A 57,671-nucleotide genomic window follows, 5' to 3' on the forward strand; every position below is an offset into this window, starting at 1 on the left:
TCCTTGTACGGGCTTTTGATGTGTACCAAACTCGGTGACCGATGGCTGAGATCCTCAAAGGAGTAGATGTAGTTTTGCTGATCCATTGTTGTCCTCTATAGTAAATCTAAGAGATCACGATCTAGATCTTTATCTAGATCAATCTTTTGTAATTTGACCTGCCGGGGGAGAAGGCGAAGAGCTTTGTTCTCAACAATTTGGTGAGCTAAGTTTGCGATCCCTGAGATGACAAATGGGCGCATAGTTGTGATTCGCTCCTGGACAAACTGAGGATGGACCCCCTGATAATGCTCTCGTGTTTGTGGTACGCGCCGGACGAATCGTTCATCATAAATGTTGAGGAGATATTGCTGTGTGATGTCCTGGGCAAAATCGTCTGGAAGTATTCCTTGATGGTGGTGTCTCTCAAGGAGGTCGAGTTGCTGTTCACAAGCCCTGAGAGCGAGTTGAAGGCCTCGTTGAGATCCGCTGAATACTCTGCCGAGTTCGTTCATATCTTGCCGTGCAAGAGACCAATCGACCGAGAGGCTGTCCCTCAGATTGGCTGCGAGCTGTTCGAAAAGAAGAGCTGCCCGTTGAATGAACTCAAGAGGCGCATCGCCGTATTTATCTTTATCTTTTATCAGGCGACGGAGAACTTGTCGGGCTAAGCTTTCCTCATCTATTACTTCTTCACATATCCCCTTATAGATGTGCTGGTATCCTAAGGGGAGTGTAGGATGCACAATATCACCATCCGCCATATGGTACTCCTCGTTGTATCAACGCGCCTTTTTCTTTAGTGATGAGTATACAGTGGGAGAGCTACATTGTCAATAGCTAAGCGGAAATATTTTGGTAAAATTGTCAATTGTCAGAATAAAATGTCAGCGACTGTGCTGATAATGCCTTTTTATGCCATTTTGTCTCGCAGAAATCCGCCATTATTATAGGCCCTCTACAACACTGAAATTCGACTTCTGCTAAGGCACTTCCTCCTAAACGTGCATTTTCGTTCCACTGCACCTCAGAGGCCTAGTATGTCCCAAGCAACAAACACGGCTAGCAATTGTGACTGTGGCCAGCTGCGTTTGCCAATCGTCACAGAGGTCTTTATGCTCCTGCAAAAGGGCGGCGCGTTCGGCCTCTCGCTTCTGCTGACGGTGGTGCGCCTGCTTACACTTACCCTTATTATCGCAAAATTGGCGCGTTCGGCCTGCGGGAGCGTTGTCGAGCTTTGCACCGCAATACAGACATCTGGGCACATCCTCCTCTGGCTCTTTCCCAACCTGGGGTTTGCCCACAGCTGGAACAGAAAGTTGGAATAGAAAGTGGCGCTCGTATAGCGTAACGTTACGATAACAACATTAGTTTCCAGAGATGGGCAAACTCGTCCATCTCTTCAGGGGAACATTGCAATGTGTAGCGTAAATGGGCTTCATACTTTGCCCGGCTTGCTCGTGCTGGGAGGAATGAGGAGGCAAGTAATTTGTCTCTGAGTGCTGATGGGCTTTGCTTTTTGAGCCATGCCAGAAAGCTATATGTGCTATGATCGCCGTGAAATCGCCTTTCCAGGTCGAGACGATTGTGCAAGCGCATTGTCTCTTGCTCTAATGCTTCAATCGTTTGTGCCTGGTCGTGTACCTTTTCTCTCAACTCCTCCAGTTCAGAGAGAAGCTCCTGTGACTGTTCGCCCTGGTGCTGCTTTCTCCAGTATGCTTGTTTGTGGGCATCATTGCAAAACTTGCGACTCTTGCGCTTTCCTTCGATGATCGCCCCACAGTATAGGCAGTTCATGGATGCTTACCCCTTAGTGATTTATCGTAACGTTACGGTATTATACCACGAATTAAAAAGCGCCTTACCCCGGTGGAGTAAGACGCCTAGTCTGTATTGCATGCCAGAGGTGCAAGCTCTGACATATGCCTGCTAACTCAATTTCGTGCTAAGATGGTCTATTCTCTCGCAGTCATTGCAATAGCGACCGTTTCCGGCTGCATATCCTGCTATCTCATGTCCATTCTTCCATGTCTCACAAGAGAAGCAGAAAAAGCAATGAGGATCATACGATACAATTTTACCGTTCCTGATATCAGCAGCATAATCCATCTTGTTATATTTTTGCTGACAGTGATCACATGTAGCCTCTACGTATCCATCCATAATGTTGCTCCTATTTTTGCTCTACAATCTGCCCAGCAGTCACAATATGAGGGAAACCATCATTGCAGTCCACTTCATAGGTGGTTGGCAGCTGGCGGCCGCTCACCGTCTTAGACGGCGCTGTAATGTGGATCACTTCACCTGTAAATTCTTTGCCACCTTCTCGAAAGGTGATAGTGGCGCCATGCGCATAATCGCCGCGGCCGCTCTTACCGAATATGTGGTCTAGGTTCTGGTTGCTCATTACTGGCCTCTCTGTTCTCTATTCTGCTTGTATAAGATACACCAGACGGCATGATGCGCTTGCCACCAAGCGGCGCAATTGGCGCCCATCGTGTCGTTATCGTTGGGGCATGGTGGATCAGACACCTGTACATCGAGGCTGTGGCAGTCACCACAGGCGCCACAGAGCACGCTTTCACATGCTCTGCAGTATGGCTGCCCTGTCAGGGTTAAGGGAATGGTAGGCACGATCTGAACGGCTGCTGTAATCAGATCTGGCTTTAATCGAGATTGCTGCAAGCTCTGTATGGCCTGGTCATATACGCTCATCCTCATAACTCCTAAAACGGGGGGTCCGGTAGTGTCGCGACAGCGACGACTATAATATTATTCTTACAGTTTCTTTAATATATATTCTTTATGGTACTAATTTTAGTATCCCCTGAGCAAAAAGGATGCTAATTTTAGTACCCTCTCGAGCTCAAAAAAAGAGAGGCTCTCGCGAACCTATTTTGCTATTCCAACTTTCTGTTCCAACTGTGGGCAAACCCCTATTAGCTCGCGACAAGAAGCAGGTTTTGCTAGCTGCTCTTTTCAACCTGCTGAGCCAATATATATTGCCACGCACGCTCGATTTCTACAGGATACGATCGCAACAACTCGTTCAGCCGCTGATGGTCGATTACATGCATCTCCTTGCCTTCCCCTCGTGGAGCACGAGCGTTCTCATCGGCCACATGGTTAATGCCATCGCGCGTCAACGTCGAGGTAGTCACAATATACCCACTGTGTGCTCGATACGTGCGAATAGATGAACTAAATTCGCGCACTTGGCTGGATTTGACTGCACTGCCCAGCCGATACCGCTTGGCTTGGACACACACCGGCCGTGTATAGCGATCCCTCAACACCACATCCGTTCCCTTGTCCCCAGTTTTTCCACAATGTCTGACAAACGTATGCCCCAAACGCTCGCCACCGATAATGACAGCCGCTGCAAAAAGCTCAAACTCGACATCGCTCAACTTCGCGTGTGCCATTTGGGCCGTGGTAGGGATCGACAATCGGGGACGCACAACCTCGGGGGATGGAACGGCCCGTACGGCCACACGTGACTTTGCCGCGCGCCTTGGCGCCGATGCACATAGCAGCGAGAGCCACAGAAGCACCAGTAATGTTCCGCCCAAGAAGCAAACGAAGGCAAGCGCCGGAACGGACAGGCGAACCAGAGCGAAGAGGAGAAAGAGGAACAGAGCTCCTAATGGTAAAAGCATCGATCGCATCACGCCATCTCCTTGATAAGGAAAACAGTATATCGATCTTCTTCTTTATAAATCTGATAAAAGTGGAAAAACTGTGTAATGGCTTATTGCTGTAACACGTAAATCGCGGTTCTTTCCTATTCAAAATGTTTCAGTAGTATAATAATCTATGAGAATACTTATACTTAGAAGATCCTTATATCTGATTTTATAACGATGCAAGAAGTAGGGCCATTTTCATGTATCTGGCACGCCGATGCACCACTGAATCAAAGAGGGAATACCTGAGGCGATTGTCTAGCCGTCGAGCACATAACATCGTATCAAGTCCTTGACACACTCCTGTGCCGTGTCCAGCCTGCGACTGGCTCCTGGTTCTCCTACATTGTGGTCTTCCTCCTTATTGTGACGCGGCTGCCGTGTCCCGTTGCGCGCCTAGCCAAAGCATCGTGACGCGAGATCTCGCGTCACGATAGTAGATCCGTGGGCCAGTGGATCGCTGCCGGCATTGTGACGGCAGGTCGGGAGTCACAGGTCCCAGCTCGCGGCGCTGCCGTGACAGCCAGCTCCCGGTCACTCCTCCGGGTCGTCCTCATCCTCCTGCTGGCCGATATAGGGGCGTAGTCCGGCCTGGGCCAGGGTCGCCAGGACGCGTGCCTGGTCCTCGTCCTCCTCTGGCTCTTCTCGCTGCTGCCCAAGCTGCTGAGCAGCAATATCGTCAATGGCCTTTTGCAAGAGTTGGTACATGCTCAACTCGCTTTCGAGCTCCTTGATCCGGTGTGTATACAGAGCTTCAAGCTCCTGGTTATAAAATACAGCTTCTCGTGCCTGGCGCTTGGCGGCGCTGGCACTCTCGATGAGCACAGCAATGCGGTCGTGCTTACAGCGCTTGGCCTCGATCACCTGCACAATGGACTGCGCAAGGTCGTGGCCGTGCTCCTGGTCGTAATTCATGAGCAAGTCCGTCATCTCCATGACGGCGCGCTTGCTCTCGCTGTCGAGTTGCTGCTCGCAATAGGTCAAGATGCGGGCGCGGGCGGCGTGCCGCTCTTGGCGCTTGCGCTCTGCGATATTGGCGCGGCTCACCGCTTTCCGGCAGGCCTGGCTGCCGCAATGGTAGCGCACTTTGCTGCCATAGGCGGACAGATCCTGATTGATCGCTGCGCCGCAGTGAGGGCACTGCGGCGGGGCGTTCTTGCGCTCCTCTGCCTGGCGGATGCGGTCCTGCTCGTAGCTGCTATAACTGTAATTGGTGCTCATATGCTATACTCCTTCTAGGCTCAAACGTGGTTAGACGCCAATGATAGAGGGAGCCGTGTGATTACGGCTCCCCGGCCTCTGTAGCGGTTGTACTCAATAGCAGATCGATGATCTGCTGTGCTTGCTCCTGGTCAAGCTCGTGGGTCAACCAGGTTTGCAAGGCAGCAAAGCGAGAGATACGATGCGCGGTGCCGTTGTGCTGGAATATGACAGAATACGCCAGCGTGCCCGGCATGCCTAATTCCCCATAAACTCCGATATACTGAACGTGAGATACAAAAGAGAAGAAAAACGATAAAAGCGACCGTACCACTTTTGCATCTTTCTCAGTAAAATATCTTTCTGAAAACATACGTACCTCCTTCGTCATATGCACAATTAATTTTACACCATTTGGTGTAAAACCACAAGCCTTCCTCGCATAAGTTGAGCCAATTCCAGCACGAATTTGACACCGGTTGGTGCTTGATGCGATTACACCAACCGGTGTATACTTGTGGTCGGGCCTATTCTCTCATAGTGAAAAGGAATCAAGTATGGGGCGTACATTAGAGCCAGTGATCTCTGATGAGGTCAAAGCGATACGGGCAAAGATCGAGGCAGGAACGTGTCTGACCACAAAAGAAAAGCGGGTAGAGGTCTCCAGGGATGAGGCAGCCTTTATTCTGGGGGCGCTGGCCGGGCGTGAAATTGAGCCGGGATACATCAAGCAGCTGACACGTGGAGAAAAGCCACGCCTGGTGCCTGCACGGCCGATAGGGAATACGTACCTCTACCGTGTCGAGTCGTTGCTGGGGGTACGCTTCACCAAGGCACATACTCCCCCACATCACCAACCACGCGAACACAGCGCGCTGCCCGAATAACATACGCGCTGTGTTCGCGTTCCAGGTGGTGAAGATCACGTTTCATTACAGGAATGTGTCACCATCTGCATGCCATCTCATGCCAACGCAACCGCTGCTGATGCGGGAAGAGTTTCCAGTGCCCACTGCTTGTCGCCAGCTGGTGTCAACACATGGAGTGCATCAGTCGAGATAACCCAAATCAAAGAGGAGTGCACCCGTATGTCAGTCACACTGGTGCGAGACCCCACTGCTTGTTGCCAGCGCTGATGGCCGGCCTGCACATCCAGATCGGTCAACACACCATCACGTGTGGATACAAGGAATGAGGACGTGCCCAACGCCTGTACCTGGACAACAGGCGCCCCCTGGTAGGGCTGCTGCCAACGCTGCCTACCTTGCAGGGTCCAACTGGTGAGCCGCGTCTGACTCGCCCACAGAAAGCCTGCCGGGGAAATCGTGCCGCTCTCTCCCACCTGAATCGGATAAGGATGCTGCCAAAGCACGTTGCCCGATTGCAGATCAGTCGCGCGCAATCCAGATGAGGCCGCTGCCTGCCCGCCAGCAGGCAGGAACACATCAATATAGATGGTATACAGCGTTCCCGTCCTTCCATCAACATACCGTGCTTGTGTCTGCGTATCTTGCTGCCAGCGCTGGCGACCACTCTGCGCATCCAGATCCGTCAACGAACCATCGGTCGAGAGCAACAGGGAGCTGCCATGCAGATCCATCTGCTGCATATGCTCCCCTGGATCACCGTCATAGCTCCAGCGAACAGTCCCTGTCTGCGCGTCAAATGCGGTCAGGCGATTTCCTCCCCCAACAAAAAGATGGTGCGCATCCTGGGCCAACACGACATCACCCACAGGCAACAAACCGGTTTGTTGCCACACCAATTGTCCTGTCGTAGGATTCCAGGCGGTGACGCTACCCCCCTCTTCAGCCACATACAGCAGATGACCAAGCGCCATATTGAGCGCGACGGCCGAAAGGGTCTGATGCCAGATCACCTGCCCCGACCGTGTATAGGCAGATAACACGTTCGTTGCTGCATACAGCGCCTGCTTTGCCACTATGAGATGCGTCCCAACCGGAGGGAGATCACTCTCTGTCGCGTTTTCTGCCTGCCCCGTTTGCCTCCAGAGCATCGCCCCATTGGTTTGGTACGCCGTGAGATCTCCCGCACTTGAAAGCACATACGCTGATGGAGGAAGTGGCTGCGAACCATGCGGGCGGTTTGGCGCTGGAGTCCCGGGTCCGCAATCCGTCAGCAAAAACAGGAGCAAGAACAGACCCACAGAGGAAAAGACGGTGCCCCTGCTGCTGTCTACCTTGAGGTTTTGAAACATCCCCCCTTACCTCCTCCTACCTGATTTGGTCGATAGGGCCGACGGGGACAAGGCCGTCAGGATAAAGCCCATTTGTTGGACGCGCATTGGACAAATATGAAAATCCACACAGGCCAGGCGCGCATTTAAACGGCTCAGGTGCTTCGTAAGCAATTGGCGTGATGGCAATTCGGTTTCTCGCTGAAGCTCATCGAATGAAAGGTAGGATAAAATCAAAATATCAGTCGATGTGCCTGTGATGTTCGGATTTTGGGGAACGACAGTCAAAAAGGCTCGACACAGACGATATTGCGTTGGAGAAAGATTCAATACGCGTCCATTCACTTCAATACGGTGCCAGGCGTCGTCCCAGGCAATAGAACCTATTCCACTACGAATTTGACTCACTTGATTGAACGTTCCCATGTAGTTTCATCCTCCTCAAATCTCAAATGTTCGTAAAAGCATCGGGCGCAATCGTCGGGGAAGTAGCAAGCCTTTCCCCCATGCGACCCACAAAGCAGCGGAAAAGCAGAACGCAAACCATCCAAAGAGCTGGATACGAAGAAACACACAACGAGCCGCCAGCGGTACGTTCTGATCCATCCATACAAGAAGATTCCCTCCTAATACGATTAAGCCCTGAGCGCCAGCCCCAGCAAGCCAACGAACAACAGCGCGATGCCAGCCCACCGACGTGTAGACAACCGTTCCTTGTAGACGAGCAGCCCAAAGGCCATCGGAAATGCCGGGTAGAGCAGCGAGAGTGACGCCAACAGACTGGTCGGGGCCAAACGTGACCCCTGGGCAAAGGCACCGGCAGCCACCAGATCGGCAATACTCATGCATCCAAGCAAGCCCAGCAGCCGCCAGTTTGGCCGCGAACGCAGCGCACCCCATGCATGTCGTCTGCCTTCTGGGGCGCGGCACAGGGTCAGGAGCCCCACCAGGGCCAAGAGCACACAGGAGCTCAAGCGTGAGGCCAGCAGAGGCCACACAGGGCCGTAAACGTGGCTCACACGGGACATGCCAAAGGTTTCGCACCCGAAACACCCCAGGGTGACAAGTGCCCACCAGATACCCCGTTGATCAAGCCCAGTCAACCAGGGTCGCAGGAACAGCGCAGGATGTATCGTGAGGGTAATGGAACCTCCCGAGCGCTGGATCTGGAAGCCCGGGGCAACGGATGATGACGTCGAAGGGCCTCCTGTCTCAGCGGTGGGGATGGCCACACAGACCATCCCCATGAGCAGCAACATAAGGCCTCCTGTACTGATGACCGAGAACGGCTCATGTAGCCAGAACATCGCCAGCAGCAGCGGTACTAATCCATAGGCACTCACGAGAGGCGAGACCACAGCCACCGGGCCGTGAGCAAAAGCGCGTAGCAGCGAAAAGTTGCCAAGCATGTTACAAGTACCGATGACCATGCCGAGACCCAGAAGTTCGGGAAGCAGCGGCATCAGGTCGGAAAGCGCAAATCCATGAATAGGGTGGCCAAGGCGCATCGCGCCAGCCACCAACAAGAGCAACAGGAACAGAGAAAGCAGATGTGTCGCAAGCAGCGTCACGACGCTATTGAGCTTGCGCGCCGCAATAGCCGATCCAACATCCAGGCATCCATAACCCAGAGCCGAACCAAGCCCGAATAAGATTCCAAGCATAGCTCCCTCCTCCTCTATGCCACTCTCGGGACTCCAGCAGCTTGAACACGCGTTGCTATGTGCTCAAGCGCTTCTGTGACCGACGTTTGAACTGTGGTGTTTTTTGAGAGCGGCCGCGATGTAAACCCCTCTTCGTGTATATGGTTTAGAAAATGTAAGAGAGGGCTGAAGAAGTTGTTCACATTCAAGATCACAATGGGTTTCTGCATCGCGGAGGAAAGCCCATCCAGGCAAGAGAATTCGAAGAACTCGTCCAGTGTGCCCTGCCCGCCAGGCAGTACAACAAACCCATCAGCGAGCCTGGCCATCAACGTCTTGCGTGCCGCCATCGATCCCACACGATAGAGGCGAGTGAGGTGGGCGTGATTCTCTTCGGGAAGCCAGAGTCCGGTTGGTACGACCCCTATGGCCTCCCCTCCGTGGGCGAGGATGTTATCGGCCACAAGGCCCATCATGCCATCTCTTGCGCCTCCATACACCAGTCCGATGCGATGGCGCGCCAGCTCACGACCTAATTCGCGCGCACATGCTTGATAGGCAATGTTGTTGCCAGATTGGGCACCGGCAAAGACGCAGATGCGGAACCGTGGAGCCTGACGGTGGATCAAGCGCATGCGGCGAAGGAGCGCGATTATCTTCATGATCGTGCTGCTCCTGGCTTTTGAAATTTGAGGACTAAACCATAGGGCACATGCCCATAAAGTGGTTGTTGGCGGAGCAATGGCTCTGGTGCGCGCGTCTCGACCAAATCTGCTAGCTGCAAACCGGCGGCGCGAGCCAGAGAAAGATACTGACTCAAGGGGCGATGATAGGTCGGGACCCGTCCTCGCACGCTCTTATGATTATTGGTGGTATACACTGTTTCCTCATGGTACGCGACAGGCAGATAGTCTAGTCCTCCCTCGGCAGTTGAACAGGGTGCTGCCGGATGGATGATGGAAGAAATAGCTACCCCACCCGGGCGCAGGACACGGTATGTTGCCTGATACACCCTCACTAAGTTGGGCACATCCGTGAGGCCCAGGCAGCACGTGATGACATCCTGCGATGAGGAGGGCTGTGAGAGCAGCCAGGTGGCATCATCAACCACATAGGTAAGTGTAGAGTGAAGGTTCCTGTTCGCAGTCGTAACTGGAGAGATATAGGACTGTGCTTTTTCAATCAGGAGAGCAGCCAGGTCCACGCCCGTCGCACGTGTTGCTCCTACTGCAATTAAGGCGCGGGTAAAAACGCCCGTTCCGCAACAGATATCCATCACATCTAAATTGGTTAAGGGTGGCAGCATGGTCAGCATCGCCGGGATAACGGATTCATGCGCAGGATATACACTCTCGCCAAGAGCATGCTGTTGCTGTATGTGGTCGCTATACCATACGGCCACGGTATCATAGATAGATTGTGTTAGAGATGGCACGATGGCATGTGAGATCGTCTGCGATGTAATTTGATGTGTCATAGCTACTCCTTACTCTTATAAATCTTTTACTGTTTCTACAGGTAAATACTGATCAGTCATAAGGACTTGCAAAACGGGCTCGGATACTCTCAAGACAGTTCGTCCGCCTGTCTGCGGAAGGACCACCACTTTAAGCACTCCCTCTTTGGCCCATCGCCGGACGGTGGCGCGGTCTACGCGGAGGATGCCGGCAACCTCGCTGAGGGTGTACAGTCTGTACTCCTTTTTTTCTGAGGCCGGAGGAGCGGCTGGATCATGTTCAGATGCTGAGTCCATACATATTCGTACCTCTTCCTGTATTGCTGCTGTGATGATTGCGCCGACTGGCAACTCCTTCAGGTTTGGCCCGCCCTGAGAGTCGCCAGGTGCAGTCGGTTTCTGGAGCAAACTATGCCTGATTTTTGGAAGAATGGGGAGATGAAGAACCTATGAAGTTGCGATGATTTACCGATGAAATTGCGATGATTTACGAAAAATAGCTATAAATGGGAAATTTGTTTATAATTATGCTTGGTGATGAGATCGAAGTTTTACCCTATAAGCAGGATGCTCATAGAAGAATGAAACAGGGAAGCATGTATGTCAAAAAAACAAAAAGTGCTTAGCCGTGTTCGAAAACAACAAGGGTATACCCAAGCAAGCCTTGCGGAAGCACTCAATGTGGATGCACAGACTGTGAGGAGCTGGGAGTGGGGGGCACATGAACCAGGCATTGGAAAACAAAAAGAACTGGCAGACTTATTAGGAGTTCCCTGGGAAGAGCTCAATGATGCATTGCAATCGTCCGATCCGGGACCAGGAACCGATGAGATAGGAGCTCCAGAGCAGGGCAAGCAACCTGTTCAGCTTGAGGGCGATATGAGAATCGCTCGTCCCAGAGACAAGAATCGGCAGCGCATGATCCAACGGGTGCAGTCGCGATGGATCTCGGGGGTTTTGGATCAAGTGGCCCCTGGCAATGCATCATTGATGCATTTGAATTTACAGCTTGTGCCGGATGCTGTGGCGAGTCCGTGGCTGGCACAAAATCAAGAGCCTTATCACGTGGGGGGACAACCCCCATTGAACATGCTTATTCATGATGCGTATGAACAGGCTGGCGGCGAACTATTAATACTTGGCGAGCCTGGAGCCGGAAAAACCACCCTTCTGCTAGAGGTGGCAGGTACCCTGTTAGGGCAATGTCGAGCCGATGAAACGTTCCCTATTCCGGTGATCTTTAACCTTTCAGCTTGGGCGGTGAAAAAGGCGCCATTTGCTGACTGGCTTATCGAGGAGCTCAATGTCACCTATCAAGTGCCGGTGAAACTTGCTCAGAGGTGGGTGGCTAATGACCAAATATGTCCTCTGCTGGATGGGTTAGATGAGGTGACCGTGTCTGCCCGACCAGCGTGCGTGTCGGCCATTAATGTGTATCGGCAGGAGCATGGATTGATCCCGATCGTCATTTGCTGTCGTTCCGGAGACTATCAAGCCTTACCAGAACGCCTGATCGTGAATATGGCTGTAGAAATTCAGCCATTGACGCCGGAACAAATCGATGATGTCACCCACCAGCGCAATTTAGAAGCCATGCGAAGGGCGCTGCAAACCAATCTAGAGTTGCAGGAAATTGTCTCTACCCCTTTGATGCTCAACATCCTGTCACTCAATACGCAAGGCATGTCGCCAGAAGAAATTCAGACGCTTGATCGCTCGTTAATCTTTGAGAATTATATCGACCGCCTCTTGCGCAAAGAAGCGGACCATCGTTATCCTTCAGGGCAGATGAAAAAGTGGCTGTCCTGGCTGGCTCTGCAGATGCAGAAACATAATCAGGTCGAGTTTTACCTCGAACAGATGCAACCGGATTTGCTGTATGATGATCATCACTATCATCACTATCGACGAGCGGTAATTCGGATCGTGATGATCATTCAATGCCTGATTACAGGAGCGCTGACTGCGTGGTTAAAAGGGGGGCTGAAAAATGGCGTCGTGGGATCAGGGAATGGAGTGCTTGGCTTATTTGGAGGAGGATCTGGCAATACAATGCTTGGATGGATGGCCCCAGGCATTGGCGGGGGAACGCAGGGGGGAGCGAGCCTCATTATTATTTTAATTATCGTGGTCTGGGTGGTAACCATCCTTGTGGGGAATCCATCCCTGCCGAATCTCTCTTTTTCTGCGATCCGTTACGGACTGTTCCGTGGATTGCGAACGGGCTTGATGCTCGGAATTGCTGTGAGCGCGCTGGCCATTCCCTTTTTCTCGCATGTAAATCTCGTTCACGGCTGGCAAGGTAATGGAATTCTCTATGGGTTGGGGCTTGGATTCTTCCTGGGGATCTCGGGCGGGCTGATGAATGGCTTAGATGCTGGGTTACGCTATAAGCGTAACGAACCACAGGATACCGTTTCCTTTTGGGATAAAGTGGTTGATGGGCTTGTTTTGGGCGCTGGTGGAGCAGTCAGTTTCATGGTGGTGGAGGAGTTGCTTGGGGTGAGCCAGCAATCAACGCTGATTTACAGCGGCGTTATTTTTCTCTTTTACTTCATTGCCTATGGTTTTGGAGGCGGAAGTAGTTTGTTTTCCGCACTCATATACACCAGCCCATCCTGGATTCGGCCGGCTGAGCGAGTCACGTGGTCATGGGCGAATATGGCGCTCGATGTGCGGAAAAATAGTGCAAGAAGCCTCGTGCTGGCGATTGTTACTGGTTTGAGCGTGAGCATCGTTATTGCGTGCATGAGCAGCTTCTTCTTCTTCGATATTCCTTATGGGCTACACTATGGAGCCGTTTTTGGTATCATCTGCGGCGTCATTATTGGGGTAGCTGGTTGGCTTACAGGTATGATCACCAGTGGGTGGTCCAGTGATATGATCCCCCAGGATCAGCACGTTAGACCCAATGAAGGCATTCTCCATTCAGGACGAAACGCGCTCCTGGGGGCTTTGGTGTTTGCGCCACTCGGCGCTTTTGCCAGCGGTATTGCTTGTGGCATTGGGTTTGGCATGGTTGGAGGTTTAGGGACCTGGCCAGTCATGGCAAAAGCGTTTGCGGTCATGTTCGTGCTTCTGTTTTTTGTCGTTTTTGCTACTGCACAGGGTGGTATCGCGTGGATTCAACATTATGTGCTACGCGTGTATCTCTGGCGAAACCATACAATTCCTTTCGACTATGTGCGATTCCTCAATGTAGCGTCAGATTATGCGATCCTTCAACGTGTAGGAGGCGGCTACATGTTCACGCACCGCTTGGTCATGGATCACTTTGCCCACCAATACAATGCAAAGAGGCGGCATACATAGACCGCATACATACACCAAAGGGAGAAGAGGCGACTTGTGAGATTGTTGTTCGTCTCTTCTCCCTTTTTTTTCTGGTGAGTGAAAGGCTATCCGACCAGTGTCTCTACCTGGGTAAGGAATTTGCGTAGCTCTACTTCATAAAACTCACTGTTGGCATTCCAGCACTGAGTATGGTCGGCTTCAGGAACACGATGGTAGGTCACATTTGCATGCGTTGAAGCAAAGGCATCACTGATCGCAATGGGCGCAGTTGCGTCGTTGATGCCATGGAATAAGAGGGTGGAGATCTGGTTCTTGCCGACATGATCAAAAGTCGCGAGCTGGACGCTGGTACGCATCGAGATAATCTTTTCCGTGATGCCGGCAATAAAGCCAGGGAGATGGTTCTTCTTGACCAGCGCGTTGAGTGTTGCGCGCCAATTGAGTACAGGAGAGTCGAGTACTACCGCTTGGACGGCGTGGGCATGCGAGGAACGATCCAGGAAGAGTTCTACGATGGTTCCGCCCAGTGAGATCCCATAGAGGAGAATATGCTTCGCACCCTGCTCCAGGGCATACACTACGCTGGCCTCAAGATCCTGCCACTCGGTATCGCCGAGATGTGTCAGCCCGTCAGCGCTTGCGGGCGCACCCTCATCACATCGATAGGTGATATCGAGAATGGGAAAGCCAAGATCTGTGAGCGTCCGAAAGAAGCGGAGCCCTTGCTCCCGTGTTCCACTGGCACCATGCACCAGAATGGCCCAGGTCTCTTGTGTGCCAGTGACAAACCAGGCAGGCAGGTCACCGAGTGCACTGGGAATACGCACGTCTTGTATCGTCAGCTCCAGCGAGTCTTTCAGTAATCCACCGTAGACGGTGGTATTCCACGCCACCTTCGAGTCTGGGCGGAGCGTACCGGTCGAGTGGACGAGTTGGCGGGTTACAGCCTCAGACTCAGACGAGAGAATTGGGCCAACTATGGCCTGTCCATCGGCCCCGGTGATGCCAAACACGCCCTGGCGTCTGGTATTCTTGGTGCTCTGGAGCGTGATGGTCTGGCCATCGAGCGCTGTAACCGGAATGGTCAACGCTGTGGACGTGGGTGTACGACGCAGCAGCCTATTGGAGATATACCAACTGAGGCCAATGAGAGCGGCAAGCACGAGAAGAAGAAGTATCAGAACAATGAGAAGAACAACTAACATAATCCATCCTTTTGCTAGAGAGTGCTTCTTCATCACTTTTCAGGTGATGAGAGCCTGTTGAGAATTGTACCGTATACTGCCCGGTAGATAGTAATAGATAGTAATTTACTCATGTACATTTTTATCATATTTGTTGCATCATTCCTATTTTTCGCTACTTTGCGGCTAGGCTCAGTGTCTTTGCGTGACGGGAGATCCAGAGTCACACGGGCGCGCTGCAGCTGCGAGCGTGACCATCGGCCAACTGTCACAACGAGCGCCAGGCATCGGCCTTGTGAGCGAGAGCTGGCTGTCACAACGCTTACAACACAATCAATCTGCACACGTTGCCCCCTGCTTATTCAGGCACACAGGGCAGTTACACCCACGAAACGCGTGGCTGCTGGCTATCGGCGTCCTGATCCTTAGCCACCACACGCTTCCAGATCGCACTGGCCGGTCCCTGAGCCTGCATGAGGGGAACGGTGGTTGTCCAGACAGGTAGCCCCAGAGGCACAAGCACAGCTTGCACCAGTTGTGCAAGAAAGTGTTCTCGACTCGTACTGGGCACCACCAGGAGCAACTGCGGAAGCATCTGATGATCCTGTCGATACTGGGAAGAGCGGATGTAGTGGGCATAGGCTTCAAATTTCGTGATCAGCGCTGGACCATGCATCGTTCCCCGATCCCACTCCAGCCAGGCTTCGATGGGGGGCTGCGCCTTTCCTTGACCTTGATAGGAAAACAAGGCATCCGGCATCAAATTATGCCATCGGCCATGGAGACGGTAGCGATGCGCACATCGCCGGGTTTCCCACCACAAGAGTTCTTCCCCTCGCGCCCAGGCCTGCTGCTGCAGGCGTGCCAAAAACCCATAGACGCCTGCCGCATGCACACGCAACCGCCAGACATGTTCGATCCCGCGTTGCTGCCAATGATCATCATGGTACTGGGCAACATGAGAAAAAGAGACGCCTAACATCGCCGCCAACAACCGCAATCCCTCCTCACTGAGGTGATAGCGTTTCTCACGAACCATGACCAGCCCGTTCAGTCGCAAATCGACCAGGTAGCGTCGGATCGTTGCTGGTTCACTGCGCAAGAGCGAGGCGAGCTCAGGCAAGGCAAGCAGGGGAGAGGCATAGAGCTGTTGCAGCACCACAAGATGCCGATAACACAAACGCAAGCTCCAGAACTGATACGTCATCGCTTGCTTCGTGCTCCCGTTGTCCCCAAGACCGGGCGCTGCTCGTGCAGAAAATCCGCCCACGAGAAAGCTTTTACGCCCTCGGGGTGCGCTCGCTTCAGCTCCATCAAGCCGCTCCACCATTCTGGGTGCCAGTAATCCGGGGGGGATCGCCGTCACATCGTGCGCTTGTAACAATGAGTGCAGGGGCACAGGACCAGACCCATCCAATCCATGCCAGGCAAAACGCCAACTCGATACATGCTCTAGACGCATCGCGCATGCCCCACACAGGGGAGCCACCCGTAAATGAGCGGCTTCTTCCTGCGCACAGCGAATCCAGAGATCACGTTGATGCGCCGTTGGCGCGAGAATGAGCAGCGGCGGAAACGCATGGTAGACTGGCCAGCGTTCGCTGGCCTCACGCCATTGCAAAAGCGCGCGAAGCCGCTGCCGTATCAGATCCAGATCCCGATCGCCAACCAGCCCTGGATCAACGAGCCAAAAAACACAATACCAGGAAGGGACCCGTCCCGGCTCGTGCTGGTCGTGCGTTCCCTTCTGGTGTGCCTGACGCGAGAGCACCACCACCCCATCCAGGTGGCAGGTGATGCGTTTGGCACCCCGCTGAACGGTATGCCGGTACTGGTGTTGCCAATGCCACCGCACCACCGCCCGCTCCCCCGCACGATACGACAAGTGGCGCGGCGTCTCCGCGACAAAGGAATAGATCGCGTCCTGGAGGGGAATGTGCGCAGGCAGCCGCGGGAGCAGACGCAGCAAGGCATGCTCATCCGTCTGCCACAACGCGGCCAGCGCCGCTGGCTTCACTTCGGCACGTGCGGCCACCTGTTCGACGCCAGCGGCGCTGAGATGATACACCAATTCCGCACGTGCCGGGGCAAGGCATGCGACATGCACTGCCTCAATCAGTTTCAATGCGAGCAGCGAGGAGAGATGCCGACTGATCGTGGATCGATCCCGCTGAAAGACAAAGGCCAGATCACTCGCCCGCTGATAGGGATGTTTGAGCAGCCAAAAGAGTACTTGATCAGCAAACGATCCCTGTTCTTCAATATCAGTAGCGGCCACCGTCACGCTTGGCCCGGCTGCACCATTATTCATCGTCCTGGGTTCCTTTCTCGGCTTCCTTATCGTCGTCACTGCTAGTATCTTCTCCGCATTCCTTCTCTTCTCCGCTTTCCTTCATCGATCCCATGGTTTCCGTCCAGTTCATCTTGGTAAGATCCCTGTGCGGCTCTCCGGGGGCCGTTTTTGGGGTGGATGTCCGCGCTTTCTGCTGGTGCGATTTTCTTCCACGATTTCCCCCATCCTGCCGGGCCAGTCCTTTTTTCGTGGTGTCATTGGGCTCTTGTGGCAATTCCGCCCCGGGCTTTTCCCCTGGAGAGGCGGGCACCGCCCCAATCTGGCGGGCGAGATGGTCAAACAGTTCGGCGTCAATACTGCTGATGGGACGCATATACCGCCGCCGCACCTGCTCACGAATGACCTGCGCTTGCGCGGCATCGCCGGAGGGCGGAAAACACAACGTCAGAGAAAAGGCCGGATATTGGCGCTGCAGATAGGTCAGTTTGAGATAACAGTCGAGACTATGCAAATGCAAGATATCCTCTGGTTCCACATCGAGATCCCGATGCAATAGCCGCGCATCCTCAGCGCTCAAGCGGAAAATGGCCATCTGTTTGACGTTGGCCAGCACCACAGACAGCACGTTTTTCTGCTGGAGATAGTCGAGGGATTGGGTGGCCAGACAAAAGGTCGCTCCATATTTGCGCAATTCGGCCAGCGCCCCCCAATCGACGCCATCCAGCGTTTGAAATTCGTCAATAAAAATGGGCAATTGCTTGCGCTGTTGTGCTCCCTGGCTCCCTTGCTCCTCAAAGGCCACATGGAGGAATCCCAAGAGCGTCGCTCCCAAAATATGGGCCACATCTTCCCCTACCATCCCTTTCGCAAGCTTGACCAACAGGATCTTTTCCTGGGCAATATAGGTGGAAAAATCGATGGTCGTCTGACTTTGTCCCAGAATATGCCGGGCGATGGTGCCCTCAAATTTCGCCACCTTCGAAAGCACCGGATCGACCCGATCCCGCTGCATTTGGAGGCTCAGCGGATCAAAATAGGTGGCCCACCAGCGCAAGATATAGGGATCGTGAATAGTTTCTAAGAGCGCGTGACAAAAACTTTCATCGGTCAAAACGGGAATAACATCCAACAAGGTATATTGATATGCGGCACGTCCCTGGCGTAACAACACCTTGTTGGCCTCATACAAGGTGCGCATGGCGTATTCAAAGGCAATCTCCATGCGTGATCCCCACGTTGCCGCCCAGAACTGCGACAGAATCTTGATGAGATCGGCAATAATTTTATCCCGTCCCCGTGCCATCGTCGCGTCTAAGGGATTAATGCCACAGGCAAACTGGGCATCAGACAAATCAATCAGCACCACATCATCACACCGCTCCGGGGGCACCAATCGCAACACATCCTCGGCCAGATCCCCATGCGGATCAATCAGCACCAATCCGCCACCGCCACGCATGGCATCCCACGCCATGTGCGTAATCAAGGTTGATTTGCCCTCACCGGATTTTCCCGCGATGAGAAAATGACTGCGCAAACAATCTGCGGGCAGGCGAAAAGGCAAGCTGTGGCCGGCATGCGTCGAGTTGCCCAGAGGGGCGCGCGGGGAATCATGTTGCGCTCGCTGCAGCGCGGGAGGAAGCAAGCGTGTCCGCTGTTGGGCATAGGCAAACTGGGCCAGGCCTGGCAAGGCTTCAGCACTGGGCATATGCCAGAGCGCAGCAACAGCGGCCACATCAATAATATGCCGTGAACGCAGCACACGCCGCTGCCACGCGCCGTGCTCCAGGGCACGGCGCTGCCGCCCACCCAGCGATCGGGGCACAAAAAAGTTTCCATCTGCGAGATGATATTGCCGATAGGCCGCAATGAGACGGGCCAGAATATCCTTTCGTTGCCGTCGTGCCTGGCGCTGGGCACACCAGTAATCCCAGAACCGTGCACACTCAACGCGCACAAGTGATCCGGCAAGCAAGAGCGTGGCTCGAAGCTGGCACCACCCCCTGATGGTCACGGTAGTACCAACCAGCCAGCAGACGATCAAAGCCTTCTTCCTCTGTCCTCCTCGCATGAGTCCGTAGCAGCCACGTAGCCATGTCCATCCCAGCCACCCCGCCAACCGCATACGTGATCCCCATGCTTTCCATCCCGGCCATTTTCTTTGCGCGCCCAGAATCGACACGCGGCTGGGAAACCTGACCCTGGGGCCGATCACATACAAACACAACGACGCTCGATAGGCGCTACGCGATGTTCTCTCAGCCACCTGACGCATATCATACAGCGGAGGCTGGCCCAGCTGGCCAACGATGCGGCACAACACGACCGCCCCGATCCCTAGTCCCAGGGCCAGCGTGAGCAGGAAAAGGAGCGCACCGCGATGCGGCCCCACCCATATCTGTTGCCATTGCCCATGCAACAACGCAGTACACACACCTGGCAGCCAGGAGGGCACCCAGGATGGATTGTATTTGAGGGCCATACATCCGCCTAAGATGAGCACGCCAAGAAGGAGGAGGGGACCACTTGGGGCTCCAGCACCCGCACGCGCCGAGGCCATTTTCCACCGTTCTTGTTGACGCTCCGGATCTAACGCATGCTCCACGGCTTTGCGCTGATAGCGCTCGCTCCAGGTGGGTGCTGCGGGAATCAGCGCTAATTGGGCAATGGCACGCATCCCGGGCGGGAGTGCATCAAGCGCCCCTAAAACCCCCAACAATGGATCTTCGGCTCCTTGCGCCTTCTCAAAGATTTGTAATGGCAAATAGGAAGCGCGGCCGCTCTGAAGGTCCACAACGGAGAGCGTTTCACACGCATTGAGTTGTAAGGGATCGTCAAGGGGAGTACAACGAATAAAAGATGCATAGGGAAAGCGAGCCCGCAACTGCGTCTCCGCATGCGCAAGTGCTTGTGGATCTCCCGCGCGGATCAACAACCGACGCTCACGCATGGTTCCCACGATCTCCAAGGCAAGGGGATGCTGCCTATCGATCACTAGGCTCTGCATGGCCGTTACCAGTTTCACGATCTCTCCGTCACCATCGCGAGACTGAGCGGTGGAGGGAATCATATGCAATACACCTGGGCCATGGTGGGCCGAAAGAAGCGTTGTCTGCTTCTGAGGGCTCGAAGCCGAGGGCACACTTGACAGAAATGTCATTGCCGTTCTCCTTGAGCAAGCGTTCGTTCAATGGCATGGGTAAGTAATGTGCGGCCCCCTGCCTGCGTCCCCAAATCGCCAATGTCCTTAGCCTGCGCCACAGGAGCCAGGACCGTACTCCTGGCTCCTGCACGCTGAAGTTGGGCCAGCAAGTGCACACTGGCCTGTTGCCCTGCTTCATCTGCGTCCAAGGCCAGTAAGAAGGGCGCATTCGAGCGACGTTGCACATCCAATAAGAGGCTCAGTTGCCGCCGACTGGCATGCGTGCCCACTAACGCGACACAGAGCACGGGCAACTTCCATTGGACAGCGAGGACATAATCAATCGCGCCTTCCACCACGAGAATGCCCCGGACCAGCTCGCGCGCGCGTAAGCGCTGCAGCGCCAAGCCATAGCCGAGCAATGGTTTCGTGAGCGACAGCCCAAGATATTTCGGCAGGCGCCTGGAATAGCCTTGCCGATACGGCTGAAGACTGCGACCAATCATCCAAGCACAATCCTCATCCATGCATTCCGGAATCGTCAATCGGCCAAGCATACGCTCGCTCCCCTGGGGGCTTAACAGGCCCATGCCTTGCGCCTGCTGAAGCCGAGATGCAGGGAGCTCCAGCCGAGAAAAACAGGTTCCGTCAGCATAGCCCAGCCCACACAACTGGATGCCATCCTTGGTAATGCCCCGTTCCCGCTGGAGCCGCTCCAGCAGCGGAGTATGCGTCAGAAGGGTCTGATGATAGTGCTGGTGGACATGTGTTAATAGTTCGTGCCGGGCGCTATCCTGCTGCGCCACCGGGAAAGGAACCGGTAACACAGGCCGAGGAGTACGATGGCGCAGGAGTTGTGTGGTGGGCAGCGGCACAACGTTTGATGCGAGGCGCCGCATGGCTTCGGAAAAGGAGCAGACATCAAATGCTTGCACAAAATCAATCACATCTCCATCAGCACCACAGCCAAAGCAGTGATAACGCTGATTGGAAATGTACACATTAAAACTGGGCGTCTGGTCATACGCATGGAAGGGACACTGTCCTTCCATGCGCTCTCCTGACTGATTACCACGCAATTCGACGCCCCGGCGGCGGATAACATCCTCCAGGCGTACCTGTGCTTTGATCTGCTGCACCGTCCATGTGGGTGATACTGTCATCTTATTCCCCTCGCTCCCCAGAAAACAACGCAAACGAATCGCGGGGGGTGGGAAAAGGGAGCTGTGGATACGGAAGAGGTGCTTCTTCAGCATCCTCCCCAGGTACCACCCCGGCGCTTTCCTGCGTAGAAGGGGCAGTGATGAGTAGCTCGGACCTGCTCTCCTCCTGTAACAGATTCAATTCTCGCAACAAGTCATAGGAGACGGACCCTGCATGTTGCCGGCTCCAACTCGTAATTTCCCGTCGATCTGTCGTAGCCAGGAGATGTTCCACTTCGCTAGCTTCAAAGCGGACATGCAATCGCTTCTCGCTCGTCAGCAACAGCGCCTCGCCCACAGGTAATCGACGCAGAAGTTGCACTTCACGTGTCGAGAGCTTGAACATGCCTTCAACCAAATCCACAGAGGTGGCATCCTGCCGCATGAGCACATGGGTTGCACAGTTCGCGGGGATGGCACTGTCTTGAAAGATGCGAGGATGTTGACTGATAACGGTCACCCCCAAATAATATTTGCGTGCTCGCCGTACCAGATCCTCAAGAAAGACGGCCCCACTTTTATAATCCATCAAGGTCGCTGCCTCATCCACGATCAATTGCCGAGGAATCGAGGACTGGAAGGATTGGGTCCACACAAAATTGGAGACAAGAAACAGCCCGATTGGGCGCAGCTCCGTGCTTAAATCATAGAGATCAAATGTGACAATCATCCGGTCGAGCGAGACATTGGTGGCCCCATCAAAGAGTCCGGCCAGTGAGCCCTTCACATATCGGCGCAAGCGTTGCTTGAGTCCCGTTGGATCGGGGCCACAATCACCTTTTTCCAGCACCTCATAGAGGTCGCGCATCAAGGGTGCCGGGCGCGTATGCGTCTGGGGCTCTTTTGATATCCCCACCTTGCGGTATGCTTCATAGAGCGCGCGATCTAACAGTCCGTGTTCACTGCTATCAAGCGTCCCTCCGCCATCGGGAGTACGGTTCGCCAGCATGATTTCTAGCAAGGTATGCAATTTGGCGACATGATCCGCCAGGCGATCTTCATGCTCGTTCCGGCTTCCTTCCCCCGTTGAGGAAGGTCGAAGGGGTTGAGGTGCTGCGCAGATCCAGGAGAGAGACGAATCGTCTGCCCACCCAGCGTTGTACTAATGTGACCGTACTCCTGCTCATGATCAATCAGAATCGCCTGGAAAGGGAGCCCCTTTTCAGGGGCAAGTGCCTGAAGGCAATGATATTTCAGGGCCAGGCGAATCAGCATCGATTTGATACTGTGCGACTTGCCCCATCCCGGCGGCCCGAGAATAATTCGATTGGCATTGGCCATGCCCTCCCCCCAGGCATCAAAAATCACCGGATCACCTTGTGGCGTAATCCCTTCGAGGACTCCATGCTCGTGAAAAAGCGAATTCGACAGGAATGGAAAAAAAGTAGAAGCGCTACGGCTGTCTAAGAGAAGGCCGGGCATCTCACAGCGGCCATGGGGCAGACACGTGCGAAAGCCTCTATCTTGCTCAAATAAAGCCTCGCGGGCAACCAGCAACATGGAATGGAGCACCGCTTGTAGACGCGCCGTTCGTTCATTGAGGAGGCGTTTGGAAGGAGCCCGGAGCAAAATGACCACCGAAACGGTCAGCAGGCGTTCGGCCCCACTGGCCAGACGTAATAGTAAGGCCCCCACGTCACCGCCAGCGATTTGGGTGTCTGGATCGGCGTCATTGCCTTTCTGATTGGCCAGTAGTTGGGAACTGCGATAGGCCCGATATTGGCGTCGCAGCTGCGGCATCACCGATTCCGAGCTATGCGGATGGAGATGAAAACTGATCTCCATCGGCTCATCCAGATCAGCCAATGGCTTCAGCCAGCCAGGAAACACGCTCCGTGGCACGTTCTGCACCACCAAGGTGCGCGTCAATTCTTTTTCAATCGTCAGATAATCGGGGCCAATGGTCATCGCGGCGGGCGCGACCAGATCCGCAAGCTGCGTAAAGGTAAGAGGCGGATCTACGAGAGCGCGTTCGGCGGCAGGCGCCCGCTTAGATGGCTCTACTGTTATGAGCGCCTGTTGCGCATCAGGGACCTCCTCTACCTGTACCTGCGGCGACTGGGGGGCCAGAATAGGCTGATCAATCGCCTGAATAATGTCAGCGTGGAGTGGGAATTGCTGGGCTTGTGTGGGCCGCAGGCATCGGTAGTAGAAGGGGGTAAGCTCTTCTACTCCGCGCAGGCGCCGCACCGAGAGATTCATATCGCCCAAGAGACGCATCATCTCTCCGGCTTGCAAATCGAGATCCTGGCGGGCCTGCTCAACCTGTTGGCTCCAGCGTACTCGTCGCTGCGTCCGCGTCCGCAGCCAGCGCTGTGCTTGCGACACGGCTTGCCCGAAACTATTGGTCCGCAACAGCACATAGATCTCTCGTTTGAGCAACGTTCGCCGCTGCCCTAAGGCCTGAAGAAAGTCGGCATGGGAGGAGGAGAGCAACCGCCAGATCTCCTCAGCAGCCGCATCATCGTTCACCTCAAATTGCCGTAAATAGTCCCCCAGGTTGAGTGGCGAGACACGCCACATGATTTGGACGTCCTGGCTCATGCCAGCCAGGAGGCTCTGAAATTGCTCGTTGAGCAACATCTGCTCTTCCGCGCTTTTCAAATCATAGCTAATCCCTTCTACCGCCAGGACATTAATAAAATCATAGGAAACGCCCGACGCCGTGGACAGGCACAGCATATGATCATAAATATGGCGAATCCGCACAAAATGCTGTTGCACACTGCCACGCCAGCGCACACGCCCTTGCCGGCTGTCTGGCAGCGCGGGCGTACGTTGCGTCTTTGTTTTGCTCATAGGTGAAGCTCCTCCTCATCGTCATCGTCACTAGCATCGTGGGCCTGCGCCAGCGCCTCTTGATCGGCGAAGCGCACTTGCTCGCGCGCCACACTCTGCCAGAGAAACACCTTCGTGCCCAGATAATAGACCAGCATGATCCCTCCCCATTGTTCGAGGTGGCGACCTCGCACCTGCAGCATCGCCACCACAACGGTCACCAGGGCCAGTACCAGCGAAACGCCCCAATGCATAGTTGCGCCCACTGCTCCCAAGGAAACCCAAACAAGGGTGTGCTTCCAGAGCGAAAAGGCGGCCCCCCACCCAAACAAAAAGTAGATCCCTTGCCGCATGGTCAGCGAGATCGTGATCCCAAACAACGGGATCTCAATCTTATCTGGCACATTCAGGTGCGTGGGAATTTGATAGCGTGGAATTGGTGTGGTCGAAGATGGTGTGGTCATTCCACGCCTCCTCCCTTGCTGTGCGAACAACTCATATTAACGCCTACTTTCCAAAGTTGGAGACCAGGGTCGGAGCCAGGTTCGTGGCAACAACCACCAGAATCCCACCGACAATGGCAGCACCAATGGCTCGTTTGGCGTGCATCGCTTTTTGGTTATCGTCAAGCGCAAACATATACTGATAGCCTTCAATCACCAGGATAAAAGCCAGAATGCCAGCCAGCCAGCCAGCAAACATGGCAGCCAGACCATTAAATGCACCCGAAACATCTGCGAGTACAAAGCCTGGAAACGTAACCACCGAGAGCAAACTCATAGAAGTGTCCCTTTCCTTGTTTTGAACTTAAAGCATCCACTATGCGCAGCATCTAAGATCTAGGAGAGAATAGCTGCCACATAGTCCTGTGTTTCTCGAGGCAGACACGAGAGCCACGCCATCCCGCAGCGCGTTCTCGCACTGGCCACAGCTCCATCACCCGCATTATAGGCAGCCAATGCCTGGCTATAGTCTCCGTGATACAGGGTGACCTTTTGCGCCATGACAAACGCCGCTTGCCGCAAAGAGACCTGGGGATCATGGGGATCAAAGCCCAATCCGGCAGCGGTCGCTGGCATAAACTGGGCGATCCCAATCGCCCCGGCAGGCGAGACTGCTGCCGGATTAAAATTACTTTCTCGCTGTATCTGCTTCACGAACAGGCGTGGAGCGATCCCTGCACTCGTCGCATCATTCCAGGCGTCTTGCACGTAAGGCATCGAAAACGAGAGCCCCGATGGGAGTCCCTGTCCCTGGCTGCCACCAGGTGAGGCAAGCTCGCTCGTCATTGCATGCAAATAGCCCAAGACCGTCTCCCCTCCATACGCAATCCCCCCAATAGTCGCCGGTCCCCAGGATTGGATCGCGTAATTTGGATACACCGCCAGCGTCGCCGTACTCCCTACCGCGTTGGCTTGAGCCACGGTAATCGATCCATTGTGCCCCCCATTGGCGCCTGGAATGCAAGCACGACCGCAATATGTCCATATTCAACCCACTTTCCCTGCTCCAGGTGCGCTCCCCCTTGCCACACAATCAAATCTCCCACGTGAGGAGCAACGGGCGGTGATGTGGGAAATGAGCTCGGCGATGGGATCTCTTGCCACCCGGCTTGATGAGCATAGGCTGGCCAAAAGTCCTCCGCATTCATGATGCGCGGCAGAGGATTGCCCCCAAGCCACTGGGCGGCCGCGACAAAATAGACACATTGCAAGTTGTTGGGCATGGCCACCGCACATAACGCACCGGTATCGGTATGGCAAATGCCCTTCCAGTAGCCGATGACCGGCTGGAGAAATCGGTCAGCCGGATCATAATCATTGGCCAGTGGTCCAAAAATGTGCGCGACTAACTGCTGTGCTGCTTGCGCGACCACAGAGCTACTTCCGCCTCCACCACCAGCCAAAAAATCCGTGCTTGTCCCAGACCCCAACAGGGGAACGATCACCGCCGCGACCATCAAGATCACCACCAGGAGGCACCCTACGGCCAGTGCTCCAAGACATCCAAACACTTTTCCAAATGCGCCCACGTCGTAATGCATCCTTTCATCCGATCAGCGTGGAAAGCCGCACGACCCCAATGCGCCAGCAGGTGCTTCGACTGCCACCACCTGGCGCTCAACACCTCCATCAAGCCGCGGCTAATGCCGCCATCTCCGCAGCCGTTTTGACGACAACGATTATTTGTTTGCCCAGATCGTTGCCTGCATTGGCACGTAGCGCACTCGATAGCAACCAATCGGGAATCTTGTAGGCCAGCGTGGTCGTCGCAATACCCACCAGAAGAATGATGGGACTGGATTGGGCGTCAATAATGCTGATATAGAAATGACCCCAACTGGCAATCAGCACCGCTCCCACACCGATACACGAGATTTGCAAAAACTGGACAACGAGAGCAGATATAAAAATCTGACCCCACAGTTGCCCCCACTTGCGTGTCTGTGGCAGGCACAAACAAAGAAACCCAAAGGGGGCCATCGTCAATTCGAAACACAACAGGGCAATCCGCAAGAGCATTTGTAACACCAACAACAGCGAACAAATTAACTCAATGAGATACACCACCACTTCATACTCGGGGAGAGAAGCAATGTTGACAATTGCGAGGGGAAGGGTCATACTCCCATGTCCAGCATGCGCAAGTTCTCCCAGCAGACCTGCACAGAGCGCATTCATCAGTTCAACAAATTGTCCCAGGACCGGCAAGCAAAAATTGGCCGCCACCAGGGCCAGCACGAATCTGGGGGCCAGCTGCCGAAAATCCGAGTACTCTCCGAAAAGATAGTTGTATCCCCCAATGATCAAATAAAAGCCGATGCCCGCATTTACCGCCGTGACACTCCATCCCACCAGATTGATAATTGCCGGATTACCATATGTCAGTTGCGCGGGCGTGTTCAGAAAAAAGTTGTAGGTGTTGGCCCAATCCAGAATGCCTTTAAGAAAAGCACAGGCACCCTGCAAAAAGCCGTTGACAATGGTGGAAACAATATCTTGCCCTGTCGATGCAAAAGAAAAACCGGGGGTGGCGTCGGACGCTGCCTTTTGGAGCAGCGTATACAACGCCACATAGGACCCCGCACATAAACGATCCTTGCCAGGATCATACGTGGCATCACCTGGGAGCGTGATCTGTTTTTGCGCCGGTGTTGGCAATTGCTTCAGTTGCTCGCTGCTCAGCGTTCGTTTCTCGCCAGGCAACAATTTCGCGATCACGGCTTGGGGATGACCACAGGTGGGCACAACATTCGCCATATTGGCCATCACCCCTGTACTGCTCCCGTAGCCCTGCATGCTGGAAGCATTGGAGGACTGAAGAGCCTCAGAAGGGGACATAGAAGAGAAGGAAATAACCGCCGCGAAAAGAAACAGTCCCACAATACAGGCTCCCACGCGAATGCGGCGGTGGAGCGTCTTGACCTGGCGCTCCACGTGATACACGATGGACGACAGACCATCGAACGTCCTCGTATTCGGCAGTTCGCGAGACACGATCTCCCGATGAACACGCCCGGCGGCATAGCGTGGGAAGTGAGGAAGAGGCATGCCATAGACTCCTTTCTATGTTCGTGTTAACGCAACCTCCATCGCAATCAATGGAAACAGTACCAGCATACCGGGCGCCGGCGCAGAAAAGGGGGAGAGCGAAGAAACCTTGAGGAGAAGCGGTCACAAGAGGGTTTGTAATCCCCAATGCGGGAACAAAAAACCCTCTAATCACCAGTGATCAGAGGGAAAAGGAACAGGAGGGGTTATGCGTGTGCCTTGGGTCGTGGATGCTCCTGCTACAGGTGATCGGCGTACACATAAAAGCCACGCGGAGGATAACAGAAGACGCAGGCATCTGCATCCACCCCCACATCTCTGAGCCAGGAGCTGGCAATGTGGCCTGGCGCTATGTAAGCTTTTTTAACCATTGTACGTAAACGTATCGTAAGCATTGTCCGCAAGCCAGTTGATCTATATACTGGTAGTGCATAATCCCAGCCCAATGCTTACGTAAAACGTTCTGCTCTGGTACACACTGGTAGCGCATAGCTGAATGGGCTTCTCAAGGCGTAAAACGTTACGTTTGCGTAATGGCGGTTACTGATCTGTAGCGCCAGGCCTGCTCAGGGAAAAGAAAGCATCTCCCTCGTAAGCTCATCCTTCGCCAAGAGTGTGAAGGAGCCGTTTAATGTTTGTATTTACCCACGCGATGCGCACCAATGTGTCTACTTGTCAAATGCCTTGAAAGGGCGAGCCGCAGGCTCATCAAGTATCCTTGCGAGCTTGAGGCTTGGGAGAGGTTGCTGAAATGCCCGTTCCAGCCAGGAGCGTGGAACAAGCGATCCCGAGAGCAGCGATCCTTGACTGGGGTGGGAAAACTGGCAGAGCGAGAGCGAGCGGGAGATGGTAACGCTCTTCAAGTAGAGTAGGGGCCGGTCGCCCATTACTGGGTCGCCCGTACCCCCCTCTCCGAACCAGTACGTGCCGCTTCTCACGGCATACGGCTCTCCACTTCGCCTGAGTACTTGCTTCTGAGTTATCGGGACAGCATCAGCACATCCCACTTTCCTCTTCGGTGTTCTTCAGGCTCTGCTAGCTCACTTCCCCCCAGACAGAGTTGGTTTCGCCTGTGTTACCACAGCTTATCCCTCTTGCCGGTACTGCTCTATGCAGTCAGCACAAGCCATTACAGCTGTACATTGGGTAATATTGAGCTTCCGTCATCATGCAGGTGTAACCCTGTTTAGATGATCCCGCATTTTCAGCAGAGTGAGTTTAGACGTGCTCCAGGCGTCCCGTTCGTCCTGTATTGCCCTCGTAGAAAGGGTCTGCCAACATCGATGGATAAGGTCGCATCTACATTCTACGACCCTAGATGTTGGACCCAACGTTTGTAGTCACCTTCCGTTGGGGTCGCGGGTGAAGACCAGCAGGACTGGGATTGACGCAGTCTAGCATTCGCCATACACGTCTTGCACTAACCACCCAGAGGATTGGTGACTTCCTCTTACATGGCTGTCCTCGCATGCTATGGTCGCCCTCCTCTTTCGAGGGTTGGGGTAAGCGAGGAGTGCATAGAACCATCCATCAGTTCTAATACCTTTTTGGTACGCTCACTTTCTGCCGCTGATGCGGCGCACTGTAGTGCCCCGCTCGCTCTCGGCACTTAGCGCCCGCCCACCCCAGTCAAGGGCGGGATCGCCCACGCGACAGGCTGACAGAAATGCCATGGTGTTGCTGGTTGACCACTCTCAGGGCCAAAAACAGCACAAACTGACCACCTGTCAAGGCGAGGAGAACTGTCGGTTTCCCCAAGTCGTCTCACCTTGACGGAAAAGAAGCTGCAAGATGAACCGCCCTGCTCATCCTCGCTGTTGGGTCGCTCGAAGCTGCTTCTGCCGCGCAGAGAGTCGAGCTTGTCGAGCCGTGGTAGGTGACCTGCTCAACCTCTTCACTCAAACCAAGCTGATCAAGATAGTTGTACAAGAGCAGGAGCCGGTCGCGTCTCTTGCCCGGAGTGGTTCTTGTATGACTAATCCAGTTCAGCAATTTGCGGGTGACGGTCTCGACTTGCGCATGGCAATCCGCTTCCTGCTGGCTGAGGACATGCCAGATGGTCACGAGCAATTTTCGAGCCACAGCAACAATCGCCTTCTGTTTGCCAATGCGTGCGGCCAGCCGCTCAAACTGGGCTGATCCTTTGGGGATGATGCTCGACGGCAACCCAGGCCGCCTCAACCATCACTCCACGCAGATCACTGCGCCCCTCCTTGGTGATGCGCCCCCCTCGATTAGTTTCTCCCGACTGGTGGACACTGGCTCCTAAACCAGCATACCCTACGAGATGCTTGGCCGAGGGAAAACGGGTGATCTCCCCAATGGCGGCCAGCAGACGCATGGCAGAGAGAACCCCTAGCCCAGGCAACTGGACCAGAAACGGAACCTGTTTGACCCACGGGTCGCAGGTGGAAAGCCGGCCGAGTTCTGCTTCGCTCTCCTGAATCAGCGCTTTCAGCGTTTGGTACAAGCTCAGATCCTGTTGGACCCGGAGTTTCTCGGCCAGCGGCAGATCCAACGTCAACCACCACTCCCGTTGGTGGACCGCAAACGGTTCGCCTGGGGGTGGATCGACATTGTGCCGGTGCAACACGCTGTGCAAACGATTCGCGGCCTGCGTGCGTTGCTGGACCAGTCGGTTGCGGTGCGTCACCAGGGCACGCAGCTCGCGCACTTCTTGCGGTGGCACCCACACGGCAGGAATGAGATTGGCGGAAAGCCTACTGGCCAGTTTAATCGTATCACGCGAATCCGTCTTCACGCGTGCAGCGGCAATCAGCTTGACCGCTTGCGGATGAGCGACGACCACTTCTGCCACCAGCGGTTGTAATTGATCGTACAGCAGCCACGCATTGCTTGTCGCCTCAAGCACCACCACATCTGCGTGGGTTAAATGGACTTGAGCCCACGAGGGCTATAGCCGCAAAGCCAAAACGCCGAGGGGAGAGGACAACCTGTTGTTGGCTACCTACCGCGCCCACCATGAGGTATTGACGATGGACATCCAAAGCCACGAAACGCGTGGCTGGCGAAGGTGTGAGTTCTGTGAGCATCTCTTGATCCTCCTCTCTCCACACTACGCAAACAATCCGGGTGGATGGGGCGCGTCATTTGGGCTTGTAGGAAATCACTCACCAATACGAGCTTGACCACGCGAGTCATCTCAGTTCAGGTATTCGGGCGGGCGACCAAACAACGAGACGGGCTCAATGTCCCATGCGCATGCGACGGTCAGCCCCAACACCACGCACCACAGCGGCATCCCCGCCAGTGAACACTGGTAGGGTAGCACGCGGCGCACCCCATGACAACATCCTAACAACGAGCCGAGAATAAGCTGAGAGAAAAGCCAGATAGTCGCTCCATTCTGCGCTCAATAGCTACTCATGCTCCCACGTTGGTGATAAACTGGTTGTATACTCATGCAGAGGTAAGTACCCTTGCATCATTTCCACGAAGTATTTCAGGAGTATTTGTATGTCATCAACAGCATTCTGGGAGGCCCTTGACGCGCTCGCCTTAGCCTGCGAGGTGGTTATTGATCGTCCACGCGGTACTGCGCACCCCCGCTATCCTGATTTCACGTATCCTCTCGACTATGGATATCTGCAAGGCACGCTTTCCAATGATGGGTCTGGGATCGATATCTGGAGGGGGACCATACCGGAGAAACAGCTCACGGCCATCATCGTCAATGTCGATCTCCAGAAACGAGATTCCGAGATCAAACTGCTGATCGGCTGTACGGCTGAAGAACAGCAAATCATCTTGCGCGTCCACGATCAGTCTTCCTGGGGAGGAGCACAATCCGCGCTCTTGATTCCGCGCGAACCTCGTTGAGTCCCCGCTGGCTCTGCGCAGAAAAGATCAGCAGTAGCGAACTCTCTCAAAATATGTCTCCTTGAAGAGAATGAATACAACCGTTCTCAACAAGGAGGTACATATGACAAGTATCGCCGATAGCTCGGTGAAGATCCAGACAACTTCAGAGTCCAACCCCTCAACCCCGTCGTGGTTCGGCGAATCGAACCCAACAAGAAACCCCACTTTTAGACAGGGTCTGTGGTGAGGTTACGATAACTGATCCCACTCATGCCCTCTATGGTCAAACCCTCCCGCAGCTTCCTGTGCGGATCAATCGCCGCCCGCCCCATGTAATGGTGCTGCTGCCAAGCGGGCGGCGGCACATGGTGCCACGCGCTGCCACGAATCTTGAACGCCCAGCAGAGGCTGTCTCGCCTCCTTCTCCCTTGCCTTCCATCTCGGTCCGGACTATTCTTCCTCTAGCACGCTTGGTGCAACAACTCAAGCAGGCCAAGGAGGAAAGCCATGCCGAGCAAACACTGTCAACCAATCATCCAACCGCGTCCTGTGTCCGCGGATCCCACGACGATCTTCCAACGGCTTCCCCAGAGCCACCAGCAGCAACTCGCCCATCTGATCGCCGACCTCATTCGACGCCTGCGCATAGCCGCACAAGAGAGGGAGGGCAACCATGAACGCTGAGTCGTTGTCTCTCATGCCGACTACCGAACAGCGGGCCAAGATGGCCTATGTCTACATTCGCCAATCCTCCCTTATGCAGGTGACGCGTCATGGAGAGAGTACTGATTTACAGTACTCATTAGTCCAGCGCGCGGTGGCTCTGGGGTGGCCTCGTGAGCGCGTGGAGATCATTGATGAGGATCTGGGCAAATCTGGGGCGCACGCTGAGGCGCGTGGTGGCTTTCAACGGCTCCTCGCCGAGATTAGCCTGGCACGCGTGGGCCTGGTCCTCAGCTTTGACGCCTCCCGCCTGGCGCGCAACAATCGCGATTGGTATCAACTCCTCGAGGTCTGCTCGATCTTTGGCACATTAATCGCCGACGGTGAACGACTCTACGATCCACGGCTCTACCACGACCGATTACTGTTAGGCTTGTCCGGCATGATGAGCGAGGCTGAACTCCACCAGCTCAAACAGCGGATGCAGGCTGGAGCACGACACAAAGCCGAACGGGGAGAACTGCGCCAGGGGCTGCCTGTAGGGTTAGCTCGCGGACCTATTGGAGAAGTAATCTTGAATCCGGATGAAGAAGTGCAGGCGCGCATTCGACTGGTCATTGAGAAGTTCCGCGAAATCCGCTCAGCCAGCGGCGTGATGCGGTATCTGCGGACTGCGCACTTGCCGCTGCCAGCTTGCCCCAGAGTCGGCCCGGCTCCCTATGAGGTCGTCTGGCAACCAGCACGCACCTCAGCCATCCTCGATATTCTCCACAACCCGGCCTATGCAGGGGCCTATGTCTATGGACGTAAGCAGTTTGACCCGGCACGTCGCACCCCAGCCCATCCAAGTGGAGGGCGGATTCTCCAGCCCATTGACAAGTGGGAGATTTGTTTACACAATAGATATCCAGCGTATATTTCGTGGGAAGAGTTTGTGGCGAATCAGACACAACTCCGTGCGAATAGCCTGAAGTATCGAGAGGAGCAACCTGGCATGGCACGCACAGGCCAAGCGTTACTGCAAGGGATCGTGCGCTGTGGGCGGTGTGGAGCCTTGTTCCACCTCCATTACGCTGGTCGGCAGGGTGAATGGCCCGAGTATCGGTGCAGTGCTGATCAGAGTCAGTTCGGAGGAACAGACTGCCAACGCGTGCGCGCGCTGGCTCTAGATAGGCAGATCGAAGAGCGCTTCCTGGAGGCACTCCGGCCTGATCAAGTGACGCTTGCCCTTGCCGCCTTGGCGCAATTAGAACAAGAGGAGCAAGCTGAAAGTAAGCAGTGGGAACTCCGTCTGGAGCGCGCACGCTACCAGGCCAAGCGGGCCGAGCGGCAATACCAGGCCGTAGAACCAGAAAATCGGTTAGTGGCTCGCTCACTGGAGAAACAATGGGAAGAGCAGCTTCGTGCGGTGGAAACCGCGGAAAAAGAATGCCATGCCTGGAAGTTGAGTCGCTTTGGAACCCTTACACAGGAAGATCGAGAGACCATTGTCGCTCTGGGCAGCGATTTACCCGAACTCTGGCGAGCGTCTACGACGACCAATGCGGAGCGCAAACAGATGCTACGCCTGGTGATTCGAGAGGTCATTGTGGATAGCAAGCGGGTTGGCGGCCAGGTTTGGGTCCAAATCAATTGGCAAACGGGAGCCCAGGAACAGTTCTGGTACCAACGCCGAGTGAGCAGCTACGCCGTGTTTGCGCAAACGCAGGTACTCGAGCAGCGGGTGCGGGAACTCAACGCAGCAGGGCTAATGGATGCGCAGATTGCTGTGACATTGGAGGCTGAGGGATATCAGACCCCTGGGCTTGTTCACCCGATTACGAGCAAGATCGTCTGCCACTTACGTCATCAGTGGCAGATCCCCACGGTCAAGCTCAACAAAAATCAGCACAACCTGGCTCAATGGGAAGATGGCTCTTACTCGGTCGAAGGTGCTGCAGCAAAGCTGGATGTGGGCCAGGACACGATTTTCAATTGGCTGAAAACAGGCAGACTCAAAGGCGAACACCTGGCCAGAAGCATGCCCTGGAAAATTTATATGACGGAAGATGATGAAAGACGACTTCACGAATGGCTGCGATGTCAAGGCCGACGTACCAGACGATCAAAAAGGGAGGCATTATGACGTATTCGAGGAAGTCGTGGTCATCAGCAGCTATCTTCACAAGCACGGTGTCCTGGTCAAGATCACTGAGCAGGTACGCTTTGCGCGGAAGCGTTTTGGGCGCTATGAAATGATCGATTTTCTCACGGTCCTCTTCGGCTACGCGATCAGTGGAGAACGCACGTTGGAAGAGTTCTACCAGCGGCTCCAGCCATTTGCCGCCCCGTTCATGGCGTTGTTTGAGCGTGATCGGTTACCTTCCCGCTCGGCCCTTTCGCGCTTTTTGGCGGTGCTCACCGAAGCCCCCGTCGAAGCATTGCGCACATTGTTTCTGGAGGATCTGCTCGCCCGTCCGCTTTCGCCTGACAAGCAAACGGGAGGGCTGGTGGATCGAACCGGTCGGAACTGGATGGTGTTTGATATCGACGGGACGCGAGAAGCCGCCCGCCAACGCGCGCTTCCTCAGACGGACGATCTGCCCCCTGCGTTTCGTCGATTCGATGACGTCTGCGCCCCTGGCTACCGGGGCCGCAAGCGCGGGGAGACGGTCAGGACACGCACAACGGTTTCGCAGGCACACAGTTATCAGTGGCCCGGCAGTTTTGGCAACCAGGGGAACGGGCGGTATCGGGAGGAACTGCGCAAGGGGATCTCCGCCATTGGTCGGTATCTGGCGGCCCACCACCTTTCGCAAGAACGCACGCTGATCAGGCTTGACGGGCAATATGGCAATGGGGCGGTGCTCTCCGATGTGGCTGGCTTTGCGTTTGTCACACGCGGGAAAGACTATCGCCTGCTCGATCACCCGCTGCTTCAGGCACGCTTGCACTTGCCCCCGATCAGGTGCAACAACGTCCCGAGAGTCAGATGGAGCGCAGCCTCTACGATTGCCCCGCAATCCCGGTGGGGCCTGAGGGAACGCTCTATCGCGTGGTCGTGGCCACGCATTCCGCCGGAAAGAAAAAGAGTCCGATTGGAGTCACCCGAAAAGGCGTGGTCTACGAACTGTTCTTCACAAACCTGCCCCAACAGGCGTTTACTGCCCGCGATGTCGTTGAGTTGTACCTGCATCGTGGCGCTTTTGAGTCTGCCCTTTCCGATGAAGACCAGGAGATAGATCCCGACAGATGGTGCAGTTATTCAGCCTGGGGACAGGAGTGCTGGCAAGTGATCTCGCAGTGGCTCTGGAACCTGAGACTCGAACTGGGCCATCAGCTCAAGCCAGAGCCACTGTGCACGACCGAGTTTGCTCCTGCCATCCCAGAGCAGAGCAAACAAACTGTCATGCCCCCAACCGAATCCGCTCCTGCCTCTGGATATGGTCCACCCACGACAGCCACCTCCTGGAAAACGGGTCGCTTCACAGGAGCGGACTTTCCTCTCCAGCCTGATGGGACGCTGCGTTGTCCAGCAGGGGCTACACTCACCCTCCAGGAGAGGCGTCGAGAAGCTGATGGGAGTCTGCGTGTGGTGTATGCGGCCAGCATTCGCAGTTGCCGTCCGTGTCCGTTACGCGAGCAGTGCCAATGGAATGGCACTGCTACAGCGAAGCCGCGGCAGGTAAGTGTCCTCCTGCATCCACTCGTTGTTGGGGAGGGACCGCTGCTCTGGCTGGATTGGAGTCGCAGAGTACATCGGAGGGCATGCATGCAACTCCTTCGCCACCAACACATGGAGACACGCCTGTCGCCTCCTGCCGCCGCTTCGCCACTCAGAGCGTCCGTCATTCTGTCCCGCGCACAACGCGCGCGGTATCGTCTAGGCTTTCAAGAGCGGCTGGCTCGCAATGCTCGTGCCTCCACCGCTGGACACGTGACGATTACGTTGTTCGGCATCCCAACAGCCTTTGCCGCCTCGCTCGGGTTGGCGGCGGCCTGACTCTCTCCTGGCAGCCGATGGCGTCCTTCTGCTCGGACAAGCTGGCTTCTCCGAGGGGAGTCTCATGCCCTCTTTTCTCGTCTGGTGCTCACTTCTTCTGCTCCGCTGCCTGGTTTGCTCTCCCTCTTACCAGGTTAGCCAGATCTTCCGGACACCCCGTCCGCTTCTGCACTACTTTCGCCTCTCCCTCAACGATTAGCTCTTCAGCAAGCTCGTTGCGCATCGCGTGGGATTTACAGACACACTCACCCTAGAAAGCGTCCAAACACCATCATAAAACCACACGTTGCACGCTCGTAATTGCACTTTTTACATATTTTTTCGCTCTATATAGAAGAGATAAATTCTTTAATAGCTCCCAGTTCTTATAAAGATACAAGTATACTAAAAAGTTTCTCTAATAGCCGTACACTTCTATTGACAAGAAAGCTGTTTCAGCCCTACAATAATCACTACATTTGTAAATATATATGCCTACTAAAAAATATGTAATATAGCTCATGTGTATATGTATACCCGACCTTCATCTCATTGACGAGTAGGATGCTTGTGCCCTCAGGGCTATGGAGACCCGTATGAATACTATTTTCAATTTTCGTAACCAACTTATCGATGACTACTCCTCGTATATCAAAAGTTTCATTCAAATTCGCGATTCAGATATACGCGACTTTGTCCAGAGAAAGCTACAGGAAGGGGTGCTCTGGCCAGAGCCGTTGATTCAACTCAATCCGCTCTTCACGAGTGGGGCATCGATTGATGAACTGGTAACCCAGGGCATCCTCCACCAGGAATGCGCACGCATCTTCCGTAAAGATAAAGCAGCAAGTAATGGGAAGGGGTATCCATTCCGTTTGCATCGCCACCAGTCTGAAGCTATTACGGTGGCGCACAGTAATGCCAGCTATGTGCTGACAACTGGCACAGGATCAGGGAAGAGCCTGGGATACATCATCCCAATTGTCAATCATGTGCTACGCCGCGGGAGTGGCCGGGGCGTCCAGGCTATTGTGGTGTACCCGATGAACGCACTCGCAAACAGTCAGCAGAAAGAACTGGAAAAGTTCCTGAAGCTGGGATATGGCGATACGCGCGAACCGGTCACCTTTGCACGCTACACCGGGCAGGAATCTGATGAGGAGCGGCAGCACATTATCGAGAATCCACCAGATATTTTGTTGACAAACTATGTCATGCTGGAACTGATTCTCACGAGATCGGTCGAGCGAAAGTTGCTCGCCACGAAAACGCTGCAATTCCTAGTGTTGGACGAATTACATACCTATCGTGGTCGGCAGGGAGCGGATGTTGCCCTGCTGGTACGCCGCGTGCGCGATCGACTGGCATCCGGTGTGCTGCAATGCGTTGGCACTTCGGCGACCCTGGCGGGAGCCGGCACCTATGCGGAGCAACAAGCAGACGTTGCCAGAATGGCCACCCAGATCTTTGGCACACCAGTGTCTCCCGCACATATTATTGGTGAAACGTTACAGCCCGCAACGAGCCGGGTCAAAGATCATGAGCAGTTTCGCCTCCAATTGACCGAACGTGTGCTCAATCGCGAGTATCAGCCACCCCATGAGCATCACAGCTTTGTGCAAGATCCATTATCGGCCTGGATTGAAAGCACCTTTGGCGTCACTGAACGTGATGGGCGTGTCGTCCGGACCACTCCGAGAAGTATCACCGGAGAAAGAGGAGCCGCCCTTGAGCTGAGTCATCTTACTGGTGCCTCGCTGCAGCGCTGTATTGAGGCCATTCAACAAGGGTTACTGGCGGGATATGCATGTGAGCCAGATCCTGAGACGGGACGCCCACCCTTTGCGTTCCGCCTCCATCAGTTCATCAGTAAAGGCGATACCCTCTATGCTTCGCTTGATCAGGATCGCTACTTGACGTTGCAACGTCAGCAGTATGTCCCGGGAGATCGGGAACGTGTTCTGCTGCCACTGGTCTTTTGTCGAGAATGCGGGCAGGAGTACTACTGTGTACGGCTGATGGATGGGAAGTTTATTCCGCGCATACTCAATGATCAAGTAGATGATGAAGGCACCGCCGGTTTTGTCTACTATAGTCAGGATACTCCATGGCCTGATGATGAGGAAGCTCTGATTGAGCGAATCCCAGACGATTGGACTGAGGAATTGAAGGGCAGAAATCGTGTGCGCAGCAGCCGGAGGAAGAGTTTGCCACTGGCTGTCAGGGTGCGTGCAGATGGCAAAGCGTACGAGAACAGCGGTCTGCCCCTAGTAGAAGAGGATGAGTATGTAGCCTGCCACTTTGTCCAGGCCCCGTTCCGCTTCTGCCTACATTGTGGCGTCTCTTATGGCTCGCGCCAGAATAATGACTTCGCGAAACTGGCCTCCTTGAGCTCAGAGGGGCGTAGTACCGCCACAACGGTCTTGAGTCTCTCAGCCATCCGGCGCTTGCGGGAAGCGCCCAAGCAGTTTATGCCTCCCAAAATGTTGAGCTTCACCGACAATCGACAGGATGCCTCGCTCCAGGCCGGTCATTTCAATGATTTTATTGAGGTCGGTGTGCTGCGGTCTGCTCTCTATAAAGCAGCACTACAAGCAGGCGCAGAAGGGTTACAGCATGATGAGCTTACCCAGCACGTCTTCACTGCCCTGGCGCTGCCACTCGATCAGTATGCCAGTGATCCCGCTGTCAAGTTCCTGGCGTTGCAAGAAACCAATAAGGCGTTTCGGAATGTGCTTGGCTATCGTCTGTACCGTGATCTCAAGCGCGGCTGGCGTATTACATCGCCCAATCTAGAACAGTGCGGCCTGCTCAAGATCAATTACCTCTCGCTCGACGAGGTCTGCCGCGAAGAGACGGTCTGGACCCAATGCCATCCTGCACTCACGGGCGCGACGCCCGCCACAAGGGAAAAAGTTGGCAAGGTGCTCCTCGACTATATGCGACGTGAACTGACCATCAAGGTCGATTACCTGGACGCAGATGTTCAGGAGCGGCTCCAGCAGCAGAGTAATCAACGCCTGACTGCGCCCTGGGCATTGGATGAAAATGAAACCAAAGTCCATGCGGCGATCCTATTTCCCAGAAGCAGTAAACCCAACGATTATGGTGGCAACGTCTACCTATCAGCTCGTGGTGGCTTTGGACAATATCTCCGGCGCAAAACAACCTTTACGGAGTATGGCAATACATTACGCCTGGACGATACCGATACAATCATTCAGGATTTGCTGGAAGGGCTCCGACAGGCAGGCCTTGTCGAGCGCGTGATGGAGCCACGGGGAAAAGATGAGGTGCCCGGCTATCAGCTGGTAGCTTCGGCGATGACCTGGGTCGCCGGCGATGGCACACAGGCATTCCATGATCCAATCCGTATTCCTCGGCAATCGAGCAAAGGACATGGGACCAATCCTTTCTTTGTGGAGTTCTACCGCGCCACTGCCAGTAACCTCCATGATCTGAAAGCGTACGAGCATACAGCGCAGGTGCCCTATGATCTGCGCGTCGAACGCGAGGAAGATTTCCGCCACGATAAAATACACATCCTCTATTGCTCACCAACGATGGAGCTCGGCGTCGATATTGCGGAACTCAACCTGGTCAATATGCGCAATGTGCCGCCAACCCCTGCAAACTACGCACAGCGCAGTGGCCGCGCCGGGCGCAGTGGGCAGCCAGCCCTGGTCTTCACCTACTGCTCAAGCGGCAGTCCTCATGACCAGTATTTCTTTAAGCGCCCAGAGCATATGGTGGCGGGAGCCGTGACACCACCGCGCCTCGATCTGACCAATGAAGATCTGGTGAAGGCCCACATCCACGCTATCTGGCTAGCGGAAACAGGACTGAGCCTGGGACGCTCACTCAAAGATATCCTGGAGGTTTCCGGCGACGAACCAACGCTTGAACTCCTCGGTTCGGTACGCGACAGCATCCAAGACACCACCGCGAAGAAGCGCACCAGAATACGAGCACTCCATGTCCTTGAGGAGCTGGCAGGCGAACTGCAAACGGCGAACTGGTACAACCAGATGGTAGGGATAGAAGTCTGGCTGGAGAAAGTGTTGGACCAGGCCGTCTCCAACTTCGACGCGACCTGTGGGCGCTGGCGCGAGCTGTACCGGGCCGCACAATCGCAGGCGAAAACGCAGAGCTTGATTACGCGGGATGCATCACGAAGCCTGGCCGATAAAGAGCAGGCCAGACGCTTACGGTCAGAGGCCGAAGCACAACTCAGTCTCTTGACCGATGTGACCAGCCTGGAACAGTCAGACTTTTACAGCTATCGCTACTTCGCCAGCGAGGGTTTCCTGCCGGGTTACAATTTCCCGCGCCTCCCTCTGTCGGCGTATATTCCAGGCAGACGTGTCAAGCAGCAGGCGCGCGACGAGTATCTCACCCGCCCGCGTTTCCTGGCGATCTCGGAGTTTGGGCCACGTGCCATCGTCTATCATGAGGGCTCGCGCTATCTGATCAACCGGGTCATTCTTTCCGTTGATCAAAGTGAAGATCTGACCATGAGCGGCGCGAAGCAATGTGAGGTCTGTGGCTATTACCACCCGCTCCACGATGGTATAGGACCGGATATCTGCGAGCATTGTGGAGCGCAGCTCCCGTTGCCTCTCCGTCAGCTGTTCCGCCTGCAAAACGTGGCAACACTGCGCCGAGATAAGATTAACTCGGATGAAGAGGAACGGATGCGCCTGGGCTACGAGATACAAACGGCGCTGCGCTTCGCCGACTCCGAGGATGGCCCCTCGTATCGCCTGGGTATGGTGGTGGACGATCACGCAGAACAGCCACTCGCGAAACTGACCTATGGGCATACCGCGACGCTCTACCGTATCAATCTGGGCTGGATGCGGCGCAAGGACAAATCTCAATATGGCTTCTTGCTGGATATGGAGCGTGGCTACTGGGCACGCAATGAGCAGATAGCCGATGACGTGGAGGATCCCCTCTCAGCTCGTACGTCGCGCGTCATTCCCTTCGTACAAGATCAGCGCAATTGCCTCCTGTTTGAGTCAGACACGCAGCAGAGCATGGTCGTGATGGCCTCGCTTCAGGCCATTCTGAAAAGCGCCATCCAGGTGCGCTACCAGTTAGAGGATAATGAACTGGCTGCGGAACCGTTGCCAGACAAGGGCCAACGCCGCCAGATCCTGTTCTATGAAGCTGCCGAAGGTGGCGCGGGCGTGCTCAAACGCCTGCTGGACGATCGCAATGCACTCCGCGAGATCGCCAAAGAGGCCCTGCATCTCTGCCACTTTGATCCAGAGACCGGGGAAGACCTGCAGCACGCGCCGGGCGCGCAGGAGATGTGTGAGGCCGCGTGCTATGACTGCTTACTCACCTACTACAACCAGCGCGACCATCAATGGCTGGATCGGAAGGCGATCCGCGATTATCTCCTGCACCTGGCACAGTCGCACGTTGAGGCCGGACCAACCACGAAGCCGCGCAAGGAACAGCTCCAACACCTGGAAAAACTGTCCGATTCTGAGCTTGAAAATCAATGGCTGCAGTACCTTGAAACGCATGGCTACCGCCTGCCTTCCAGGGCACAACCGTTGATTGAAGCGTGCAGCACACGACCGGACTTCCTCTATGAAGAGCAGCAGGCCGCGATTTATATCGACGGCCCCTATCACGACTACCCGGAGCGCCAGGCACGCGATACCGCTGTGACTGAATGCCTGGAAGATCTGGGCTATTTCGTGATCCGCTTCGGGCACAACGACAACTGGGCGGAAACTCTTGCTCAGTATCCACATATATTCGGGAGGCACGCGTGAAATATCCTATTGGGACCCTGGTAAAGGCAAGGGGAAGGGAATGGGTGGTACAGCCAGAATCAGATGGACAGCTGCTGGTGCTGCGTCCACTGGGCGGGAGTGATGACGAGGTCACGGGCATCTATCTGCCCATCGAGCAATCACATGTGACGTCTGCCTCGTTCCCACCACCTGATCCTGAACAGTTGGGTGACTATCGCTCCTGTCGGCTCCTGCGTGATGCGGTACGCCTCGGCTTTCGCTCCAGTGCCGGACCCTTCCGTTCGTTCGCCCGTATTGCCGTTGAGCCGCGCCCATACCAGCTAGTGCCACTGCTCATGGCACTCAAACTCGACCCGGTGCGCCTGCTCATCGCGGACGACGTTGGTATCGGCAAAACGGTCGAGGCCTGCTTGATTGCGCGTGAACTGCTGGATCGCGGTGAGATCAGGCGCCTAGCCGTCCTCTGTCCTCCCCACCTCGCGGAGCAGTGGCAGTCCGAACTGCGCGAAAAATTTCATATCGAGGCGGAGCTCGTCCTGGCAGGCACCGCACCCCGGCTTGAGCGCACCTGTCGTGTAGGACAATCGATCTTTGAGCGCTATCCCTTTGTAATCATCTCCACTGATTTTATCAAGGCGGACAGTCGCCGCGACGAATTTTTGCGCACCTGCCCTGAATTCGTCATCGTCGATGAGGCGCATACCTGCACCGACGTCGGAGAGGGACGTGGTGGGCGTCATCAACGCTATCACCTGGTTTCCAGTATCGCGGCGGATAAAAACCGGCACCTGGCGCTGGTCACGGCAACCCCGCATAGTGGCAATGAAGGTGCCTTCCGCTCGCTCCTGACCTTGCTGAATAACGACTTTGCCTCTCTGCCCCAGGATTTGACGGGCCGTGAGCACGAGCAGGAGCGCCGTCGGCTGGCCGCACATTTTGTCCAACGGCGGCGTGGTGATATTCAAAGCTATCTCCATACCGATACGCCATTCCCGGACCGCTTAGAAAGCGAGCAGAGCTACAAACTGACCCCGGAATATAAACGCCTGATCGAGAAAGTCGTACGCTATGCGCGCGAGACCATCATTGATCCCGAAGATAGCAACCGGCATCGCCAGCGAGTACGCTGGTGGTCGGCCCTGGCGCTGCTACGCTCGCTCTCATCCAGTCCCGCTGCCGCAGCAGCAACCCTGCGCAGTCGCGCCGCCGCAGCCAATACCGAGACGGTGGAAGAGGCGAATACCATTGGCCGCCATACGGTGCTCGACCTCGTCGACACTGAGACGGTGGAAGCGGTCGACCTGGTACCAGGCAGCGACTTTGAAACCGACGCAGCAGAGGAGACAAAGAACCGGCGTCGTCTGCGTGAGATGGCCCACGAGGCAGAGGTTCTGAAGGGTGCGAAAGATGAGAAGCTACAGCAGGCCATCAAACTGGTTGGCTCCCTCATCAAGGAGGGATTTCAGCCAATCCTATTCTGTCGCTTCATTCCCACGGCTGAATACGTCGGGCAAGAACTGCGCACCCACCTGCCCAAGTCTGTTTCGGTCGAGGTGGTCACAGGGCTACAACCGCCGGTCGAGCGCGAGCAGCGTATTCTCCAACTGGCCTCGGCGCAGCACCATGTGCTGGTCTGTACCGACTGTCTGAGTGAAGGCATTAATCTGCAAGAGCATTTCAATGCTGTTATTCACTACGACCTCTCCTGGAATCCAACACGCCATGAGCAGCGTGAAGGTCGCGTTGACCGCTATGGCCAACCATCGAAACAGATCCGAGTCGTGACGTATTATGGGCGCGATAATTCTATCGACGGCATCGTGCTCGATGTCCTGATTCACAAGCACCGCACGATTCGGAGCTCGCTTGGTATCTCGGTGCCCGTACCAGCCAATAGTGACCAGGTCATTGAGGCCATCTTTGAAGGTTTGATTCTGCGTGGTCATGGCGGGAGTATCGAGAGCACCCAGATGACGCTGCCGGGACTGGAAGATCCACGCCAGAATCTCTTTGTGCAATGGGATTCCGCGACTGAGCGCGAGAAACGTTCGCGCACCATGTTCGCGCAAGAGACGATCAAGGTGGATGAGGTCGCGGCGGAACTGGAGGCGGCCCGCTCCGCCATTGGCTCAAAAATGGATGTCGAGACCTTTACCCACGATGCACTGATAGCGTATGGCGCAACCATCTCGCCGGTCAAAAAAGAGACGGTCCAGATCAATCTCAAAGGGGTACCACGAGCGTTAAAGGATGTTCTCAAACGGCACGAAGATACCCCGTTCACCGGGCGCTTCGAGCTCCCGATACGCGAGGATGAGGTGTATCTCAGCCGCACACATCCGATTGTTGAAGGGCTGGCGACCTATGTCATGGATACCGCGCTGGACGCACGGGTTGAAAGCATCGCACGGCGCTGCGGCGTCATTCGCACCAGCCGGGTCGCGAAGCGCACAACGCTCCTACTGATCCGCATGCGTTTCCATATCGTGCGTGAGCAAGGACCGGAAACCTCTACGCAGTTGGCTGAAGACTGCCGGGTGCTAGCCTTTACCGGTTCACCAACAAATGCGGAATGGATCGATGACCAGGCATACATTGATCAATTGCTTGAGGCCCCATCAGAGGCGAATGTGTATCCCGAACAGGCCAAACACTTCCTGCAACAATTGCTCGGCAATATCGACCAGTTGCAGCCACACTTACACCAGGTCGCGCAAGAGCAGAGCCAGGAATTGCTACGCGCCCATCAACGCGTACGCCAGGCAGCACGCGTACGCGGAGTGCGCTATACCGTGCAGCCGGTCGAGCCACAGCCAATCGATGTCTTGGGCATGTATATGTATCTACCAAAAGCATAAGGTTATAGATAGGAAGACCAGGGATGGCAGCATATCAACGACGTCAGCACACACTCTTTTCCACCGTCCACACCGAAGGTGCGAACCTGCCCATGGACATGCTCCAACGGGTTGCCCAGAATGATCCACCATTGGAGGGTCTCTCTCCGGACGCTTATCACCTTTCTGCCGAGAAGCTCAACGAGGCGATTAACCGTTCGTGGAACAAGGTGGTGAGTAGCTGGCTCACCTTCAAAACGGCGCAAAGCAGGCTCCCCGCGACCGATAGCGGCACCACCATCACCAGGGAGCGCTGGCTTCACCACCTCTTCAATGAGTTAGGCTATGGTCGTTTGCTGGCGACAAAACCCATGGAGGTCAATGGCAAGAGCTATGCGATCTCCCATAGCTGGCAACATACCCCGATTCACCTGGTAAGTTATAAGATTGATCTCGATCATATGACCCGGAGCGCCGCCGGAACAGTACGCAGCAGCCCACATAGTCTGCTACAAGAACTGTTGAATCGTTCCGATGACCACCTGTGGGGTATCGTCTCGAACGGCCTCAAGCTGCGCATCTTGCGCGATAACGTGAGCATCACACGCCAGGCATATATTGAATTTGATCTGCAGGCAATGATGGATGGCGAGGTGTATGCAGACTTTGTGCTGCTGTGGTTGCTCTGCCACGAATCACGCGTCGAGGCCGAACGCCCCGAAGAGTGCTGGTTAGAGAAATGGTCGCGCATGGCGCAGGAACAGGGCACACGCGCCCTAGAACAATTGCGCAGTAGTGTTAAACAGGCGATTGAGGACCTGGGCAGTGGTTTTCTGGCCCATAGCGATAATGGTATCCTGCGCGAAAAGCTGCGTAGCGGCAAGCTTGAGGCACAGGACTACTATCGCCAGATCTTGCGGCTCGTCTATCGCCTGATCGTGCTTTTCGTGGCTGAGGATCGCGCTATCCTCTTTGATCCACAGTCAGCGCAGGCGGCTCAAGAAATCTATACCCGCTTCTACTCGACCACCCACCTGCGCTACATGGCCGAGCAGCACATCGGCACCCGCCACGCGGACCTCTTCCAGGGTCTCCGCCTAGTGATGGAGAAACTGGGCACAAAAGGGGGATGTCCCGAACTGGGTCTACCGGCCTTGAACGGCTTCCTCTTCTCGTCCTCAGCCATCGAGGATCTTGAGGGCTGCGAAATCGCCAACCATGCCCTGCTGGCGGCGATCCGCTCACTGGCCTACACAACCAGCAACAATACACGACGCGTGGTGGATTACAAAAATCTCGGCTCGGAAGAACTGGGGAGCGTCTACGAATCGCTCCTCGAACTGCATCCGGTCCTGCGCATCGAAAACGCTCAGTTCAAACTGGCCACCGCCAGTGGTAACGACCGCAAAACAACGGGCAGCTACTACACTCCTACCAGTCTGATTAACAGCCTGCTCGATAGCGCCCTGGAGCCCGTGCTCAGTGAGGCTCTGGCACAACGTGATCCCGAGAAGGCCATTCTCAACCTCAAAGTCTGCGATCCCGCCTGTGGAAGTGGACACTTCCTGGTCGCAGCAGCCCATCGCATCGCCAAGCGCCTTGCCGCTGTGCGGACTGGCGAAGAGGAACCCGCACCCGAACAGCGCCGCAGCGCCCTGCGTGATGTCATCGGCCATTGTATTTATGGCGTGGATATCAACCCCATGTCGGTCGAACTGTGTAAAGTCAGTCTGTGGATGGAATCCATTGAGCCCGGCAAGCCGCTTTCCTTCCTGGACGCACATATCCAGTGTGGCAATAGCCTGCTCGGAGCTACGCCTGCCCTGCTCAACGGCGGCATTCCCGACAGTGCGTTTGAACCCATTGAGGGGGACGACAAAAAGATTTGCAGCGAATACAAGAAAATGAACCGGCAGATGCGAGCCGGTCAGCGTAGCCTCTGGGATGCAGACTTGCAGCCCTGGGACCGTCTGGGCGACCTCGTGGCAGGCATGATGCAACTGGAAGAGATGAGCGAAGATACCGTCGATGAGGTGCATCGTAAGCAGCAGCATTATGATCAACTCATACGTTCGAGTGCCTATGAGTTCGGCAAACTATGGGCTGATGCATGGTGTGCAGCATTTGCCTGGAAGAAGACCAAGGACTTCGTCCCTCTGATCACCGAAGAAAGCTTCCGCAACCTGGAAAAGAGTCCCTACCGACTCGCGGGCTGGGTCAAAGACGAGATCAAACGTCTGGCGCAGCAATACCAGTTCTTCCACTGGCATCTCGCTTTCCCCGACGTTTTCCGCGTCCCAACGCAGGGGGAAGCTCCAGAGAACATGCAAACAGGATGGTCCGGTGGCTTCGACGTTGTGCTGGGAAATCCGCCGTGGGAACGCATCAAAATTCAAGAGAAAGAGTGGTTCGCCGCACGTCGACCAGATATTGCCAACGCGTCGAATGCAGCCCAACGAAAAAAAATGATTAAGAATCTTCAAACAGAAGATCCTGAGCTCTATACTGCATTTATGGAAGATCAAAGAAAGGCTACAGGAGAAAGCCATATCGTACGCGACAGTGGGCATTATCCGCTTTGTGGAAGAGGTGATGTCAACACCTACACAATTTTCGCCGAAAATATGTACCGGCTAATTGGACCGAGTGGCAGAGCCGGCTGTATTGTGCCTTCGGGAATTGCGACGGATGATACGACGAAATATTTTTTTCAGGATATTTCTCGGACTAGAAGTTTAGTTTCGTTGACTGGATTTATTAACGAAGAACAATTATTTCCCGCAGTTCTTCATAATTTTAAGTTTTGCCTTTTGGTGTTGGCTGGTTTCGCTGCACCATCGGAACACCCAGACTTTGTTTTTAACTGTTATAACATCGAGCAGGCAAAAGAGTCGGAAAGGCATTTTTCGCTAGATGTCAGTGAAATTAATCTTTTGAACCCGAACACGGGAACCTGCCCGGTCTTCTTCTGGAAAAGAAGTGCAGAGATCACTAAAGAAATCTATCGGCGCATACCAATTCTCGATAGGGAAGGAACGACTAATAGTTGGGGCATTTCATTTTTGAGAATGTTTGATATGGCAAATGATAGCCACCTGTTCCAAACAGAGCCCTTTGAGGGATCAGTTGCCTTGTATGAAGCTAAGATGCTGCATCAATACAACCATCGCTACGCCTCTTATGAGCATCTCAAGGCAGGTGAAAGAAGCCATATGTTGCCCCCCGTCGAGGATGATAGATTAGCCGACCCCAATTATACTGTGGCACCTTGTTATTATGTGCCGAAGCAGGAGGTAGATACACGACTAAACAACTACACCTCTCATCAGTGGCTTCTTGGCTATCGCGAAATTACAATTGCAGGAGCGACAAGAACTACAATATATTCTGTCTTGCCTAGAGTAGGTACCAATCACAAGATTCCACTCATTCTTCTTCAAGGAGATGCGAACTTATTGACGCCAGCTTTCCTTGCCTGCATGAATAGCTTCGTTTTTGACTTCTGTGCTAGGCAGAAGCTTGGTGGATCATCATTTAATTTCTTTATCAAGCGTCAATTACCAGTCATCTCCCCGGTCCAATTAAGAGAACTATGCGCATGGGATAGGTCTCATCATTATAGCTCATGGATAGAGTCACGGGTCATTGAACTTGTCTACACAGCCTGGGATGTGCAACCCTTTGCAGTCGACTTTGGCTATAATTGCCCTCCATTCAAATGGGATAAGGAGCGGAGGTTCTTGCTCCGCTGCGAGCTTGATGCTGCTTATTTTCACCTGTATGGCATTGCTCGTGAAGATATAAACTACATTATGGATACCTTTCGCCTTGTGAAAGAACGAGACGAGAAGCAATACGGAGAATATCGCACCAAGCGCGTCATCCTGGAGATCTACGACGAGATGCGGCGGGCAATGGAAACAGGTATAGAGTACGCGACACGACTGGTGCCGGGGCCAGCTGATCTGGCGGTAGCACACGAGGGAAAGATAGGTATTGATGCGTAGAGCTAGATGGTAATGGCCCTCGAGTATTAACGGACCGGATTACCACGCTAAGCGCTTAGCGTAGTAATCCGGTCCGTTAATACTCGAGGGCCATTATCGATCGTTGGTCGTTGGGACTGTTGTTGTTGCGGCGACGACGCTGGAGATGCGCTATTTTGCTGCTGTTGGCTATCCATCATCTGATTGTCATCATCAATGGTCACTTCACTCTGGGGATTGGTTTCATCCTCGTCGTAATAATCGTAGAAGTCACCAGGCATAAGCATGTTCCTTCTTCGGACTGATGTGTTTTTATGGGTACCATACCGGCTCGTCCACTCTCTTCGCAATTTCCAGCAAGAGAAAAAGGAGGAAGAGAGAGACGAGACGAGACAAAGATAAAGGAGCGAAGCAGGTCTGGAGGTCCTGGGTGGGTGGAGTGGAGGAGGAGGGATGGGGATCATATCACCAGGCATAAAAAACAGGAAGTGGAGATAACTCACACTTCCTGTTGGTTGGATGTACCGGGATACGCTAGTGGTAGTAGTGGTCTTTCACCCAGTTCCGGTCCCGTTCATATTCTTCGAACAATTGTTTGTCGGCGGCACGACGATCGGCGTCAGTGTACTCATACAGATCAGGCGGCTCATAAGATGGTGTAACCAGCATGGTATCTCCCCCCCTGGCATAGATCACTCGTTGGCGCATCTCGATAATGTCCGGGTCCCACAGGTCCCCGAACATCGACACTTTATAGGCGGCATCCCATTCCAACGCCTCGTAATCGCCGTTGACCGGGTAGGGGTGGCGCTGCTGCGCGATGGCTTTGGGGTCCACCGGTGATGGGGTCTCATTGCTGTGAGAAAATTGGCTGGCAGTCATGAGAAACCTCTTTCTTTCCTTCCATATACTTTCAGTCTATCGGAGGAAAGAAAACAGCCCGAAGGCGAGCGTTTTTGTATGGGAACGCTCAAACCCCACTGGTTTCCCAGGTAATGTGGGCCTCGCTCAGTTATCCGAAGGTTTAACGTACAACGCACTGGCTTAACCCTTGTAGACCTGTTTAACGTTGCACCGTAGAGCAAGGAGCTGGCAACCACGCGCTCCTTGGTACCTAGTTTCTTCAGTAACATTTACCCGGTTGTCCGGGTGAGCTGGTCAGGTAAGCTTGTGAAGAAGACAGGCAGAAACCACCCCATCTCTACAAGCCCGTCCTGTTTAGTGGACAGGGTTCCTGACAGCGTTAACGTTCCTTTCTCTCCGCATTGTCTAATGCTTCAAGAATATCACGTTGCAGCCGGGATGACAAGATGCCTGTTGTGGAGATGGGCGTCAGCTGCCGGGTGCGCCTGGTCATCGCGACCCGGTAGCAATCAAGACTCAAGAGGACCAGCATAAAGAGGGCCAGGCCAGCAATGTAGGTGAGGGCCACGGCCTTGAGAACGGTCAGGATCTGATCAAGCGTCATGCGGCCGGTGCCTGCTCTACACTGACATTGACCAGGAGTGACTCGGCATTACGGCCAGCCTCTAAAAACGAGATCAGAGTATTTAGGTCCTGGTAGCCAGGATTACTCTCGGCCGCCGGTGTGACATTGCCCGTGGCAATATACTCAATGCGGGCTTCGTCATTTTTGGTATAGTAGCGTGCCACATCTTGCTGGGCCTGGTGGTAAATGCCCGACCAGGTGAGCAGGTTTGGCCCTCCCACGTAAGCACTTGCCCTCCAATGTGAGCACTGGTACCAATTTACTTGAGCAAACCGCTTCACATCTGGGGTAACAGCAAAGAATAGTGTAAATAACAATGAGATCTACACGTTTTGACAGAAGAGATTTGGCATGTCTTAGCGCGATTTCAATTGCTCATCGTAGAATTGGAAATAGAGACCACCTTGCTGGAGGAGTTCAGCATGCGTTCCGCGTTCGACGATGCGTCCAGCGTTCATTACCAAGATCTGGTCGGCGGAGAGAATCGTCGAGAGGCGGTGAGCAATCGCCAGAGTTGTGCGCCCCATCTGGAGTTCCGCCAGAGCTGCTTGAATCAGGCGCTCGGAGCGCGTATCGAGGGCGCTAGTCGCCTCATCCAGAATCAGGATGCGCGGATTTTTGAGCAAGACACGGGCAATTGCTACGCGCTGCTTCTCACCGCCTGAGAGAACGTAGCCGCGTGGGCCCACCACTGTCTCGTAGCCGTTGGGCAGTTGCAGAATGCGTTCGTGGATCTGAGCGGCCTGCGCGGCGGCAATCACCTCCTCGTCAGCAGCGTCGGGTTGTCCGTAGGCGATATTCTCGCGGATCGTCGCGTTAAACAGGTATGTTTCCTGTGTCACCATACCGATATGCTGGAGCAGGCTCTCCTGCGTCACGGAGCGCACATCATGACCATCGATCTCTACTGCGCCTTGCTCCACATCGTAGAACCTGGGCAACAAGTAGGCCGCTGTGGTCTTGCCTGCGCCGCTCGGACCAACCAGGGCGACGAGTTGTCCTGGTTGAACTGCGAAATCTACATCAATCAGCGTTGGTCGCTCCGGTTGATAACGGAAACTCACATGATGGAAGCGAACATGACCGGTGACATGCTCAAGCGCCCTGGCATCGGAACGGTCTGCGATCTCGATTGGGAGATCAAGATACGCAAAAAGGCGCTCGAAGAGGGCGAGCGCTGATTGGATGTCGAGAGGAATACCGAGCAATTGGCGCAATGTAGGAAAGAACTGGTTTTGCAGAGCGATAAAGGCGACCAGTGAACCAAGGCTGAGGCGACCACCAATAACCTGAAGTCCTCCAGCATAGTAGACCAGGGCCGGAGCAATGTTGAAAAAGATGTGGAAGCTCAAGAGGAACCAGCGCCCGATCATCGTCTGGCGGACCTGTACGGCCACAAGTCTTTCACTTGTAGCTCTCAAATGTGTCGTCTCGGCTCGTTGCCTGCCGAAACTCTTCACAAGAAGTGTGCCGCTGACATTGAGCGTCTCCTCAAGCACAGACAAAACATCGGCCAACGTCTGCTGCGTCTCTTTGCTTGCGCCTCGCACGACCTTACCAACGTGCAGGGCCAGAGAGACAAAGATCGGTGTCAGGCCGAGGGAAAGGAGAGTCAGTGGCACATTTAAACTCAACATCACAACCAGCGTCGTAAGCATCGCGATGGAGTTGGAGAGCGTCTCGCTCATAGCATTGCTGAGCACATCACTCACTCCGTTGACATCGTTGGTCAGGCGCGAGATGATCTCACCGGTGCGCTCTGTCGTGTAGAAGCGCAGGGCAACGGCTTGAAGACGAGCATACAGACCAATGCGCAAGTCGTGCATGACATACTGAGCCAGTGTTACTTTCAAGTAATCCAGAGCAATGCTGACTAGGCCAGTAAACATCGGCAGGGAGATCAGCGCAAGCACCAGCCAAGCCAGCAGAGCAAGATCTTTGCGCGGCAAAGCCTGGTCAATGATCATTTTCGTGACTTCGGGGACAACAGCAGTGCCAAGGGTGGAATTCATCAGGATCATGACAATGACCAGAAGCACACGCCACCAGTATGGACGAAAGGCCTGGATAATACGAATGAAGTTCCCGGTTGCAGGAAGTCCGTTTGATGGGATGGTACGCAGCACGAGTTTCCTCCTTAAAGCATACAGACAAACAGAGAGTGCCACACCGTCCAAGCCCGTAATATTATAAAAAACTTGTAACACATCTATTGGAAGGGTAAAAAGCACACGATGATGCTACATTGAGCGTATGAGCGGAAAATATCGTTTGGGGGTTGGAACTTGGGTGGCGAGGCATCTATTATACACCCAAAACCGGGATTTCCTGGTTTTGGCAGAGGAGATTTTTCGAAGATATTCAAAAATTCCTTTTAGAAGTAGCATTTTGCTTCGAGCTATGTGTAAATCTCATTGTTATTTACACTATTCTTTGCTGTTATCCCAGATGTGAAGCGGTTTGCTCAAGTAAATTGGTACCAGTGCTCACATTGGAGGGCAAGTGCTTACGTGGGAGGGCCAAACCTGCTCACCTGGTCGGGCATTTACCACCTGGGTCAGCTGCGAGATGTTCAGATTTGACTGGCACTCATCAATCTGAACCGGTTGCTCATTTGTGGGATTGGGTGAAGCATTGAGTTGAGTCGCAATAGCATCCGCAATATGGTAATTTGGCTGAATGTTCGACGATTTTTAAGGGTCTTGGTCACTTTCGGTGGAACAGCGGGGATTAAAAGCAATGATGTTGAAATTCACTCACTAAAGTGCCCAGCAGCCCGTTTTTGAGTTGCTGCTGGGCACTTTGTCATTCAGGATTGTGCCAGGGCAATTTATCCCTCCATGTCGGCTTCAGATTGAGTAGCTCTGAGCGGCTTGTTAAGAGGAAGCGCATAAGCATTAAGCAACGAAGTTAGATGCAATGGAATAGGATAAACCGTTGGCGAGCGAATCCGGGTTTATCCATTGTTCTCACCAAAAAGCATCATGGACGCTTCCACAAGCGCTGGTCGTGCATTCGTTGTGTCGCCGGTAATCCGGAGCTGCTTGTCAACTTGGATGACGATAAGAGAGGGAAATCCTAGCTGTCTCGCTTTCTCTTTGACTCCCAAAACTAATGGGGCGAGTTCTTTTTTATAGACTTCTTCTGCGGGTGTCATATTGATGATCCTTTCTGGGGTGTAGCAACCACATATTTATAGAAGGTGGCCCGGCTCTTAAAGCCGGTGAGGGCCATAATTTCGGCGATCGTGTTTTTTTTCGCTGCATACAAGGATTTCGCGCGCTCCAGTTGCTCGGGTCGTATTTTGCTCGTCGCTTTCGGCCTACCACCTTTGCGGCCTCGCGCCCTCGCGGCTTCGAGTCCGGCCTGGGTGCGCTCCTGGATGATGTCCCGTTCAAATTCGGCCATTGCCGCGATAATATGAAACATCAACTTTCCAGTTGGCGTCGAGGTGTCAATGTTCTCCTTGAGGCTTTTTAACTCGATCCCGCGTTCGCCAAGCGCCGTCACGGTCTCGATCAACTCCTTTAAGGACCGCCCCAGGCGATCAAGCCGCCACACCACAATAATGTCTCCAGTCCGGGCCATCTCGAGCATCTTCAAGAATTCGGGTCGGTCAAACCGCTTGCCACTCATTTTATCGGTGAAGGTACGCTCACAATGTTCTTTCTGCATGGCATCAACCTGCAGGGCCGTAGTCTGTTTGTCTCGACTCACACGGATATACCCTATTTTCACAATACAAGCTGACACCTCGCCGTATGATGCTTGAAAGGGGTGCGCACTCAAATTGGGCAAAAAAGTTGGTGTCATCGCCGAGGTTGATAGAGGGCCTCTCACCTTTTCTGGGAATGGGTGCTGACTGTAGGTAGAGAAGAGCAAGATGGAAGAAGTTTTGTTCGGGTTCGCATGCTATACTTCGAAAGCGGGCGCAACTCGACTTCTCACAGACCAGATGACCAGGGCTACAGAGCTGCGTCACTGAATGATCGATAGGAGGGTAATCATGCCAACTCGTGCAGAGATTTTGGACATACTTGCGACATCGCAGACGCAGGTCCTGGCATTTTTTCAAGGGCTGAGTCCGGAAGACCTGGAGCGCCCGACAACGACGAGTGAAGTTCCCGGAGCAGCTCCGTGGCGCGCCAAGGATCATTTTGCTCACCTGGTGAAAAGCGAGCGCAACATCCAGCGATTGCTGCGCCATGCACTCGCTGGCGAGACTCGAGACGTTCTCTTACGCCTACAATACCCGGCGGGAATGGAAATGCCGGGCATCCTGGGCAATTTGGACGCGCTGACCCCGGAGGAGCAGGAGCGGCTGGGGATGGCCGTCGCCAGTGTCAATCAAACCTACGTGAACGAGCACCATGACGACAGTTTGGAGAAGGTGGCAGCGGATTACCTGGCGGCGCGGCAGGACACATTGGACCTCCTGCAACAGTTCACCGATGATCATCTGGCCGCTCTGGTGCCCACTGTCGTTGGTGACCAGACCGCTGGCGACTTGTTTGCCGGGAGAGCGGGGCATGCAGCTCAGCACATGACCTGGATTGAGGAAGGATTTCGTCAGGGCGTGTGACACTCCCCGAAGCTTGTGCCGGGGGCTTCTCGGCTCACGCCGAGCTATGTGCGGGGTGTCCGCCCGAACTACTGCGCCAAGGGCGCAAACACTTCACCGAGCCTCGGCAGGCAACGGCCTGGGAGCATGTCACCATGGTGACCGAGACGAGAGGATATGGAGCCGCGGCAACTCACGTCACGCGGGCCTGTGGCCCTACAGTGCGGGCAACAGTCTATCCTGCGGGGCCCGGCTCCGCTCCCCGCATACGGGACACGTCTGCGAGGAATACCTCTCAATACGGGATTTCATGGCAATTGAACCTGGAAAGAAAGTAACTCATTGTTGAAGAAGCTGTCTCTCTAAAGACGCGTCATGACTGGGAGTTGTACACGCATCTGGCGGCAAGGTTTGGGCCAGTTCTCGCCACTCATGAAGAAACCAGCGGCAGCAGGTTTTCATCGAGATCAGGCAAAGGAAGTTGGATCACATCTGGCTTCCTCTGCGGCTTTTTCCGCGCTGCGTAGTCAGGTAATTTCAAGAAAAGCAGCCATTCATCGGGTCCAAGCGTCCACAACGTTAATTGTGGAGACCGATAGCCCGTCTCGACCAGGCGCGGATTTTTCACCTCTTTGATGCGCTTGTTATCCTCCCATTCTATTGTGTAGAAAGCCAGCTCCGTCTCCTGGTATTCAATTTTGAGTGTGCTGGTGTAAAAGCTCACCTGCACTTGTTGTCTGGCAAGCCCCTCCTCAGCGTAGAAACGCCATCGGCGAAAGCGGATATATCCTGATCGATCCAGATGGCGAGTAAACTCTGTCGCAAAGAAGATGCGGGCCAGCGTCGGCGCTGGAAGGGTACGTGCCAGCACGCCGCGCAGTACATCCTGGGGGCTGTGACGATTATCCTGGCGCTCGCGGTGCGCGAAGTGGATCTGGCAGTTATAGTCTCGAATGAATTTGCGATGCGCCTTCTTCATCTCATCTAGTGTAGATGATTTATTTAGGTAGTAATCCGCTAGACGCCGCATTATCCCGAAGTGCGCCTCTATATAATTTTGCCAGCTCTGCCTGGGGTCAATTCGCTCCTTACGAATGTCTAGAGCCTCATATATCGCCATTGCACGTTTTGAATAGAAGACTCCACCACTATCTGTGACTATGGCCTCTGGAGCGCCGTAATTGCGTAAAGCCTTAGCGAAAACCCGTAAAAAGGCGGCTGTGTCCTGCCTTTCCGAGATGGCAGATGCCAGCAGCATTCTCGAGAAGTTCTCAAGGATACTAATTACATATACTGGACCTTTAATGTCTGGAAGTTGGTGGTGCTCGATATACCGTATATCGATGCTCCAAAATTCGTGACGCCGCGTGGCTTTGAAGGGCATCTCTTTCTTGGGTTTCGCCGGGCCTTTAGGCTTGTCCCATCCATAAAGGGCACGATTTTTTGCCATGATTCGCCCGCAAGTACGCGGGGACGCCTTTATTCCCTCCTGGAGTAACGCGGCGTGCATACGCCATTCACCAATCAGCGGGTTTTCTTGCTTTTTGCGGATCTCATTGGCGATTTCAAGTGTCACCACTCTCGGCGCTTTACGGGCGTGTGACTTATCATCCAGTCCCTTGACCCCTTCCTGCACCCAGCGTTTCAACGTCATGTACACCGTCTGCTTGCTCACCACCAAATACTCGGCAATGGAAGCAACAGACCATCCTTCCGCATGGAGCTGCACAATATTGTGACGACGCTGCGCAGGATCAGGGATGTCGTTCCAGCGAGGGAAACGACGCATCTGGATGGATGGAGGCGGACCAGAAGCCAGCACCGTCTTGATTGAATGATGAGAAGGCCGTCGCTGAAAACGCGTATCGCAGATTTCTGCAATCTCACGGATGGACATATTTGGCATTTCTATGCGCAGGTCAACGATCAACTGGCGTATATCTGGTGGCAGGCTCCGCGCCGTTTCCTGTGGCTGTTTGCGTGGCCTGGAAGCGAAGAAGCTGACCATGCCTTGCTCATCAAAAGCGTCGGCTTTCCGCTCCAGGCTGGTGCGTGGTTCGCCTGTCTCTTGTGCCCGTTGGATAGTTGGATCGCCGAAAAGTACGACAGGGCGCAGCAACTCGTAAGCCGTTTGCTCCGGCCAGAGTGTGTACTGCTGAATGGCCTGCCAGTCTTCAGTGTGCTCTCGCTGAATGCGCTTGCGCTTGGACACCGTGTGATCCCCCTTGACACGATGAGATAGGCTGATGCATCAATCGTACCCAGATTCTCTCCCGTTTTCAAGTACCCAGGCGTTTTATGCCCAATTTGAGTGCGCACCCCTTTCAAGCATCATACGGCGAGGTGTCTACAAGCTCCTTCCTGTACTCTCCTCATAAAATACTGATGACTTAATTGTACAACAACTCATCATAAGAAGCAAGTTTCTAGACGTTGTTTTACAGATGACAATACAGACAGAAAAGTGCTCTGTTTCGGCCAGGTGTTATTCATCACAATATATGGCACTGTTTTCTTCAAAATCGCCTCTCTTCCTGAGTTTAAAGAAAAGATGTATGTGAATACCTCTAAACGGCTTCAACTTGCTAGAGACATAAAGTATCCCAATGATAGTGGCAAAGCTTGTTGTGCCGCTGCCTGTATGATATGATGAGTATGTCTTTGTTCTTTCTATATTGTAAGGCAGTTCATGCCAAAGGAGGTGCCTATGCTCAACAGAAAGTTTCTACATAATGGCTTCCGAATGGTAGAATTACGTCAAGCTTTCGTTTCATTTCAGGCAAAGGCGCAGCAATTCCCCAAATAAGTGTTCAATGAACCAGTCTACTCCATGATGAACGATGAAGAGTTTGCCTTTCTCCACTCCGAAGCCCTCAAGGCGTAAATCACGCCATACCTCGATACACGAGATCGCTTTTTTTGTATAAGCGGATCAAAAGTGTGCTTTGTGTTCCCCTTTCTCTATGAGAAATT

49 protein-coding genes are annotated in these 57,671 nt (G+C 54.3%); 13 read left to right on the plus strand and 36 right to left on the minus strand.

What is annotated here, in order from left to right:
- Window positions 1–95: 95 nt before the first annotated feature.
- On the minus strand, window positions 96–743 hold the full coding sequence (locus tag JMI88_RS30065) for a hypothetical protein (RefSeq protein WP_201365752.1): 648 nt from the start codon (window positions 741–743) through the stop codon (window positions 96–98).
- Between the two features lie 276 nt (window positions 744–1,019).
- Here JMI88_RS30065 and JMI88_RS30070 point away from each other — a divergent pair, with 276 nt between their 5' ends.
- Window positions 1,020–1,307, plus strand: coding sequence for a hypothetical protein (locus tag JMI88_RS30070; RefSeq protein WP_201365753.1), 288 nt, complete (start codon window positions 1,020–1,022; stop codon window positions 1,305–1,307).
- 25 nt (window positions 1,308–1,332) lie between these two features.
- On the opposite strand, the gene JMI88_RS30075 is transcribed toward JMI88_RS30070, so the two are convergent.
- The 6 genes from JMI88_RS30075 to JMI88_RS30100 all read right to left on the minus strand — a co-directional run bounded on the left by JMI88_RS30075 (window position 1,333) and on the right by JMI88_RS30100 (window position 5,238).
- The gene (locus JMI88_RS30075) at window positions 1,333–1,776 is read right to left on the minus strand and encodes a hypothetical protein (protein ID WP_201365754.1); all 444 of its coding nucleotides are present in this window, start codon (window positions 1,774–1,776) and stop codon (window positions 1,333–1,335) included.
- Between the two features lie 376 nt (window positions 1,777–2,152).
- Window positions 2,153–2,386, minus strand: coding sequence for a hypothetical protein (locus JMI88_RS30080; RefSeq protein WP_201365755.1), 234 nt, complete (start codon window positions 2,384–2,386; stop codon window positions 2,153–2,155).
- Window positions 2,386–2,694 carry a hypothetical protein gene (locus tag JMI88_RS30085; RefSeq protein WP_201365756.1) on the minus strand — a complete coding sequence of 103 codons (309 nt, stop codon included), beginning with the start codon at window positions 2,692–2,694 and terminating at the stop codon, window positions 2,386–2,388. Before JMI88_RS30085 ends, JMI88_RS30080 begins: the two co-directional genes overlap by 1 nt.
- A 251-nt stretch (window positions 2,695–2,945) precedes the next feature.
- The gene (locus JMI88_RS30090; protein WP_201365757.1) at window positions 2,946–3,647 is read right to left on the minus strand and encodes a restriction endonuclease; all 702 of its coding nucleotides are present in this window, start codon (window positions 3,645–3,647) and stop codon (window positions 2,946–2,948) included.
- A 552-nt stretch (window positions 3,648–4,199) separates the two neighbouring features.
- Window positions 4,200–4,886 carry a hypothetical protein gene (locus JMI88_RS30095; protein WP_201365758.1) on the minus strand — a complete coding sequence of 229 codons (687 nt, stop codon included), beginning with the start codon at window positions 4,884–4,886 and terminating at the stop codon, window positions 4,200–4,202.
- A gap of 61 nt (window positions 4,887–4,947) precedes the next feature.
- Entirely contained in the window at window positions 4,948–5,238 is a 291-nt protein-coding gene (locus JMI88_RS30100; protein ID WP_201365759.1) for a hypothetical protein, read from the minus strand.
- A gap of 184 nt (window positions 5,239–5,422) precedes the next feature.
- Here JMI88_RS30100 and JMI88_RS30105 point away from each other — a divergent pair, with 184 nt between their 5' ends.
- The gene (locus JMI88_RS30105) at window positions 5,423–5,752 is read left to right on the plus strand and encodes a hypothetical protein (protein WP_201365760.1); all 330 of its coding nucleotides are present in this window, start codon (window positions 5,423–5,425) and stop codon (window positions 5,750–5,752) included.
- Between the two features lie 77 nt (window positions 5,753–5,829).
- Here JMI88_RS30105 and JMI88_RS30110 read toward each other — a convergent pair whose 3' ends face one another.
- The 6 genes from JMI88_RS30110 to JMI88_RS30135 form a co-directional block, all read right to left on the minus strand.
- The gene (locus tag JMI88_RS30110) at window positions 5,830–7,083 is read right to left on the minus strand and encodes a PQQ-binding-like beta-propeller repeat protein (RefSeq protein ID WP_201365761.1); all 1,254 of its coding nucleotides are present in this window, start codon (window positions 7,081–7,083) and stop codon (window positions 5,830–5,832) included.
- 6 nt (window positions 7,084–7,089) lie between these two features.
- The gene (locus JMI88_RS30115; protein ID WP_201365762.1) at window positions 7,090–7,488 is read right to left on the minus strand and encodes a hypothetical protein; all 399 of its coding nucleotides are present in this window, start codon (window positions 7,486–7,488) and stop codon (window positions 7,090–7,092) included.
- 209 nt (window positions 7,489–7,697) lie between these two features.
- Entirely contained in the window at window positions 7,698–8,726 is a 1,029-nt protein-coding gene (locus JMI88_RS30120) for an EamA family transporter (RefSeq protein WP_201365763.1), read from the minus strand.
- Between the two features lie 14 nt (window positions 8,727–8,740).
- Entirely contained in the window at window positions 8,741–9,367 is a 627-nt protein-coding gene (locus JMI88_RS30125) for an LOG family protein (RefSeq protein ID WP_201365764.1), read from the minus strand.
- Window positions 9,364–10,182 (minus strand): class I SAM-dependent DNA methyltransferase, encoded by an 819-nt coding sequence (locus tag JMI88_RS30130; protein WP_201365765.1) that lies wholly within the window; start codon window positions 10,180–10,182, stop codon window positions 9,364–9,366. Before JMI88_RS30130 ends, JMI88_RS30125 begins: the two co-directional genes overlap by 4 nt.
- A 15-nt stretch (window positions 10,183–10,197) precedes the next feature.
- Complete coding sequence (locus JMI88_RS30135; RefSeq protein WP_201365766.1) at window positions 10,198–10,458, minus strand: helix-turn-helix domain-containing protein; 261 nt, start codon at window positions 10,456–10,458, stop codon at window positions 10,198–10,200.
- Window positions 10,459–10,761: 303 nt separating this feature from the next.
- Between JMI88_RS30135 and JMI88_RS30140 the strand changes: the two genes are divergently transcribed.
- The gene (locus tag JMI88_RS30140; RefSeq protein WP_201365767.1) at window positions 10,762–13,473 is read left to right on the plus strand and encodes a helix-turn-helix domain-containing protein; all 2,712 of its coding nucleotides are present in this window, start codon (window positions 10,762–10,764) and stop codon (window positions 13,471–13,473) included.
- An 86-nt stretch (window positions 13,474–13,559) separates the two neighbouring features.
- On the opposite strand, the gene JMI88_RS30145 is transcribed toward JMI88_RS30140, so the two are convergent.
- From JMI88_RS30145 to JMI88_RS39725, 15 genes are all read right to left on the minus strand, one after another.
- On the minus strand, window positions 13,560–14,660 hold the full coding sequence (locus JMI88_RS30145; RefSeq protein ID WP_201365768.1) for an alpha/beta hydrolase: 1,101 nt from the start codon (window positions 14,658–14,660) through the stop codon (window positions 13,560–13,562).
- Window positions 14,661–15,018: 358 nt separating this feature from the next.
- Window positions 15,019–16,950, minus strand: a complete 1,932-nt coding sequence (locus JMI88_RS30150; protein ID WP_201365769.1) for a replication-relaxation family protein — start codon at window positions 16,948–16,950, stop codon at window positions 15,019–15,021.
- Window positions 16,943–20,092: a helicase HerA domain-containing protein gene (locus JMI88_RS30155; protein ID WP_201365770.1), complete on the minus strand. Its 3,150-nt coding sequence runs from the start codon at window positions 20,090–20,092 to the stop codon at window positions 16,943–16,945. Before JMI88_RS30155 ends, JMI88_RS30150 begins: the two co-directional genes overlap by 8 nt.
- On the minus strand, window positions 20,089–21,237 hold the full coding sequence (locus JMI88_RS30160; RefSeq protein WP_201365771.1) for a CHC2 zinc finger domain-containing protein: 1,149 nt from the start codon (window positions 21,235–21,237) through the stop codon (window positions 20,089–20,091). The genes JMI88_RS30155 and JMI88_RS30160 overlap by 4 nt, the downstream gene beginning before the upstream one ends.
- Window position 21,238: 1 nt before the next feature.
- Window positions 21,239–22,246 carry a putative type IV secretion/conjugal transfer ATPase gene (locus tag JMI88_RS30165; RefSeq protein WP_201365772.1) on the minus strand — a complete coding sequence of 336 codons (1,008 nt, stop codon included), beginning with the start codon at window positions 22,244–22,246 and terminating at the stop codon, window positions 21,239–21,241.
- Window positions 22,231–24,075: a VirB4 family type IV secretion system protein gene (locus JMI88_RS30170; protein WP_201365773.1), complete on the minus strand. Its 1,845-nt coding sequence runs from the start codon at window positions 24,073–24,075 to the stop codon at window positions 22,231–22,233. Before JMI88_RS30170 ends, JMI88_RS30165 begins: the two co-directional genes overlap by 16 nt.
- Window positions 24,072–24,518: a hypothetical protein gene (locus tag JMI88_RS30175; RefSeq protein WP_201365774.1), complete on the minus strand. Its 447-nt coding sequence runs from the start codon at window positions 24,516–24,518 to the stop codon at window positions 24,072–24,074. Before JMI88_RS30175 ends, JMI88_RS30170 begins: the two co-directional genes overlap by 4 nt.
- Before the next feature lie 43 nt (window positions 24,519–24,561).
- The gene (locus tag JMI88_RS30180) at window positions 24,562–24,834 is read right to left on the minus strand and encodes a hypothetical protein (protein ID WP_201365775.1); all 273 of its coding nucleotides are present in this window, start codon (window positions 24,832–24,834) and stop codon (window positions 24,562–24,564) included.
- 59 nt (window positions 24,835–24,893) lie between these two features.
- Window positions 24,894–25,478, minus strand: a complete 585-nt coding sequence (locus JMI88_RS30185; RefSeq protein ID WP_201365776.1) for a lytic transglycosylase domain-containing protein — start codon at window positions 25,476–25,478, stop codon at window positions 24,894–24,896.
- Window positions 25,457–26,086 carry a CHAP domain-containing protein gene (locus JMI88_RS30190; protein WP_201365777.1) on the minus strand — a complete coding sequence of 210 codons (630 nt, stop codon included), beginning with the start codon at window positions 26,084–26,086 and terminating at the stop codon, window positions 25,457–25,459. Before JMI88_RS30190 ends, JMI88_RS30185 begins: the two co-directional genes overlap by 22 nt.
- Window positions 26,087–26,186: 100 nt before the next feature.
- A complete protein-coding gene (locus JMI88_RS30195; RefSeq protein ID WP_201365778.1) occupies window positions 26,187–27,605 on the minus strand; it encodes a conjugal transfer protein TrbL family protein in 1,419 nt (472 codons plus the stop codon).
- Between the two features lie 668 nt (window positions 27,606–28,273).
- The gene (locus JMI88_RS30200) at window positions 28,274–28,543 is read right to left on the minus strand and encodes a hypothetical protein (protein WP_201365779.1); all 270 of its coding nucleotides are present in this window, start codon (window positions 28,541–28,543) and stop codon (window positions 28,274–28,276) included.
- 826 nt (window positions 28,544–29,369) lie between these two features.
- Window positions 29,370–29,771: an IS110 family transposase gene (locus tag JMI88_RS39715; RefSeq protein ID WP_236023122.1), complete on the minus strand. Its 402-nt coding sequence runs from the start codon at window positions 29,769–29,771 to the stop codon at window positions 29,370–29,372.
- Window positions 29,731–30,477 carry an IS110 family RNA-guided transposase gene (locus JMI88_RS39720; RefSeq protein ID WP_236023123.1) on the minus strand — a complete coding sequence of 249 codons (747 nt, stop codon included), beginning with the start codon at window positions 30,475–30,477 and terminating at the stop codon, window positions 29,731–29,733. The genes JMI88_RS39715 and JMI88_RS39720 overlap by 41 nt, the downstream gene beginning before the upstream one ends.
- Window positions 30,470–30,658 (minus strand): hypothetical protein, encoded by a 189-nt coding sequence (locus tag JMI88_RS39725; RefSeq protein WP_236023124.1) that lies wholly within the window; start codon window positions 30,656–30,658, stop codon window positions 30,470–30,472. Before JMI88_RS39725 ends, JMI88_RS39720 begins: the two co-directional genes overlap by 8 nt.
- Window positions 30,659–31,082: 424 nt before the next feature.
- Between JMI88_RS39725 and JMI88_RS30210 the strand changes: the two genes are divergently transcribed.
- The 8 genes from JMI88_RS30210 (at window position 31,083) to JMI88_RS30240 (ending at window position 48,669) form a co-directional block, all read left to right on the plus strand.
- Window positions 31,083–31,445 carry an inorganic pyrophosphatase gene (locus tag JMI88_RS30210; RefSeq protein WP_201365780.1) on the plus strand — a complete coding sequence of 121 codons (363 nt, stop codon included), beginning with the start codon at window positions 31,083–31,085 and terminating at the stop codon, window positions 31,443–31,445.
- A 489-nt stretch (window positions 31,446–31,934) separates the two neighbouring features.
- A complete protein-coding gene (locus JMI88_RS30215) occupies window positions 31,935–32,111 on the plus strand; it encodes a hypothetical protein (RefSeq protein ID WP_201365781.1) in 177 nt (58 codons plus the stop codon).
- The gene (locus JMI88_RS30220; protein WP_201365782.1) at window positions 32,101–34,215 is read left to right on the plus strand and encodes a recombinase family protein; all 2,115 of its coding nucleotides are present in this window, start codon (window positions 32,101–32,103) and stop codon (window positions 34,213–34,215) included. The genes JMI88_RS30215 and JMI88_RS30220 overlap by 11 nt, the downstream gene beginning before the upstream one ends.
- Window positions 34,216–34,519: 304 nt before the next feature.
- The gene (locus JMI88_RS39730) at window positions 34,520–35,311 is read left to right on the plus strand and encodes a hypothetical protein (protein WP_236023125.1); all 792 of its coding nucleotides are present in this window, start codon (window positions 34,520–34,522) and stop codon (window positions 35,309–35,311) included.
- Window positions 35,215–36,072, plus strand: coding sequence for a transposase (locus tag JMI88_RS39735; protein WP_236023128.1), 858 nt, complete (start codon window positions 35,215–35,217; stop codon window positions 36,070–36,072). The genes JMI88_RS39730 and JMI88_RS39735 overlap by 97 nt, the downstream gene beginning before the upstream one ends.
- Before the next feature lie 575 nt (window positions 36,073–36,647).
- Window positions 36,648–41,843 carry a DEAD/DEAH box helicase gene (locus JMI88_RS30230; RefSeq protein ID WP_201365783.1) on the plus strand — a complete coding sequence of 1,732 codons (5,196 nt, stop codon included), beginning with the start codon at window positions 36,648–36,650 and terminating at the stop codon, window positions 41,841–41,843.
- Entirely contained in the window at window positions 41,840–44,683 is a 2,844-nt protein-coding gene (locus tag JMI88_RS30235) for a DUF8741 domain-containing protein (protein WP_236023126.1), read from the plus strand. Before JMI88_RS30230 ends, JMI88_RS30235 begins: the two co-directional genes overlap by 4 nt.
- A gap of 23 nt (window positions 44,684–44,706) precedes the next feature.
- Window positions 44,707–48,669 (plus strand): Eco57I restriction-modification methylase domain-containing protein, encoded by a 3,963-nt coding sequence (locus JMI88_RS30240; RefSeq protein WP_201365785.1) that lies wholly within the window; start codon window positions 44,707–44,709, stop codon window positions 48,667–48,669.
- Window positions 48,670–48,716: 47 nt separating this feature from the next.
- On the opposite strand, the gene JMI88_RS30245 is transcribed toward JMI88_RS30240, so the two are convergent.
- The 7 genes from JMI88_RS30245 to JMI88_RS30275 all read right to left on the minus strand — a co-directional run bounded on the left by JMI88_RS30245 (window position 48,717) and on the right by JMI88_RS30275 (window position 53,875).
- On the minus strand, window positions 48,717–48,929 hold the full coding sequence (locus tag JMI88_RS30245; RefSeq protein ID WP_201365786.1) for a hypothetical protein: 213 nt from the start codon (window positions 48,927–48,929) through the stop codon (window positions 48,717–48,719).
- Between the two features lie 253 nt (window positions 48,930–49,182).
- The gene (locus JMI88_RS30250) at window positions 49,183–49,530 is read right to left on the minus strand and encodes a hypothetical protein (protein WP_201365787.1); all 348 of its coding nucleotides are present in this window, start codon (window positions 49,528–49,530) and stop codon (window positions 49,183–49,185) included.
- A 361-nt stretch (window positions 49,531–49,891) separates the two neighbouring features.
- Window positions 49,892–50,116, minus strand: a complete 225-nt coding sequence (locus JMI88_RS30255) for a hypothetical protein (protein ID WP_201365788.1) — start codon at window positions 50,114–50,116, stop codon at window positions 49,892–49,894.
- Window positions 50,113–50,358 (minus strand): hypothetical protein, encoded by a 246-nt coding sequence (locus tag JMI88_RS30260; protein ID WP_201365789.1) that lies wholly within the window; start codon window positions 50,356–50,358, stop codon window positions 50,113–50,115. The genes JMI88_RS30255 and JMI88_RS30260 overlap by 4 nt, the downstream gene beginning before the upstream one ends.
- Window positions 50,359–50,493: 135 nt before the next feature.
- Window positions 50,494–52,263 carry an ABC transporter ATP-binding protein gene (locus JMI88_RS30265; protein WP_201365790.1) on the minus strand — a complete coding sequence of 590 codons (1,770 nt, stop codon included), beginning with the start codon at window positions 52,261–52,263 and terminating at the stop codon, window positions 50,494–50,496.
- A gap of 830 nt (window positions 52,264–53,093) precedes the next feature.
- Window positions 53,094–53,294: a hypothetical protein gene (locus JMI88_RS30270; protein ID WP_201365791.1), complete on the minus strand. Its 201-nt coding sequence runs from the start codon at window positions 53,292–53,294 to the stop codon at window positions 53,094–53,096.
- Entirely contained in the window at window positions 53,291–53,875 is a 585-nt protein-coding gene (locus JMI88_RS30275) for a recombinase family protein (protein ID WP_201365792.1), read from the minus strand. The genes JMI88_RS30270 and JMI88_RS30275 overlap by 4 nt, the downstream gene beginning before the upstream one ends.
- Before the next feature lie 268 nt (window positions 53,876–54,143).
- On the opposite strand from JMI88_RS30275, the gene JMI88_RS30280 reads away from it, so the two are divergent.
- Window positions 54,144–54,719: a DinB family protein gene (locus tag JMI88_RS30280; protein WP_201365793.1), complete on the plus strand. Its 576-nt coding sequence runs from the start codon at window positions 54,144–54,146 to the stop codon at window positions 54,717–54,719.
- A complete protein-coding gene (locus tag JMI88_RS30285) occupies window positions 54,716–55,036 on the plus strand; it encodes a hypothetical protein (protein WP_201365794.1) in 321 nt (106 codons plus the stop codon). Before JMI88_RS30280 ends, JMI88_RS30285 begins: the two co-directional genes overlap by 4 nt.
- Window positions 55,037–55,128: 92 nt before the next feature.
- On the opposite strand, the gene JMI88_RS30290 is transcribed toward JMI88_RS30285, so the two are convergent.
- On the minus strand, window positions 55,129–56,910 hold the full coding sequence (locus tag JMI88_RS30290; protein WP_201365795.1) for a helix-turn-helix domain-containing protein: 1,782 nt from the start codon (window positions 56,908–56,910) through the stop codon (window positions 55,129–55,131).
- Window positions 56,911–57,671: the final 761 nt, after the last annotated feature.

This window comes from Dictyobacter formicarum (assembly GCF_016587435.1).

Coding starts and splice junctions, on each gene's coding strand:
- JMI88_RS30065 (WP_201365752.1), bottom strand. CDS start 743: ATGGCGGATGGTGATATTGTGCATCCTACACTCCCCTTAGGATACCAG.
- JMI88_RS30070 (WP_201365753.1), top strand. CDS start 1,020: ATGTCCCAAGCAACAAACACGGCTAGCAATTGTGACTGTGGCCAGCTG.
- JMI88_RS30075 (WP_201365754.1), bottom strand. CDS start 1,776: ATGAACTGCCTATACTGTGGGGCGATCATCGAAGGAAAGCGCAAGAGT.
- JMI88_RS30080 (WP_201365755.1), bottom strand. CDS start 2,386: ATGAGCAACCAGAACCTAGACCACATATTCGGTAAGAGCGGCCGCGGC.
- JMI88_RS30085 (WP_201365756.1), bottom strand. CDS start 2,694: ATGAGCGTATATGACCAGGCCATACAGAGCTTGCAGCAATCTCGATTA.
- JMI88_RS30090 (WP_201365757.1), bottom strand. CDS start 3,647: ATGCGATCGATGCTTTTACCATTAGGAGCTCTGTTCCTCTTTCTCCTC.
- JMI88_RS30095 (WP_201365758.1), bottom strand. CDS start 4,886: ATGAGCACCAATTACAGTTATAGCAGCTACGAGCAGGACCGCATCCGC.
- JMI88_RS30100 (WP_201365759.1), bottom strand. CDS start 5,238: ATGTTTTCAGAAAGATATTTTACTGAGAAAGATGCAAAAGTGGTACGG.
- JMI88_RS30105 (WP_201365760.1), top strand. CDS start 5,423: ATGGGGCGTACATTAGAGCCAGTGATCTCTGATGAGGTCAAAGCGATA.
- JMI88_RS30110 (WP_201365761.1), bottom strand. CDS start 7,083: ATGTTTCAAAACCTCAAGGTAGACAGCAGCAGGGGCACCGTCTTTTCC.
- JMI88_RS30115 (WP_201365762.1), bottom strand. CDS start 7,488: ATGGGAACGTTCAATCAAGTGAGTCAAATTCGTAGTGGAATAGGTTCT.
- JMI88_RS30120 (WP_201365763.1), bottom strand. CDS start 8,726: ATGCTTGGAATCTTATTCGGGCTTGGTTCGGCTCTGGGTTATGGATGC.
- JMI88_RS30125 (WP_201365764.1), bottom strand. CDS start 9,367: ATGAAGATAATCGCGCTCCTTCGCCGCATGCGCTTGATCCACCGTCAG.
- JMI88_RS30130 (WP_201365765.1), bottom strand. CDS start 10,182: ATGACACATCAAATTACATCGCAGACGATCTCACATGCCATCGTGCCA.
- JMI88_RS30135 (WP_201365766.1), bottom strand. CDS start 10,458: ATGGACTCAGCATCTGAACATGATCCAGCCGCTCCTCCGGCCTCAGAA.
- JMI88_RS30140 (WP_201365767.1), top strand. CDS start 10,762: ATGTCAAAAAAACAAAAAGTGCTTAGCCGTGTTCGAAAACAACAAGGG.
- JMI88_RS30145 (WP_201365768.1), bottom strand. CDS start 14,660: ATGTTAGTTGTTCTTCTCATTGTTCTGATACTTCTTCTTCTCGTGCTT.
- JMI88_RS30150 (WP_201365769.1), bottom strand. CDS start 16,950: ATGAATAATGGTGCAGCCGGGCCAAGCGTGACGGTGGCCGCTACTGAT.
- JMI88_RS30155 (WP_201365770.1), bottom strand. CDS start 20,092: ATGACATTTCTGTCAAGTGTGCCCTCGGCTTCGAGCCCTCAGAAGCAG.
- JMI88_RS30160 (WP_201365771.1), bottom strand. CDS start 21,237: ATGACAGTATCACCCACATGGACGGTGCAGCAGATCAAAGCACAGGTA.
- JMI88_RS30170 (WP_201365773.1), bottom strand. CDS start 24,075: ATGAGCAAAACAAAGACGCAACGTACGCCCGCGCTGCCAGACAGCCGG.
- JMI88_RS30175 (WP_201365774.1), bottom strand. CDS start 24,518: ATGACCACACCATCTTCGACCACACCAATTCCACGCTATCAAATTCCC.
- JMI88_RS30180 (WP_201365775.1), bottom strand. CDS start 24,834: ATGAGTTTGCTCTCGGTGGTTACGTTTCCAGGCTTTGTACTCGCAGAT.
- JMI88_RS30195 (WP_201365778.1), bottom strand. CDS start 27,605: ATGCCTCTTCCTCACTTCCCACGCTATGCCGCCGGGCGTGTTCATCGG.
- JMI88_RS39725 (WP_236023124.1), bottom strand. CDS start 30,658: ATGCTCACAGAACTCACACCTTCGCCAGCCACGCGTTTCGTGGCTTTG.
- JMI88_RS30210 (WP_201365780.1), top strand. CDS start 31,083: ATGTCATCAACAGCATTCTGGGAGGCCCTTGACGCGCTCGCCTTAGCC.
- JMI88_RS30215 (WP_201365781.1), top strand. CDS start 31,935: ATGCCGAGCAAACACTGTCAACCAATCATCCAACCGCGTCCTGTGTCC.
- JMI88_RS30220 (WP_201365782.1), top strand. CDS start 32,101: ATGAACGCTGAGTCGTTGTCTCTCATGCCGACTACCGAACAGCGGGCC.
- JMI88_RS30230 (WP_201365783.1), top strand. CDS start 36,648: ATGAATACTATTTTCAATTTTCGTAACCAACTTATCGATGACTACTCC.
- JMI88_RS30240 (WP_201365785.1), top strand. CDS start 44,707: ATGGCAGCATATCAACGACGTCAGCACACACTCTTTTCCACCGTCCAC.
- JMI88_RS30245 (WP_201365786.1), bottom strand. CDS start 48,929: ATGCCTGGTGACTTCTACGATTATTACGACGAGGATGAAACCAATCCC.
- JMI88_RS30250 (WP_201365787.1), bottom strand. CDS start 49,530: ATGACTGCCAGCCAATTTTCTCACAGCAATGAGACCCCATCACCGGTG.
- JMI88_RS30255 (WP_201365788.1), bottom strand. CDS start 50,116: ATGACGCTTGATCAGATCCTGACCGTTCTCAAGGCCGTGGCCCTCACC.
- JMI88_RS30270 (WP_201365791.1), bottom strand. CDS start 53,294: ATGACACCCGCAGAAGAAGTCTATAAAAAAGAACTCGCCCCATTAGTT.
- JMI88_RS30280 (WP_201365793.1), top strand. CDS start 54,144: ATGCCAACTCGTGCAGAGATTTTGGACATACTTGCGACATCGCAGACG.